At 68.2% G+C, this 54,627-nt stretch carries 62 protein-coding genes and 1 tRNA gene (1 of these 63 only partly in view); 36 read left to right on the forward strand and 27 right to left on the reverse strand.

Features of this window, described 5'->3' with window-relative positions; genetic code table 11:
- Nucleotides 1-91: 91 nt before the first annotated feature.
- Nucleotides 92-967, reverse strand: coding sequence for an outer membrane protein (locus tag NS334_RS01970; RefSeq protein ID WP_058754308.1), 876 nt, complete (start codon nt 965-967; stop codon nt 92-94).
- 151 nt (nt 968-1,118) lie between these two features.
- On the opposite strand from NS334_RS01970, the gene parE reads away from it, so the two are divergent.
- The 7 genes from parE to queE all read left to right on the forward strand — a co-directional run bounded on the left by parE (nt 1,119) and on the right by queE (nt 8,653).
- The gene (parE, locus tag NS334_RS01975; RefSeq protein ID WP_058754309.1) at nt 1,119-3,095 is read left to right on the forward strand and encodes a DNA topoisomerase IV subunit B; all 1,977 of its coding nucleotides are present in this window, start codon (nt 1,119-1,121) and stop codon (nt 3,093-3,095) included.
- The gene (locus tag NS334_RS01980; protein ID WP_058754310.1) at nt 3,092-3,724 is read left to right on the forward strand and encodes a YoaK family protein; all 633 of its coding nucleotides are present in this window, start codon (nt 3,092-3,094) and stop codon (nt 3,722-3,724) included. Before parE ends, NS334_RS01980 begins: the two co-directional genes overlap by 4 nt.
- Nucleotides 3,725-3,815: 91 nt before the next feature.
- Nucleotides 3,816-5,018 (forward strand): aspartate aminotransferase family protein, encoded by a 1,203-nt coding sequence (locus tag NS334_RS01985; protein WP_428835029.1) that lies wholly within the window; start codon nt 3,816-3,818, stop codon nt 5,016-5,018.
- Nucleotides 5,019-5,058: 40 nt separating this feature from the next.
- Nucleotides 5,059-5,976 (forward strand): ornithine carbamoyltransferase, encoded by a 918-nt coding sequence (gene argF / locus NS334_RS01990; RefSeq protein WP_058754312.1) that lies wholly within the window; start codon nt 5,059-5,061, stop codon nt 5,974-5,976.
- 190 nt (nt 5,977-6,166) lie between these two features.
- Nucleotides 6,167-7,084, forward strand: a complete 918-nt coding sequence (locus NS334_RS01995) for an Hsp33 family molecular chaperone HslO (protein WP_058754313.1) — start codon at nt 6,167-6,169, stop codon at nt 7,082-7,084.
- Nucleotides 7,085-7,311: 227 nt separating this feature from the next.
- The gene (queC, locus tag NS334_RS02000) at nt 7,312-8,010 is read left to right on the forward strand and encodes a 7-cyano-7-deazaguanine synthase QueC (RefSeq protein WP_058754314.1); all 699 of its coding nucleotides are present in this window, start codon (nt 7,312-7,314) and stop codon (nt 8,008-8,010) included.
- A gap of 10 nt (nt 8,011-8,020) precedes the next feature.
- On the forward strand, nt 8,021-8,653 hold the full coding sequence (gene queE, locus NS334_RS02005; protein WP_058754315.1) for a 7-carboxy-7-deazaguanine synthase: 633 nt from the start codon (nt 8,021-8,023) through the stop codon (nt 8,651-8,653).
- A 42-nt stretch (nt 8,654-8,695) separates the two neighbouring features.
- On the opposite strand, the gene NS334_RS02010 is transcribed toward queE, so the two are convergent.
- The 3 genes from NS334_RS02010 to lipB form a co-directional block, all read right to left on the reverse strand.
- Nucleotides 8,696-9,385: a hypothetical protein gene (locus NS334_RS02010; protein WP_058754316.1), complete on the reverse strand. Its 690-nt coding sequence runs from the start codon at nt 9,383-9,385 to the stop codon at nt 8,696-8,698.
- Between the two features lie 226 nt (nt 9,386-9,611).
- Nucleotides 9,612-9,869 carry a hypothetical protein gene (locus NS334_RS02015; RefSeq protein ID WP_058754317.1) on the reverse strand — a complete coding sequence of 86 codons (258 nt, stop codon included), beginning with the start codon at nt 9,867-9,869 and terminating at the stop codon, nt 9,612-9,614.
- 92 nt (nt 9,870-9,961) lie between these two features.
- Entirely contained in the window at nt 9,962-10,642 is a 681-nt protein-coding gene (lipB, locus tag NS334_RS02020) for a lipoyl(octanoyl) transferase LipB (protein WP_058754318.1), read from the reverse strand.
- 116 nt (nt 10,643-10,758) lie between these two features.
- Here lipB and NS334_RS02025 point away from each other — a divergent pair, with 116 nt between their 5' ends.
- Nucleotides 10,759-11,580, forward strand: a complete 822-nt coding sequence (locus tag NS334_RS02025; protein WP_058754319.1) for a hypothetical protein — start codon at nt 10,759-10,761, stop codon at nt 11,578-11,580.
- Nucleotides 11,577-12,323, forward strand: coding sequence for a hypothetical protein (locus NS334_RS02030; protein WP_058754320.1), 747 nt, complete (start codon nt 11,577-11,579; stop codon nt 12,321-12,323). The genes NS334_RS02025 and NS334_RS02030 overlap by 4 nt, the downstream gene beginning before the upstream one ends.
- Here the strand turns inward: NS334_RS02030 and NS334_RS02035 are convergent.
- Nucleotides 12,293-12,901, reverse strand: a complete 609-nt coding sequence (locus NS334_RS02035) for a GNAT family N-acetyltransferase (RefSeq protein ID WP_058754321.1) — start codon at nt 12,899-12,901, stop codon at nt 12,293-12,295. The genes NS334_RS02030 and NS334_RS02035 overlap by 31 nt on opposite strands.
- Nucleotides 12,892-13,734, reverse strand: coding sequence for an oxygen-dependent coproporphyrinogen oxidase (gene hemF, locus NS334_RS02040; protein WP_058754322.1), 843 nt, complete (start codon nt 13,732-13,734; stop codon nt 12,892-12,894). Before hemF ends, NS334_RS02035 begins: the two co-directional genes overlap by 10 nt.
- A gap of 67 nt (nt 13,735-13,801) precedes the next feature.
- Here hemF and NS334_RS02045 point away from each other — a divergent pair, with 67 nt between their 5' ends.
- Nucleotides 13,802-14,569, forward strand: a complete 768-nt coding sequence (locus tag NS334_RS02045; RefSeq protein WP_153002555.1) for an AcvB/VirJ family lysyl-phosphatidylglycerol hydrolase — start codon at nt 13,802-13,804, stop codon at nt 14,567-14,569.
- On the opposite strand, the gene NS334_RS02050 is transcribed toward NS334_RS02045, so the two are convergent.
- Complete coding sequence (locus NS334_RS02050) at nt 14,505-14,978, reverse strand: tRNA (cytidine(34)-2'-O)-methyltransferase (RefSeq protein WP_058754323.1); 474 nt, start codon at nt 14,976-14,978, stop codon at nt 14,505-14,507. The two genes, NS334_RS02045 and NS334_RS02050, sit on opposite strands and share 65 nt — an antisense overlap.
- Nucleotides 14,979-15,154: 176 nt before the next feature.
- Here NS334_RS02050 and petA point away from each other — a divergent pair, with 176 nt between their 5' ends.
- From petA to tatC, 10 genes are all read left to right on the forward strand, one after another.
- Complete coding sequence (gene petA / locus NS334_RS02055; RefSeq protein WP_428835030.1) at nt 15,155-15,733, forward strand: ubiquinol-cytochrome c reductase iron-sulfur subunit; 579 nt, start codon at nt 15,155-15,157, stop codon at nt 15,731-15,733.
- Between the two features lie 14 nt (nt 15,734-15,747).
- Nucleotides 15,748-17,034: a cytochrome b gene (locus tag NS334_RS02060; protein WP_058754324.1), complete on the forward strand. Its 1,287-nt coding sequence runs from the start codon at nt 15,748-15,750 to the stop codon at nt 17,032-17,034.
- Nucleotides 17,035-17,065: 31 nt separating this feature from the next.
- The gene (locus tag NS334_RS02065) at nt 17,066-17,908 is read left to right on the forward strand and encodes a cytochrome c1 (RefSeq protein WP_058754325.1); all 843 of its coding nucleotides are present in this window, start codon (nt 17,066-17,068) and stop codon (nt 17,906-17,908) included.
- A 124-nt stretch (nt 17,909-18,032) separates the two neighbouring features.
- On the forward strand, nt 18,033-18,563 hold the full coding sequence (locus tag NS334_RS02070; RefSeq protein WP_058754326.1) for an adenine phosphoribosyltransferase: 531 nt from the start codon (nt 18,033-18,035) through the stop codon (nt 18,561-18,563).
- Between the two features lie 291 nt (nt 18,564-18,854).
- Nucleotides 18,855-19,409 carry a peptidase gene (locus NS334_RS18500; protein ID WP_193752975.1) on the forward strand — a complete coding sequence of 185 codons (555 nt, stop codon included), beginning with the start codon at nt 18,855-18,857 and terminating at the stop codon, nt 19,407-19,409.
- A gap of 92 nt (nt 19,410-19,501) precedes the next feature.
- Entirely contained in the window at nt 19,502-20,245 is a 744-nt protein-coding gene (locus tag NS334_RS02080; protein ID WP_058754327.1) for a segregation and condensation protein A, read from the forward strand.
- Nucleotides 20,242-20,811 carry an SMC-Scp complex subunit ScpB gene (gene scpB, locus NS334_RS02085; protein ID WP_058754328.1) on the forward strand — a complete coding sequence of 190 codons (570 nt, stop codon included), beginning with the start codon at nt 20,242-20,244 and terminating at the stop codon, nt 20,809-20,811. The genes NS334_RS02080 and scpB overlap by 4 nt, the downstream gene beginning before the upstream one ends.
- A 28-nt stretch (nt 20,812-20,839) precedes the next feature.
- Nucleotides 20,840-21,079: a twin-arginine translocase TatA/TatE family subunit gene (locus tag NS334_RS02090; RefSeq protein ID WP_058754329.1), complete on the forward strand. Its 240-nt coding sequence runs from the start codon at nt 20,840-20,842 to the stop codon at nt 21,077-21,079.
- A 29-nt stretch (nt 21,080-21,108) separates the two neighbouring features.
- Complete coding sequence (gene tatB, locus NS334_RS02095; protein ID WP_058754330.1) at nt 21,109-21,507, forward strand: Sec-independent protein translocase protein TatB; 399 nt, start codon at nt 21,109-21,111, stop codon at nt 21,505-21,507.
- Nucleotides 21,504-22,280 (forward strand): twin-arginine translocase subunit TatC, encoded by a 777-nt coding sequence (tatC, locus tag NS334_RS02100; RefSeq protein WP_058754331.1) that lies wholly within the window; start codon nt 21,504-21,506, stop codon nt 22,278-22,280. Before tatB ends, tatC begins: the two co-directional genes overlap by 4 nt.
- Nucleotides 22,281-22,341: 61 nt before the next feature.
- Here the strand turns inward: tatC and NS334_RS02105 are convergent, their stop codons facing one another.
- From NS334_RS02105 to NS334_RS18505, 3 genes are all read right to left on the reverse strand, one after another.
- Entirely contained in the window at nt 22,342-22,476 is a 135-nt protein-coding gene (locus NS334_RS02105) for an entericidin A/B family lipoprotein (protein ID WP_058754332.1), read from the reverse strand.
- 250 nt (nt 22,477-22,726) lie between these two features.
- Nucleotides 22,727-24,280, reverse strand: a complete 1,554-nt coding sequence (locus NS334_RS02110) for a sensor histidine kinase (protein WP_058754333.1) — start codon at nt 24,278-24,280, stop codon at nt 22,727-22,729.
- Nucleotides 24,281-24,325: 45 nt separating this feature from the next.
- Entirely contained in the window at nt 24,326-24,484 is a 159-nt protein-coding gene (locus NS334_RS18505) for a NepR family anti-sigma factor (protein ID WP_193752976.1), read from the reverse strand.
- A 260-nt stretch (nt 24,485-24,744) separates the two neighbouring features.
- Between NS334_RS18505 and NS334_RS02115 the strand changes: the two genes are divergently transcribed.
- The 10 genes from NS334_RS02115 to NS334_RS18515 all read left to right on the forward strand — a co-directional run bounded on the left by NS334_RS02115 (nt 24,745) and on the right by NS334_RS18515 (nt 33,153).
- Nucleotides 24,745-25,539, forward strand: coding sequence for a response regulator (locus NS334_RS02115; RefSeq protein ID WP_058754334.1), 795 nt, complete (start codon nt 24,745-24,747; stop codon nt 25,537-25,539).
- A gap of 73 nt (nt 25,540-25,612) precedes the next feature.
- Nucleotides 25,613-25,750, forward strand: a complete 138-nt coding sequence (locus tag NS334_RS18510) for a hypothetical protein (protein ID WP_058754335.1) — start codon at nt 25,613-25,615, stop codon at nt 25,748-25,750.
- A 103-nt stretch (nt 25,751-25,853) separates the two neighbouring features.
- Entirely contained in the window at nt 25,854-26,501 is a 648-nt protein-coding gene (locus NS334_RS02125) for a sigma-70 family RNA polymerase sigma factor (RefSeq protein ID WP_058754372.1), read from the forward strand.
- Nucleotides 26,502-26,735: 234 nt separating this feature from the next.
- The gene (locus NS334_RS02135) at nt 26,736-29,381 is read left to right on the forward strand and encodes a bifunctional [glutamine synthetase] adenylyltransferase/[glutamine synthetase]-adenylyl-L-tyrosine phosphorylase (RefSeq protein ID WP_058754337.1); all 2,646 of its coding nucleotides are present in this window, start codon (nt 26,736-26,738) and stop codon (nt 29,379-29,381) included.
- Nucleotides 29,360-29,806: a peroxiredoxin gene (locus NS334_RS02140; protein WP_058754338.1), complete on the forward strand. Its 447-nt coding sequence runs from the start codon at nt 29,360-29,362 to the stop codon at nt 29,804-29,806. Before NS334_RS02135 ends, NS334_RS02140 begins: the two co-directional genes overlap by 22 nt.
- Nucleotides 29,807-30,012: 206 nt before the next feature.
- Nucleotides 30,013-30,717, forward strand: a complete 705-nt coding sequence (locus tag NS334_RS02145; RefSeq protein ID WP_083500202.1) for a M23 family metallopeptidase — start codon at nt 30,013-30,015, stop codon at nt 30,715-30,717.
- A 92-nt stretch (nt 30,718-30,809) separates the two neighbouring features.
- Nucleotides 30,810-31,148: an iron-sulfur cluster insertion protein ErpA gene (erpA, locus tag NS334_RS02150; RefSeq protein ID WP_058754339.1), complete on the forward strand. Its 339-nt coding sequence runs from the start codon at nt 30,810-30,812 to the stop codon at nt 31,146-31,148.
- 38 nt (nt 31,149-31,186) lie between these two features.
- On the forward strand, nt 31,187-31,957 hold the full coding sequence (gene xth / locus NS334_RS02155; protein ID WP_058754340.1) for an exodeoxyribonuclease III: 771 nt from the start codon (nt 31,187-31,189) through the stop codon (nt 31,955-31,957).
- Complete coding sequence (locus tag NS334_RS02160) at nt 31,954-32,748, forward strand: transporter (RefSeq protein ID WP_058754341.1); 795 nt, start codon at nt 31,954-31,956, stop codon at nt 32,746-32,748. The genes xth and NS334_RS02160 overlap by 4 nt, the downstream gene beginning before the upstream one ends.
- Before the next feature lie 153 nt (nt 32,749-32,901).
- Complete coding sequence (locus NS334_RS18515) at nt 32,902-33,153, forward strand: hypothetical protein (RefSeq protein WP_058754342.1); 252 nt, start codon at nt 32,902-32,904, stop codon at nt 33,151-33,153.
- A 58-nt stretch (nt 33,154-33,211) separates the two neighbouring features.
- Here the strand turns inward: NS334_RS18515 and NS334_RS02170 are convergent, their stop codons facing one another.
- Nucleotides 33,212-34,363: a hypothetical protein gene (locus NS334_RS02170; protein ID WP_058754343.1), complete on the reverse strand. Its 1,152-nt coding sequence runs from the start codon at nt 34,361-34,363 to the stop codon at nt 33,212-33,214.
- A 119-nt stretch (nt 34,364-34,482) separates the two neighbouring features.
- Between NS334_RS02170 and NS334_RS02175 the strand changes: the two genes are divergently transcribed.
- Entirely contained in the window at nt 34,483-35,562 is a 1,080-nt protein-coding gene (locus NS334_RS02175; RefSeq protein ID WP_083500203.1) for a fatty acid desaturase family protein, read from the forward strand.
- Nucleotides 35,563-35,581: 19 nt separating this feature from the next.
- On the opposite strand, the gene lptG is transcribed toward NS334_RS02175, so the two are convergent.
- The 10 genes from lptG to NS334_RS02225 all read right to left on the reverse strand — a co-directional run bounded on the left by lptG (nt 35,582) and on the right by NS334_RS02225 (nt 46,568).
- On the reverse strand, nt 35,582-36,676 hold the full coding sequence (gene lptG, locus NS334_RS02180) for an LPS export ABC transporter permease LptG (protein WP_058754345.1): 1,095 nt from the start codon (nt 36,674-36,676) through the stop codon (nt 35,582-35,584).
- The gene (lptF, locus tag NS334_RS02185) at nt 36,673-37,872 is read right to left on the reverse strand and encodes an LPS export ABC transporter permease LptF (RefSeq protein WP_193752977.1); all 1,200 of its coding nucleotides are present in this window, start codon (nt 37,870-37,872) and stop codon (nt 36,673-36,675) included. Before lptF ends, lptG begins: the two co-directional genes overlap by 4 nt.
- Before the next feature lie 86 nt (nt 37,873-37,958).
- Nucleotides 37,959-39,896 carry an ATP-binding protein gene (locus NS334_RS02190; protein ID WP_058754346.1) on the reverse strand — a complete coding sequence of 646 codons (1,938 nt, stop codon included), beginning with the start codon at nt 39,894-39,896 and terminating at the stop codon, nt 37,959-37,961.
- Between the two features lie 51 nt (nt 39,897-39,947).
- Nucleotides 39,948-41,216 (reverse strand): serine palmitoyltransferase, encoded by a 1,269-nt coding sequence (gene spt, locus NS334_RS02195; protein ID WP_058754347.1) that lies wholly within the window; start codon nt 41,214-41,216, stop codon nt 39,948-39,950.
- A gap of 5 nt (nt 41,217-41,221) precedes the next feature.
- A complete protein-coding gene (locus NS334_RS02200; RefSeq protein ID WP_058754348.1) occupies nt 41,222-41,464 on the reverse strand; it encodes an acyl carrier protein in 243 nt (80 codons plus the stop codon).
- A gap of 42 nt (nt 41,465-41,506) precedes the next feature.
- Nucleotides 41,507-42,406: an NAD-dependent epimerase/dehydratase family protein gene (locus NS334_RS02205; protein ID WP_058754349.1), complete on the reverse strand. Its 900-nt coding sequence runs from the start codon at nt 42,404-42,406 to the stop codon at nt 41,507-41,509.
- Nucleotides 42,403-43,506, reverse strand: a complete 1,104-nt coding sequence (gene proB / locus NS334_RS02210; protein WP_058754350.1) for a glutamate 5-kinase — start codon at nt 43,504-43,506, stop codon at nt 42,403-42,405. The genes NS334_RS02205 and proB overlap by 4 nt, the downstream gene beginning before the upstream one ends.
- A gap of 39 nt (nt 43,507-43,545) precedes the next feature.
- Entirely contained in the window at nt 43,546-44,436 is an 891-nt protein-coding gene (locus NS334_RS02215; RefSeq protein ID WP_058754351.1) for an RICIN domain-containing protein, read from the reverse strand.
- Nucleotides 44,437-44,714: 278 nt separating this feature from the next.
- A complete protein-coding gene (gene obgE / locus NS334_RS02220) occupies nt 44,715-45,773 on the reverse strand; it encodes a GTPase ObgE (RefSeq protein ID WP_058754352.1) in 1,059 nt (352 codons plus the stop codon).
- A 171-nt stretch (nt 45,774-45,944) separates the two neighbouring features.
- Nucleotides 45,945-46,568 carry a TetR/AcrR family transcriptional regulator gene (locus NS334_RS02225; protein WP_058754375.1) on the reverse strand — a complete coding sequence of 208 codons (624 nt, stop codon included), beginning with the start codon at nt 46,566-46,568 and terminating at the stop codon, nt 45,945-45,947.
- A 64-nt stretch (nt 46,569-46,632) separates the two neighbouring features.
- Between NS334_RS02225 and NS334_RS02230 the strand changes: the two genes are divergently transcribed.
- The 3 genes from NS334_RS02230 to NS334_RS02240 all read left to right on the forward strand — a co-directional run bounded on the left by NS334_RS02230 (nt 46,633) and on the right by NS334_RS02240 (nt 49,473).
- Nucleotides 46,633-47,493, forward strand: a complete 861-nt coding sequence (locus NS334_RS02230) for a metal-dependent hydrolase (protein WP_083500204.1) — start codon at nt 46,633-46,635, stop codon at nt 47,491-47,493.
- A gap of 73 nt (nt 47,494-47,566) precedes the next feature.
- The gene (locus NS334_RS02235; RefSeq protein WP_193752978.1) at nt 47,567-47,998 is read left to right on the forward strand and encodes a hypothetical protein; all 432 of its coding nucleotides are present in this window, start codon (nt 47,567-47,569) and stop codon (nt 47,996-47,998) included.
- A gap of 113 nt (nt 47,999-48,111) precedes the next feature.
- Complete coding sequence (locus NS334_RS02240) at nt 48,112-49,473, forward strand: alpha-L-fucosidase (RefSeq protein WP_083500205.1); 1,362 nt, start codon at nt 48,112-48,114, stop codon at nt 49,471-49,473.
- Nucleotides 49,474-49,627: 154 nt separating this feature from the next.
- On the opposite strand, the gene NS334_RS02245 is transcribed toward NS334_RS02240, so the two are convergent.
- From NS334_RS02245 to hspQ, 5 genes are all read right to left on the reverse strand, one after another.
- A complete protein-coding gene (locus tag NS334_RS02245; protein ID WP_083500206.1) occupies nt 49,628-49,957 on the reverse strand; it encodes an OsmC family protein in 330 nt (109 codons plus the stop codon).
- A 71-nt stretch (nt 49,958-50,028) separates the two neighbouring features.
- Nucleotides 50,029-50,580: a GNAT family N-acetyltransferase gene (locus NS334_RS02250; protein ID WP_058754355.1), complete on the reverse strand. Its 552-nt coding sequence runs from the start codon at nt 50,578-50,580 to the stop codon at nt 50,029-50,031.
- A gap of 176 nt (nt 50,581-50,756) precedes the next feature.
- Nucleotides 50,757-51,026, reverse strand: coding sequence for a 50S ribosomal protein L27 (gene rpmA, locus NS334_RS02255; protein WP_022687450.1), 270 nt, complete (start codon nt 51,024-51,026; stop codon nt 50,757-50,759).
- 28 nt (nt 51,027-51,054) lie between these two features.
- On the reverse strand, nt 51,055-51,351 hold the full coding sequence (gene rplU, locus NS334_RS02260; protein ID WP_022687449.1) for a 50S ribosomal protein L21: 297 nt from the start codon (nt 51,349-51,351) through the stop codon (nt 51,055-51,057).
- Between the two features lie 151 nt (nt 51,352-51,502).
- Nucleotides 51,503-51,883, reverse strand: coding sequence for a heat shock protein HspQ (gene hspQ, locus NS334_RS02265; protein ID WP_153002557.1), 381 nt, complete (start codon nt 51,881-51,883; stop codon nt 51,503-51,505).
- Nucleotides 51,884-52,008: 125 nt separating this feature from the next.
- Here hspQ and NS334_RS02270 point away from each other — a divergent pair.
- Nucleotides 52,009-52,098: transfer RNA gene (locus NS334_RS02270), tRNA-Ser, on the forward strand.
- 108 nt (nt 52,099-52,206) lie between these two features.
- Nucleotides 52,207-52,419 (forward strand): isochorismatase family protein, encoded by a 213-nt coding sequence (locus tag NS334_RS02275; protein WP_206542627.1) that lies wholly within the window; start codon nt 52,207-52,209, stop codon nt 52,417-52,419.
- 215 nt (nt 52,420-52,634) lie between these two features.
- Here NS334_RS02275 and NS334_RS02280 read toward each other — a convergent pair whose 3' ends face one another.
- Nucleotides 52,635-54,627, reverse strand: partial view of a HAMP domain-containing methyl-accepting chemotaxis protein gene (locus tag NS334_RS02280; RefSeq protein ID WP_083500207.1) — the 3' portion only. Its footprint extends 56 nt past the window's final position; 1,993 of the gene's 2,049 nt are visible here — the last part of the coding sequence; the start codon falls outside the window, past its right edge; its stop codon occupies nt 52,635-52,637.

Here is a 54,627-nt window from a genome sequence, read left to right on the forward strand (position 1 = left end):
GCCGCGGCAAAGCCGCGTCGTCAGACGGCGCTTCGCCCCGCTGACCGGGTTTGGGCGGCCTGCGTCATAATGGCGCAGGCCGCTCGTCGCCTCAGAACCGGAACGCCGCCGTCGCCCGCAGGCTGTGCCAGCGGAACTGCTCGTCCGACCGCCGGAAGTCGGTCCCGTTCACCGTCCCGCCGTTCGTCGCATTGGTGAAGGGCGTGCCCGCCGGCCCGGCCGCGCGGACGCGGAAGTCGTTATCGCGATACTGGTGATAGACATATTCCATGCCGATCGAGAAATTGTCCCCGATCCGCTGTTCGATGCCGCCGCCGCCCTGGAAACCGAACTGGTTGCGCTTGCCGCTCTGGGTGAAGGAGTTGGTGCTCTGGCTCGACGAGAAGTCGCGATCGATCCGCGCATAGGACGGCCCGAACGTGCCGTAGAACAGCGTCGAATCGTTGGGCGTATAGCCCGCCCGCGCGCGCACCGCGGCTTCCCAGTCGATCTCGCGGGTCATCACGTAATTGGCAGGGGTGGAGGAGAAGCCGGTCACGCTGTCGGTGATGTTGGTCTTCCCGAACTCGCCGACCACGCCGTACACGATCCGACCGACCTGCGTGTCGAACCCGACGCGCGCATTGTACGACCAGCCGTCCTTGTCGTTGCGGCAGCCCGGGCCGCCGTTCTGCGGTCCCTGCGCGCCTTGTGCCTCGCCGTTGCAGAAGCCGGGTGCGAAGGCGTTGGCACCGGCGCCGGTCAGGACGCTGTCGCCGAAGCGCCCGTCGAGATTGCGGTCGAACAAGATCGTCGAGCCGCCATCGTTCGGCTGCACGTCATAGCCGCCGGACGCGCCGACATAGATGCCCGAAAAGCCGCGCGAGACGCCCGGATCGCGGTTCGGATTGTCCTGAGCGCCCATGTCCTGCGCCGCAGCCGGGACCGCCACCAGCAACGTCGCCGCCGCGAGAAGATACGCCTTCATCCACTCAACTCCCTGAGATTTCACGCTCGGGCAACGGCGGTGACATGGGTTATGTTGCGTGACGAAGCATTGCCGTGGCGCCATGTGGCCATGCTGCCACGACGAACGGTGTCGGTGGCGCCAGCGCCCGCGCCGCCGTATAGATGCGGCCATGTCCGATCTCTTCGCGTCCGCCACTGCCGCCCCCGCCAATTACGATGCGTCGTCGATCGAGGTGCTGGAGGGGCTGGAGCCGGTGCGGCGGCGTCCGGGCATGTATGTCGGCGGCACCGACGAGCGCGCGATGCATCACCTTGCCGCCGAAGTGCTCGACAATGCGATGGACGAGGCGGTGGCGGGCCATGCGACCCGGATCGAAGTGACGCTGGATGTCGGCAACCGCCTGACGATCGTCGACAACGGGCGCGGGATGCCCGTCGATCCGCACCCGAAGTTCCCGGACAAATCGGCGCTGGAGGTCATCCTCTCGATGCTCCACTCGGGCGGCAAGTTTTCCGGCAAGGCCTATGCGACCTCGGGCGGTCTGCACGGCGTCGGCGTGTCGGTCGTCAACGCGCTGTCGAGCGACACGACCGTCGAGGTGGCGCGCGACCGGCAGTTATACCGCCAGCGCTTTTCGCGCGGGCAGACGCTGGGGCCGCTGGAAAATGTCGGCGCGGCGTCGAACCGGCGCGGCACGACCGTCAGCTTCGTGCCCGATACCGAAATCTTCGGCCCCGAATTGCTCTTCAAGCCGGCGCGCCTCTACAAGCTGGCACGGTCGAAGGCGTATCTGTTCGCGGGCGTCGAGATCCGCTGGAAGTGCGCGCCGGCGCTCATCACCGATGATACGCCTGCCGAGGCGGTATTCCAGTTCCCGGGCGGCCTGTCCGATCATTTGAAGGAGCAGATCGCCGGCCGCGAATGCGCGACCGCCGATTTCTTCGCCGGGCAGCAGGAGTTCCCGGATCATCAGGGCAAGGTGGAATGGGCGGTTGCCTGGCCGCTGTGGAGCGAGGGCAGCTACAGCTGGTATTGCAACACCATCCCGACCCCCGATGGCGGCACGCACGAGCAGGGCTTGCGACAGGCGCTGGTGCGCGGGCTTCGCCAGTTCGGCGATCTGGTCGGCAACAAGCGCGCGAAGGAACTGACCGCCGACGACGTGATGGTCGGCAGCGAACTGATGCTGTCGGTCTTCATTCGCGAGCCGCAATTCCAGTCGCAGACCAAGGACCGGCTGACCTCGCCCGAAGCGGCGGGGCTGGTCGAGAAGGCGATGCGCGACCATTTCGACCATTGGCTCGGCCACAACATGGATCGGGGCAAGGCGCTGCTCGGCTATGTGCTGGAGCGGATGGACGAGCGGTTGCGGCGCAAGGCCGAGCGCGACGTGAAGCGCAAGACCGCGACGTCCGCGCGCAAGCTGCGCCTCCCCGGCAAGCTGACCGATTGCGCCGCCGACAGCCCGGACGGCACCGAATTGTTCATCGTCGAGGGCGATTCGGCGGGCGGCTCCGCGAAACAGGCGCGCGATCGCAAGACGCAGGCGATCCTGCCGATCCGCGGCAAGATCCTGAACGTCGCTTCCGCGACCAGCGCCAAGATCCTCGCCAATCAGGAGATCGCCGACCTGATCCAGGCGCTCGGCTGCGGCACGCGCAAGGACTGCCGCCCCGAACAGCTCCGCTACGAACGCATCGTCATCATGACCGACGCCGATGTCGATGGCGCCCATATCGCGACTTTGCTGATGACGTTCTTCTTCCAGGAGATGCCCGATCTGGTCCGACAGGGGCATCTCTATCTCGCGCAGCCGCCGCTCTATCGCCTGACGGCGGGCACCAAGAGCCTCTACGCCCGCGACGATGCGCACCGCGCCGAACTGGAGCGCACCGCGTTCCGGGGCAAGAAGGTGGAGGTCGGGCGCTTCAAGGGACTGGGCGAGATGAACCCGTCGCAACTGCGCGAGACGACGATGGACCCCGCGAAACGCAGCATGATCCGCATCACCCTGCCGCAGGAATATGAGGAGCGCGCCGGCGTCAAGGATCTGGTCGATCGCCTGATGGGCACCAACCCCGCCCATCGCTTCGCCTTCATCCAGGAGAATGCCGCCCGGCTGGACGAGGAAGCGATCGACGCATGAGGTATCATCCCTCCCGCGACTGGTGGCTGGCGGTCGGACTGGCGACGCTGGCGGGGTATGTCGATGCGATCGGCTTCCTGCATCTCAGCGGCTTCTTCGTGTCGTTCATGAGCGGGAATACCACGCAACTGGCGGTCGGGGTCGCCCGTCGCTCGGGCGCGGCGACGACGGCCGGCGGGCTGGTGCTGGGGTTCGTCGCCGGGGTGGTGCTGGGCGAGGTGCTGGGGCGTGCGAGCGGCACGTGGCGGCGGCCGGTGGTGATCGCGGCGAGCGCGGCGCTGCTGGCGCTGGCGACCGTGGTGCCGATGCCCGCGCCGGGGGTGGCGGTGCTTGCCGGCGCGATGGGTGCGCTGAATGCGGTGTTCCTCCGCGATGGCGAGGTGAGCATCGGCGTCACCTATATCACCGGCACGCTGGTGAAGTTCGGGCAGCATCTGGCGGCGGTGCTGATCGGGGACGAGCCGTTCGCATCGTGCGTGCCCTATCTGCTGCTCTGGGTCGGGCTGGTCGGCGGCGGGGTGATCGGGGCGGGCACCTTTGCCGCCGGGCCGGTCGCCGCGCTCTGGTATGCGGCGGTCGCGGCGGGCGGGTTGGCCATGGTGTCGATCGCGGTGCGCGATCCGCGCTGACGCGGTGTTGTTCGCGCGCCTGTTTGCCTCTACAAGGCCCGGCGAGGGCGGTCCGTGTCGGGCCGCCCGCTTTCGTTGAGGAGAAGACCCCGTGTCGCCTGACGCATCCATTCCGCCGTTGATGCCCGTCTACCCGCGGTGTGGCGTGCGACCGGTGCGAGGGGAGGGCGTCTATCTCTACGGCGAGGACGGCCAGCAATATCTGGACTTCGCCAGCGGCATCGCGGTCAACGCGCTCGGCCACGGCCATCCGGCGCTCACGAAGGCGATCACCGAGCAGGCCGCGACGCTGATGCACGTCAGCAACCTGTACGGCAGCCCGCAGGGCGAGCATTTCGCGCAGCGGCTGGTCGACCACACCTTCGCCGACACGGTGTTCTTCACCAATTCGGGTGCCGAGGCGGTGGAATGCGCGATCAAGACCGCGCGCCGCTATCATTTCGCCAACGGCAACCCGGAGCGGACCGACCTCATCACCTTCGACACCGCCTTCCACGGGCGGACGCTGGGGACGATCTCGGCCACCAACCAGCCGAAGATGCGCGACGGGTTCGAGCCGCTGCTGCCGGGCTTCAAATACGCGCAGTTCAACGACCTCGACGGTGCGCTGGCGCTGATCGACGGTAACACCGCCGGTTTCCTGGTCGAGCCGATCCAGGGCGAGGGCGGTATCCGCCCGGCGAGCGAAGAGTTCCTGCGCGGTCTGCGCAAGGCGTGCGACGAGCACGGCCTGCTGCTGGTCCTCGACGAGGTGCAGGCGGGCTATGGCCGCACCGGCAAGTTCTTCGCGCATGAACTCTACGGCATCACGCCCGACATCATGGCGGCGGCCAAGGGCATCGGCGGCGGTTTCCCTCTCGGCGCGTGCCTCGCCACCGCCGAGGCGGCGAAGGGCATGGTGTTCGGCACGCACGGCTCCACGTACGGCGGCAACCCGCTGGCGATGGCGGCCGGCGAAGCGGTGCTCGACGTCATCCTGGGCGACGGCTTCCTTGATCACGTCACGCAGATGGGCGCGCGGCTGCGGTCGTCGCTGGAGCAGTTGATCCCGAACCACGACACGCTGTTCGATTCGGTGCGCGGGCACGGGCTGATGCTCGGCCTGAAGCTGAAGAGCGACAGCCGCCGCTTCGTCGCGCACTGCCGGGATCATCACGGGCTGCTGCTGGTCGCGGCCGGCGAGAACGTCGTTCGCATCCTGCCGCCGCTGGTGATCGACGAAAGCCATATCGCCGAATGCGTCGAGAAGCTGAGCGAAGCGGCGCGGGTGTACGTGCCGGTCGCCGACGATTGATGGCCTGAACCCCGTCGTCGAACGGGGAAGGGGGAACAAGATGCGCCACTTTCTGAATCTTACCGACGCCGGGCCGGACTCGATCGCCGCGATGCTCGACGATGCGCTGACCCGCAAGCGGGCGCGCGCCGGCTGGACGAAGGGGCGCGTCGATGCCGACGCGCCGCTGGCGGGCCATGTGCTGGCGATGATCTTCGAGAAGAACTCGACCCGCACCCGCGTCAGCTTCGACATGGCCATCCGCCAGCTCGGCGGTCAGTCGATCGTGATGGAGGCCGGACAGATGCAGCTCGGTCGCGGCGAAACCGTCGCCGACACCGCGCGCGTCCTCTCGGGCTATGTCGATGCGATCATGATCCGCACCGACGATCACGCCAAGGTCGAGGAGATGGCGCAGTACGCGACCGTCCCCGTCATCAACGGCCTGACCGACGCGTCGCATCCGTGCCAGATCATGGCCGACCTGCTAACGATCATCGAAAGCGGCAAGGCGCTGCCCGGGCTCAAGGTCGCATGGCTGGGCGACGGCAACAATGTCCTGGCCTCGATCGTCGAGGCGGCGGCGCTGATGCGCTTCGATGTCGTCGCCGCCTGTCCGCAGGGTTTTCAGCCCGAGGAAGAAGCGATCGTCCGCGCCAATGGCCGCGCGCGCGTCGTCTCCGACCCACGCGAGGCGGTGGAGGGCGCGGACATCATCGTCACCGACACCTGGATCTCGATGGGGCAGGCCCATGCCGAGACCAAGCTGGCGGCGATGATGCCCTATCAGGTCGATGCCGCGCTGATCGCGATGGCGAAGCCCGATGCGAAGTTCCTCCACTGCCTGCCCGCGCATCGCGGTGAGGAAGTGACGCCGGAGGTCATCGACGGCCCGCAGTCGCTGATCTGGGCGGAGGCGGAGAACCGGCTCCACGCGCAGAAATCGATCCTGCGCTGGTGCCTCGGCCAGATCGGTTGATCGCGGCGGCCGCCGTTACCAGATAAGGGGCGTTGCCGCTCGGTCGGGCGGCCCCCAACCCCTCCGTCATCCCGGCGCAGGCCGGGATCCATATCTCCGGGGACACGGAGGCCGCCGTAGTCGCGGCGCGTTGGATCCCGGCACGCGCCGGGATGACGGCAGCGGCTGGGCGATCGTTGCACGAGGAATTATGAGCGAAACCCCCGATCTCGCCACCCCCGATCTGGATCGCGCGCTCGGCTTCACCATTCCCGGTCGCCACGCGCGCGGTCGTGTGGTGCGGCTGGGGCCGACGCTCGACGCGATCCTGTCCGCACATGCTTATCCCCCCGCGATCGAAAAGCTGCTGGCCGAGGCGTTGACGCTGACCGCGCTGATCGGCGCGACGCTGAAGGATCCCGCCGGCCAGCTCACCATGCAGACGCAGACGCAGGACGGCATCGTGACCTTGCTGGTCTGCGACTGGCGCGGCGGCGAGGTGCGCGGCTACGTCCAGTTCGATTCGGAGAAGCTCGCCGCCGGCCCCGCCGATCCGACGCTGTTCGCGTTGTTCGGGCCGGGCTATCTCGCGATCACCTTCGACCTCGCCAGCACCGGCGAGCGATATCAGGGCATCGTGCCGCTCGACGGCGATACCCTCGCCGAGGCGGCGCAAAGCTACTTCTACCAGTCCGAGCAGATTCCGACGCTGGTGCGGGTCGGCCTGCAAAAGGCGGCGGACGGCACATGCGTCGCCGGCGGGCTGCTGCTCCAGCATCTGCCTGAGGGGGAGGAGGGGCGCGAACGGCTGCATACCAAGCTCGATCATCCCGAGTGGGAGCATGTCGAGGCGCTGGGCCGGACGATCGCGGTCGAGGAACTCGCCGACGCCACGCTGCCGTTCGAGACGCTCATCTGGCGGCTGTTCAACGAGGAAAGCGAGGTGCGCGTGCTGGAGGGGCAGGGCGTCACGCGCGGCTGCCGCTGCACGCTGGAGCATATCCGCTCCGTGCTGGCGCGCTTCCCCTTGGAACAGCGGCTGGAGATGGCCGATGCGGACGGCGTGATCGCGGTCGACTGCGCCTTCTGCTCGACGGTGTTCCCGATGAAGGCCGACGAACTGGCGTAATCGTCCCCCCGCCGCGTCGAACAGGAACGACCGGCGTTTCTGCCTAACTCTTCATTAACCTTTATCTCCCATAAGGAAGCCATGCTGTTTCGGCGGCATGCTCTCTCCCCCGCCCGGACGACGGGCATCCTGCGGGTCGCCGAATACGGCGACCCGTTCTTTTTTGGTCCTGTCGCGCATCGACGGCGGTTGCACTCCGCAGGGGCAGGGCCTAGCTCGCCCGCATCATGACCAGTCCTACTCCTGCGGTCGCGCTCGTTTCGGGCGGGCTCGACTCCCTGGTTTCCGCCGCTCTTGCGCGTGAGGCCGGGCATCCGCTGCTGGCGCTGTCGATCGACTATAATCAGCGGCATCAGGTCGAACTGGCGGCGGCGCGCCGCATCGCGCGCGCGCTCGGCGCGGTCCGGCACGTCGTCCTGCCGATCGACCTGTCGGCGTTCGGCGGTTCGGCGCTGACCGACGAATCGATCGCGGTGCCCAAGGAAGGCGTCGGCGACGCGATCCCCGTCACCTATGTGCCGGCACGCAACACGATCTTTCTCAGCCTCGCCTTGGGCTGGGCGGAGGCGGCCGGTGCGCGCGACGTGTTTCTGGGCGTCAATGCGCTCGATTATTCGGGCTATCCCGACTGCCGCCCGGAGTTCATTTCGGCGTTCGAACATCTGGCCGAACTGGCGACCAAGGCGGGCGTCGAAGGCGCGCCGTTCCGGTTTCACGCGCCGCTTCAGCACATGACCAAGGCGGATATCGTGCGTGAGGGCGCACGGCTGGGGCTGGACATGGGGATGAGCTGGTCATGCTACGATCCCGCGCCGGGCGCGAAGCATTGCGGCCTGTGCGACAGCTGCCGGTTGCGTCACAAGGGATTCGAGGAAGCGGGAATCGCGGACCCGACCGATTATGCGGTGATCCCGCCGCTGTCATGAGCCGCGCGTCGTGAGCTACGCCGTCAAGGAAATGTTCCTGACCCTTCAGGGGGAAGGTGTGCAGGCCGGTCGGCGCGCGGTGTTCGTGCGCTTCGCCGGCTGCAACCTGTGGTCGGGGCGCGAGCAGGACCGCGCAGCCGCCGTCTGCCGCTTCTGCGACACCGATTTCGTCGGGACGGACGGGCTGGGCGGTGGCAAGTTCGCCGACGCGGCGGCGCTGGTCGCCGCGGTGGAGGGCTTTTGGGGCGGGGGGGACGCGCGACGCTTCGTGGTGCTGACCGGCGGTGAGCCGATGCTCCAGATCGACGACGCGCTGGTCGATGCCCTGCACGGCGCCGGGTTCGAGATCGCGATCGAGAGCAACGGCACGCTCGCGGTGCATCCCGGCATCGACTGGGTGTGCATCAGTCCCAAGGCCGGCAGCGAGACGGTGCAGCGGCGCGGCGACGAATTGAAGCTGGTGTGGCCGCAGGCCGGCAGCGATATCGAGGCGATCGAGCGCTGGGACTTCGCGCACTTCCTTCTCCAGCCGCTCGACGACGCGAAGGGGCAGGAGAATGTCGCGGCGGCGATGGCCGTGGTGATGGAGCGGCCGCGCTGGCGCCTGTCGCTTCAGACCCACAAGCTGCTCGGCCTGCGCTGATCGCGGGCGGGGGCGTCCGGCCGGGCGCCCCCGTCGGCCGGATCAGCGCGCCGCGTAGGTGACGGCTCCGAACGGCTCGCCGCACTTCTTCACGACGAACGCGTCCTTCTTCCAGCACGCCTTGTCGAAACGCGGCAGGAACGCCGGCGGCAGGCGGACCTCCCAGCGCGGGAATTGCTGCTCGCCCCATGGGGTCAGGCTGTTGCGGACTTCGCGCATCCGGCCGAGCGCGATCTCGCCGAACGAGCCGCGCGGTGCATACAGCGCATCGCGCCCGATGCTCGACGTGGTGGTGCAAAAACCATATTGCGCCGCCACGGTCGCAAATCCCGAATAGGTGCGCGTGCCGAACTGGTCGAGCGCGTTCTGCCCGTCCTTTTTGGTCTTGGCGACCCGCTCGAAATACTTGCCGAGCATCGCATAGGAGCTGGCCAGCTCCTGCTTGTGATCTGCCAGAATGGCGTTGTAATTCTGCACGGTCAGCAGCGACGGCTCGAACTGGCATTGCAGCGCTGCGACGTTCAGCGCGGCCCGCATGTTCCACACCATCGCCGCGCGCAGTTCCTCGGGCGTCGCGCCGGGCAGCATCTGGCCGATCCCGGGTTCGTCGCCCCGCACACGCTCCCCGCGCAGATCCTTGCTCTTGAAAAAGAATTGTGCCGTGGCGGGCGTCGCGATCAGCACACCCGCCGCCAGCGCCGCCACGGCACCGGCGATCCCCACCTTTTGCATTCCGAACACTCCTCGCGCGCGGCCGCGACCGCATGACTGTCTTTACGGCAAATCATCAGCCGGGCCCAAGCGCAATCTGCCGCGTATCGGATTCGGTTCGGCGCAAATCAGTTGCCTCGGCGCATAGTTGTTCGGGTGGCGTAACGGTCGTTACGGCGTGCGGATCAAAAGAAAGGCCGCCCGGTTGCCCGGACGGCCCTTCGGATACAATCGCCGGTGCGGCAGATTACATCGCGTTCGACATGCCGCCCATGTTCGACATCATCATGTCGTTGCCCATGGTGTCGTTGGCCATCGCGCCGCCGTTCATCGCGCCGTCGACGGCGGTCATGTTGTCGGTCATGGTGTCCATGCCCTCGGTGGCGTTCATGTCGGTGACCATGGTGTTGTCGACGTTCTCGGTCTTCGAGCCGCAAGCCGAAACCGCGAGGGCGGCGGCCGCGAGCGCCGAACCGGTCAGAACCTTGGTGATGACTGCACGCATGAAATTGCTCCCTAGACTGTGGATTTGGCGACCGACCGGCCGTTTTTTTGTTCCCAAACCGACGTGGACATTAATCGTAGATGACCGGCCCCTCAAGTCTCGTTTTCGCCAGCACAAATCAGGCTTTGGAGGAAGGCCTCGGCGGTGAACGCCAGAGCCGCGTCGAAAGTTGCAGTGTCGTGAACCATGCCCAGCGCCGCGGCGCTGGTCACCGGAAACTCGGCCAGTCCGCACGGGACGATCCCGGTGAAGTGCAGGAGATCGGGAGAAAGATTGACCGAGAAGCCGTGCAGCGTCACCCAGCGGCGGACACGGATGCCGATCGCGCCGATCTTCGCCTCCGCACCGCTCGCATCGTGGGTCCAGATGCCGATCCGCCCTTCGGCGCGAAACGCCGTGATCCCCAGTCGCGCCAGCGCGGCGATCACCCAGCCCTCCACCGCATGGACGAAGCAGCGCACGTCGCGTCCGCGCCGGTTCAGGTCGAGCACCAGATAGCCGACGCGCTGGCCCGGCCCGTGATAGGTATAGCGTCCTCCGCGCCCGGCCGGCACGACCGGGAAGCGCGGATCGACCAGCTCGCGCGGGTCGGCGCTCGTGCCGGCGGTGTAGACGGGCGGATGTTCCAGCAGCCAGATCAGCTCGCGCGCGGTGCCGGCCGCGACCGCTGCGGCGCGCGCCTCCATCTCGGCCAGCGCGACCTGATAGTCGGTCAGCCCCGGCGATACCCGCCACTCGATCCCGTCCGGTCCGGGGGCGGGCTGTTCGATCATGTGTTCCACGTCGCGACAGATGCGGTGGCGCTCGCGGCTTGGCAAGCGGCGCGGCCATTGCCAGTGGCAGGCGCACCGCCTAGGCCGCAGGCATCACGAGCGCGAACCGAGAGGCGATGATGGTCAGGATCGGCGATATCTGGGATCGGACGGTGGACGTCCTGCGCGGACGCGCCGGTATCCTCGCCACGATCGCCGCGCTCACCATCGTCCTGCCGGCCGTCGTCGGCACGGCGGTGCGGCTGCTGGTCGCGACCCGCGACCCGTGGCTGGTGCTGGTGCCGGCCGTGTCGCTGGCGAGCGTCGTCCTGATGATCCTCGGCGTTCTGGCGATGACCGCCGTGGCCAGCGATCCGGCGGTCGATCGCGCCGGCGCGTTCAGGATCGCCGTCCAGCGGCTGCTGCCGGCGCTCGGGATCGTCGTGGCGCTGATGGTGATCGCGGGCGTGCTGTTGACGCCGGCGGTCGTGCTGATGGCGCTGGCGGGGGTCAGCGTGAACAAGGCCGGCGGTGTGGTGGTGCCGGCGGTCGGCACCGGGCTGACCGCGGCGGCGGCACTCGCGTTCCTGGCCACGGTCGCGCTGGGATTGTGGGTGAGCGCGCGGATCGTGCCGCTGTTCGGCATCGTCGTGAACGAACGGTGCGGACTGGGGGCGTTGCGCCGCAGCTTCGCGCTGTCGCGTGGCGCGACGCTGCGGCTGATCGGCGTGCTGCTCCTCTATGTCGTCGTGGCATTCGTCGTCGCGCTTGCCGCCACATCGGTGGTCGGCGTTGTCGCGGGACTGACGCTGGGGCGGGAGTCCGTGGTCGCGGCGCTGATCATCGCGACGGTCAGCGCGATCGTCTCGGCGCTGACCACGGTCGTGCAGTCGGTGTTCTACGCCCGCTTCTACGTCGCGGCGGTGGAGCGCGAGCAACGGATGGCGCCGCTGGTATGACGATCGGGTTCGCGGGACTTCTGTCGGTGGCGTGGCGGCTGTTGCGGCGCGATGCCGCGCTGCTGTTGCCGATCGTCGGGACGTTCGTCTTCCTGCCAGGCTTCGCGGCATTGTTGCTGTGCGATCCCGTGCCCCCGCTGCCCCCGTCGCCGCGCGACGAGATCGTGATGGAGGCGTGGATGCAGGCGGTGACGATCTGGGGACAGGGCAACGGGGTCTGGTTCCTGCTGGCCGAGCTGGTCGCCGCCTTCGGGCTGGCGGCGATCGCGCTGCTGCTGCTCGATCCGGATCGGGTGACGGTCGGACAGGCGCTGGGACAGGCGATGGTGCGGCTGGTCGCCTTCGTCATGGCATCGGTCGCGATCGCGGTGCCGGTCGCGATGGGGCTGTGGCTGCTGGTGCTGCCGGGGCTGTACCTTCAGGCGCGGCTGATCGTCGCGGTGCCCGCCATGGCGCGGCATCCGGCGCTGCGCCCGCTGGCCGCGCTGCGACTGAGCTGGAAGATGACGAAGGGGCTGGACCGCGCGCTGACCGGTGCGCTGGTCGCGCTGTTCCTCGCGCAATGGATGGCGGTGTCGCCGCTGCTGCTGGCGGACGAGGCGTTGCGCCTGCCCGCCAGTGCCAATCCGCTCGCGCTCGCGCTCGTGGATGCGCTGATCGCGGGGATCGGCGCAGCTTATGCGCTTTCGACGCTGCTGCTCGGCGTCGTCGCCTACCGGGTGCGCGCCAGCAAGGGGACGTGAGGCGCCGCGTCGGCGGGCAGCAGGCCGGTCACGCGCGGATCGACGAACGTCTCGACGGTGCGCCCGGTGGGGACGAAACCCTGCGCGCGATAGAAGCCCAGCGCGCGGGGATGGTCGAGGGTGCAGGTGTGAAGCCACACCCGCGTCACCCCGGCGCGCCACGCCAGCATCAATGCCTGCGCCATCAGCCAGCGTCCCAGGCCGCGTCCGGCCAGTTCGGGTATCAGCGCGAAATAGCCGATCTCGCACGCGCCATCGGTGCGCAGGTCGAGTTCCAGCATGCCCACCTCGATGCCGGCGCGATCCAGCACCGCATAGACCTCGACACGCGGATCATGGATGATCGCGGTGAGCGCGGCATCGTCCATCACCAGTCGCGAGAACCACAGCCACGGCGCCCCGACCCGCCGGAACAGCGCCCGGTACTTGTCCAGCGCGGGACCATCCCAGCGCACCAGCCGCAACGGCGCATCCGGTAAAGCGCGGGCACGCGGCCGCTCGGTCATCTCCAGCGTGGTGACGATCGTCGCGACCTGATCGTCGGGAACGCGCGTCAGTCCGCCGGCCGTCACTCCCATGTCGCCACCGGCGGCAGGCTCATCAGGATCGCGTCGATGTTCCCGCCGGTCTTCAGGCCGAACAGCGTCCCGCGATCGTAGACGAGGTTGAACTCGGCGTAGCGCCCCCGCCACGCGCGCTGCTGCGCGACATCCGCATCGGTGAACGGCATCGCCATGCGCCGCCGCACGATCCGGGGGTAGACGTCCAGGAACGCGCGCCCGACATCCTGCGTGAACGCGAAACTGGCGGCGAAATCGCCCTCCAGATGGTCATAGAAGATGCCGCCCACGCCGCGATGGACCTGTCGGTGCGGGATGTAGAAATACTCGTCCGCCCACTTCTTGAATCGCGGATAATGATCCGGGTCGTGGGCGTCGCACGCACGCCGCAGCGTGGCGTGAAAATCCTCGGTATCCTCGGCGATCGGCAATGGCGGGTTCAGGTCCGCGCCGCCGCCGAACCAGCGCCGGGTCGTGACCAGGAAGCGCGTGTTCATGTGCACGGCCGGAACATGCGGATTCGCCATGTGCGCGACCAGGCTGATCCCGGTCGCGAAGAAGCGGGGATCCTCGCCCGCGCCGTGGATGGTCCGCGCGAAATCGCCCTCGAAGGTGCCGCCGACGGTCGAGACGTTGACGCCGACCTTCTCGAACACACGCCCCTTCATCACGCCGCGCACGCCGCCGCCGCCCGGCGATCCGCCCGGATCGGTGCGATCCCAGGGGACATAGTCGAATCGCGCGTCGGATCCCGCCTCGCGCTCGATCGCCTCGAACTCGGCGCAGATCCGGTCGCGCAATTCCTCGAACCACTGACGGGCGGCGGCCTGTTCGGTATCCAGCGTTATCATGGTGGCGGTTCCTAGCCCGTCGCGCGCCGCTGGCCAAGGCGGGGGCGGACTGGCACAGATCGGGGCCATGAGTGCGAAATCCTTCTGGCGGGGCATCCGCGTCTCGCTCGTCAGTTCGGCGTTCGTCTGCGCCGCGGTCGGCGCGGCGGGCTATTTCGATCGCGATCCCGTCCACGTCTATCCCGCGCGGTCACCGGCAAGGCCGATCGCGGTCGTCAACATCTCGGGCGACATGGGCCTGCGCTTCCTGATGGGCGCATCGACCTCGCGCGGATTGACCGAGCATCACATCCCGGTCGTCGGCATCTCGACCCCGGCGGTGTTCCGCACGAAGCGGACGCGGGCCGAGGTCGACGCCTTCATGGCGCAGGCGGTGCGCACCGCGATCGCGCGTACCGGGCGCGACCGGATCGTGGTGATGGGGCAGTCCTATGGCGCGGACATCGTCCAGACCGGGCTGGCGAACCTGCCCGCCGAGCTCCGGCGGCACGTCGCCGCGATCGTCCTCGTGCTGCCCGGCGACAGCGTGTACTTCCGCGCCGACCCGACCGGCTGGGCCTATCACGGCACCCCCGACAGCGTGGCGAAGGATACCGCGGACACGCTCACCTGGGCACCGCTGACCTGCATCCAGGGGGCGGAGGAGGACGACAGCCTGTGCCCGCAACTCCGCGTGCCGGGCGCGACCGTGATCGCGATGCCGGGCGGGCACAATATCCATCACGACGAGGCGGGGTTGCTCCGCCATGTCCTGACCGCGATCGCCAAGGTCACGCCGAAGGATGCGGGGGCGGATCAGTCGGCCACCCGTCCGTCTGCCGCAGTGCCTCGCTGACCAGCATCGCGCCGGCCACCGCGACGTTGAGCGAGCGCATCGCCGGCCGCATCGGCACCCGCACGCGCAGGTCGGCGCGATCATGGACGTGATCGGGAACGCCCGCGCCCTCGCTGCCGAGCAGCAGCACGTCGCCCCGCTCGAACCGCGCCTCGGGCAGCGGCACCGCGCCCTTGGTGGTGGCGAGCACGATCCGGCCCGTCACTCCGGACAGGAACGCGTCCCAGTCGACGTGGCGGCGCACCTCGACATGGCCGGCATAGTCCATGCCCGATCGGGCGAGCGCGCGGTCGCTCCACGCGAATCCCATCGGCTCGATCAGGTCGATGCCGACATTCAGGCACGCGCCGAGCCGGAGCAGCGTGCCGACATTGCCCGCAATGTCGGGCTGGAAGAGCGCGATCCGCATGGCGGCGTCCTCTACGCCCGCAAAATGCTGTTGGCAAAGCGGCGGAGGCATGGCTATCAGGGCCGGAAAGGTCGCCGTGGGGACGGGCAGGCCGCTGGCGGGGAGCATCTGTGTCGCACGCGGCATCGGCCCACCCGCCGGACAGACGAACGGGCAGAGGTTGAACGCGAATGGCGATGGCAGAGCAGGAAATCCCCTTGGGTGAAGATCCCGCGCCTTACCATGAGGAGGCGCACGATCCGCGCCGCCGCGACTTCATCAATATCGCCGCGGTGTCCTTTGCCGGTGTCGGCGCGGTCGCGATCGTCCTGCCGCTCATCAACCAGATGAACCCCTCCGCCGACGTGCTGGCGCTGTCGACGACCGAGATCGACATTTCGAAGATCGCACCCGGCCAGGCGATCAAGGCCAGCTTCCGCAAGCAGCCGCTGTTCGTCCGCAATCTGACGCCGAAGGAAATCGCCGAGGCCGATGCGGTGCCGCTCGGCGACCTGCGCGATCCGCAGACGCTGGAGGAGCGCACGAAGGCCGGCAAGAAGAACTGGCTGATCACGCTGGGCGTCTGCACCCACCTCGGCTGCGTGCCGCTGGGCGCGGGCGAAGGCGAGAACAAGGGACCGTTCGGCGGCTACTTCTGCCCGTGCCACGGCTCGGCCTATGACACCGCGGCCCGCATCCGGCAGGGACCGGCGCCAAAGAACCTGACGGTGCCCGATTACACGTTCAATTCCGACACCGTCGTGACGGTCGGCTGAGGGGAGATAGAGAAATGAGCTTTCCCTGGGCCAAGCATTACGAGCCGAAGCAGCCGCTGATGCGGTGGATGGACGAGAAGCTGCCGCTGCCGCGGCTCGTCTACAACGCGATCGGCGCGGGCTATCCGGTGCCGCGCAACCTCAACTATTTCTGGAACTTCGGCGTGCTCGCCGGGCTGGCGCTGGTCGTCCAGATCGTGACGGGCGTGGTGCTGGCGATGCATTATGCCGCCAATGCCGGGGTCGCCTTCGGCTCGGTCGAGAGCATCATGCGCGACGTCAACGCGGGCTGGTTCCTGCGCTATGCGCATGCCAACGGCGCGTCGATGTTCCTCGCGGTCGTCTACATCCACATCGGGCGCGGGCTTTATTACGGGTCGTACAAGGCACCGCGCGAAATGGTGTGGCTGCTGGGTGTCGTGATCTTCCTGCTGATGATGGCGACCGCGTTCATGGGCTATGTCCTGCCATGGGGGCAGATGAGCTTCTGGGGTGCGCAGGTCATCACCGGCTTCTTCTCGGCGATCCCGCTGGTCGGCGAGACGATCCGCGTGTGGCTGCTGGGCGGGTTCGCGCCGGACAATGCCGCGCTGAACCGCTTCTTCTCGCTCCACTATCTGCTGCCGTTCGTGATCGCGGGCGTCATCATCCTGCACATCTGGGCGCTGCACATTCCGGGGTCGAACAATCCGACCGGCGTCGACGTGAAGGGTGAGCAGGACACGGTGCCGTTCCACCCCTATTACACCGCGAAGGACGGCGTCGGCGTCGGCGCGTTCTTCCTGGTGTTCGCGTTCTTCGTGTTCTTCTCGCCCAATCTGCTGGGCCACCCGGACAATTACATCGAGGCGAACCCGCTCTCGACGCCCGCGCATATCGTGCCGGAATGGTACTTCCTGCCGTTCTACGCGATCCTGAAGAGCTTCACCGCCGACTTCATCCTGCCGGCCAAGCTGTGGGGCGTGCTGGCGATGTTCGGCTCGATCCTGCTGCTGTTCTTCCTGCCGTGGCTCGATTCCTCGCCGGTCCGCTCGGCCAATTACCGCCCGACCTATCGCTGGTTCCTGGCGGTGCTGCTGATCGACGTGCTCGTGCTGGGCTATGTCGGCGGGGCGGAGGCGACCGCGCGTAACGTGATGATGGGGCAGATCGCGGCGGGTTATTATTTCGCGCACTTCCTCATCATCCTGCCGCTGGTGTCGGCGGCCGAGCGTCCGCGCCCGCTGCCGAACTCGATCACCGAGGCGGTGCTGGCCAAGCACGGCGGCACCAGCCCCGCGCAGACCGCGATGGCGAGCTGAGAACAGAGACGAAGAGGGGATTCGACAGGTCATGGTTCGTCTCATTTCACTGCTGGTCGGTGCGGGGTTCGTCTTCGTGCTCGCGCTGGCGCTGTTCTTCACCGCCAAGGATGCGATCCAGAACCCGGCACCGCACACTGCGGAACATGCCTTCCACCAGCATCCCGAAAACATTCACCTGTCCTCGGCGGGCTTCTTCGGGAAGTTCGATCGCGAGCAGGTGCAGCGCGGGTTCCAGGTGTACAAGGAGGTCTGCGCCGCCTGTCACTCGCTGAAGTACGTCGCCTTCCGCGACCTGCAGAAGATCGGCTATTCGGAGGCCGAGGTGAAGGCGATCGCCAACCAGTGGGTGATCGAACAGCCGAGCGTCAATCCGGAGACGGGTGAAGTGGCGACGCGCAAGAACCTGCCGTCGGATCACTTCCCGTCGCCGTTCGCCAACGAGGTCGCCGCGCGCGCCGCGAACAACAATGCGCTGCCGCCCGACCTGTCGCTGATGACCAAGGCGCGCGAGGACGGCTCGAACTACGTCCATGCGCTGCTGATGGGGTACCGCGACCAGCCGGCCGAGCTGCTGCGCGAGTTCCCGGATGCGAAGACGCCGGACGGGCTGCACTACAATCCCTATTTCGCGAACCTCAATATCGCGATGCCGCCGCCGATCACGTCGGACGGACAGGTGACGTACACGGACGGGACGAAGGCGACGAAGGACCAGATGGCGCGCGACGTCGCCGCCTTCCTGACCTGGACCGCAGAGCCCAATCTGGAAGCGCGTCACGCGGCGGGTGTCGCGGCGATCATCTTCCTGCTGATCTTCGTGTATCTGACCTGGGGCGCGTATCAGAACGTCTGGCGCAACGTGAAGCACTGACCCGGGGGGCCGGGCGGTGCGTCGGCGCCGCGCGGACTCGCCATGTCCGACGACGTGGCCTTACGCATGACGAAGCGGCGACCGGGCACTCCCCCGGTCGCCGTTTTCGTGTAGGTCAGCCGGCATGAACGACGATCTCAAGGCGCTGATCCGCACCATTCCCGACTTCCCCAAGCCGGGTATCCAGTTTCGCGACATCACGACATTGCTGCTGTCGCCGACCGGGCTGGCGACGACCATCGAGCGGATGGCGGCGGCGGTCGACGGGCCGGTCGATCTGGTCGCCGGGGTCGAGGCGCGCGGCTTCCTGTTCGCCGCCGCGCTGGCGGTACCGCTGAACGCGGGCGTGCTGCTGATCCGCAAGGACGGCAAGCTGCCCGGCGCCACGATCGCCGAGGATTATGCCCTGGAATATGGGCAGGATCGGATCGCGATCCACGCCGACGCCTGCGCGCCCGGCGCGCGCGTGCTGCTGGTCGACGATCTGATCGCGACCGGCGGCACGGCGCGGGCGGCGGTACGGCTGTTGCGGAAGGCGGGCGCCAGCGTCACCCAGGCACAGTTCGTGGTCGATCTGCCCGACCTGGGCGGCGCCGACCTGCTGCGCGGCGAGGGGCTGTCGGTATCGTCGCTGGTGGCCTTCCCGGGGCATTAGGATCGACAACCCGCGGCGCCGACGCCGAGATGTTCGCGCAGAGGCGCAGAGGCGCAGAGGCGCAGAGGGGCGGAGGTAGACGGAGCGCGGCGACGCCCGCTTTTCGGACGCGACCGAAACAGGCACTGCCGCCATCGCGGCGATCGCACCATCTCTGCGTCTCCGCGTCCCTGCGCGAGAAAACATCGCTCGCGCTCGCTCGCGCTCGCCCGGAACCTCGCCCCCATGACGACGTTCGTCATGGATCAGCGGCGCGTACCGCCGCTTCCTTCCGTGTCCGGGAGACTTTCCATGTTCGTTCATCGCATGACGCTGGCCGCGCTGTTGGGCGGCCTGTTGCTCGGCACGTCGGCGTGCACCGGCGGCTATGGCTATAGCGGCGTGTCGGTCGGGGCCGGCAGCGGCTTCTACGACGATCCCTATTATGCCGCCGGCTACGCGCCCGGCTATTATGGCTGGTACGACAATTATTATTATCCGGGCACCGGTGCCTATGTGTACGACCGCTATCGCCGCGCCTATCCGTGGAACGACGGTCAGCGGCGCTACTGGCAGCAACGCCGCAACGGCTATGCCGACCGCGACGTGCGCGCGAACTGGCGCGACTTCGGCCGCGACGTCCGGCGCGAGCGGCGTGACTATCGTGGCGACATCCGCGTGGATCGTCAGGCGTTGCGTGACGGGCGGATCACGCGCGAGCAGTTCCGGGCGGAGCGACGCGACGCGCGCCGGGAGTATCGGCAGGACGTCCGCCGCGACTATCGCGACCTGCGTCGTGCGAACCGCGCGCAGGGGGCCCGGACCCCGCGCCCGGACGGCGCCTTCCGCCCGCGTCCCCGTCGCTGAAGGCGCGGTCCGCCTCTGGCCGCGCCGGCCGGTCTGTGTCACACCGGCTCCATGTACCGCGCCAGTGCCTCCGATCGTCGTATCGCCGCGCGATGAGCGAGCCGCCCGAACAACTGACGCTGGCGCTCGACGGCTGGGAAGGGCCGCTCGACCTGTTGCTGTCGCTGGCGCGCGCGCAGAAGGTCGACTTGCGCGAGATCTCGATCCTCCAACTGGTCGAGCAATATCTCGACTATGTCGAACAGGCGCGACGGCTCCGGCTCGAACTGGCGGCCGATTATCTGGTGATGGCGGCATGGCTGGCCTATCTGAAATCGGCCCTGCTGCTGCCGCGAGCGACGCAGGAGGTGGGCGACACCGATCCCGACGAACTCGCGTTGCGCCTGCAATTGCGGCTCGAGCGGCTGGATGCGATGCGCGACGCGGGTGCCCGCCTGATGGCGCGGGACCGGGTCGGTCGCGACGTGTTCCGACGCGGCGCTCCGGAGGGGTTGCAGGTGGTGCGCAGGTCGTTCTGGGATGTGGAATATTACGATCTGCTCGCCGCCTACGGCAGGGTCAGCGCGCGGTCGCGGCCCGTGCTGCATGTCGTGCGCGAGCGCGAGGTCATGACGCTGGAGGCGGCGCTGGCGCGGGTCGCCGGGTTGGTGGGCAGCGCGATCGACTGGCGCGATATCCAGGCCTTCCTGCCCGACGTGACCAGCGCGGCATTGCGCCGCTCCGCGCTGGCGTCCAGCTTTCTCGCGGCGCTCGAACTCGCGCGGCAGGGGCGTGTGGAGCTGCATCAGGAACGTTCCTTCGCGCCGCTCTATCTGCGACGGCCGGCAACGGGATGAGCGACGCGTTCGATCGCGCCGTGGAGGCCGTGGTCTTCGCCTCGCCGGAGCCGCTGACCGTGGAGGCGATACGCGCACACGCCGGGGAGGGCGACGTGCGCGGTGCGCTGGCGCGGCTGGTGACGCGGTATCGCGGGCGTGGGATCGAACTGGTCGAGCGCGGCGGGCGCTGGCATTTCCAGACCGCCGCCGATCTGGCGCATCTGCTGCGGCGCGGCCGCGACGAAATCCGCAAGCTCAGCCGCGCGGGGATCGAGACGCTGGCGATCATCGCCTATCACGAGCCGGTCACGCGTGCCGAGATCGAGGCGATCCGCGGCGTGCAGACCGCGCGCGGGACGCTCGACGTGCTGATGGAGGCGGGCTGGGTGCGACCGGCCGGGCGGCGCGAGGTGCCGGGCCGCCCGCTGACATTTGCGACGACCCCCGAATTTCTGTCACATTTCGGGCTCAATAGCCGGCGCGACCTTCCCGGGATCGACGACCTGCGTGCCGCGGGCCTGCTCGATCCGGTCGATCTGGCCTTCGACCAACTCGCGGTGGAAAACCTCGGCGAGGAAGACTAGATACCGTTACATCTTAGGAGATTTCGTCATGGGCAGCTTCAGCCTTCCGCATATCCTCATCCTCGCGGTGGTCGCGATCCTGCTGCTGGGTGGCGGGCGCTTTTCGAACCTGATGGGCGACGTCGCCAAGGGCGTGAAAAATTTCAAGAAGGGCATGGCCGAGGATGATGAGGACGATGCCCGTCCCAAGGCGCGTATCGAGGCGAAGAGCCACGCCGAGCCGGCGTTCGATCGTGATGCGGATCGCGTGCACGAGGAACGTCGCTGATTCTCCGTCATCTGACCGGCCGACGCTGAATGTTCGATATCGCTCCGTCCGAATTCCTGCTGGTGGCGTTCGTCGCGCTGGTGGTGATCGGCCCCAAGGACTTGCCCAAGGCGATGCGCGTCCTGGGCTATTGGGTGGGCCGTGCGCGCGCGGTCGGCCGCCAGTTCCGTTCCGGTTTCGACGAGATGGTCCGCGAGGCCGAGCTCGAGGAAATGGAGAAGAAGTGGAAGGCGGAGAACGAGCGGATCATGCGCGAGCATCCGTTCGTCCCGTCGCCGCCGCCCGGATCCGACCTGCCGCCGCCGCCTGCGCCACCCGCGCTGACCGATGGCACGCAGGCGCCGGTGATGGTCGAAAAGCCGCAGGTCGTGGCGGCCGATGCGCCGCCCGCGCCCTTGCCCCCCGCTGACAACAAGGCCCCTTCGTGAGCGAAATCGTCGACGAACTGGAAGATTCGCGCGCGCCGTTGCTCGACCATCTGCTCGAATTGCGCCGCCGGCTGCTATATTGCATCGCCGCGATCCTGGTGGCGTTCTTCGTCTGCTGGTATTTCGCGGAGGACATCTTCGCCTTCCTGGTCCAGCCGCTGCTTCATGCCGGCCAGAAGACCGTCATCTACACCCAGGTGTTCGAGGCGTTCTTCGTCCAGGTGAAGGTCGCCTTCTTCTCGGCGATGATGATCTCGTTTCCCGTAATCGCGAACCAGCTCTGGCAATTCGTCGCGCCCGGCCTGTACCGCAAGGAACGGCGCGCGCTGCTGCCGTTCCTGCTCGCCACCCCGGTGCTGTTCCTGATGGGCGCCTCGATGGCGTATTTCATCGCGATCCCGATGGCGCTGCACTTCCTGCTCGGCTATTCCGGGATGATCGGCGGCGTGCAGCAACAGGCGCTGCCGGCGATCGGCAATTATCTCAGCTTCGTCATGCAGTTCCTGTTCGGGTTCGGCGCGGCGTTCCTGCTGCCGGTGCTGCTGATGCTGCTGGAGCGCGGCGGGATCGTCACCCGCAAGCAGTTGATCGGCGCGCGCCGCTACGCGATCGTCGGCGCCTTCGCGATCGCGGCGGTGCTGACCCCGCCCGACGTCGGATCGCAGTTGCTGCTCGCGATCCCGCTGGTGATTCTGTACGAGGCGGCGATCATCGGGATCTGGTTTACCGAGCGGCGCCGGTCGCGCGAAGAGGTGGCGACCGACAGCGAGTAGCGCAGGAAAAAGGGCGGCCCGCCAGCGCGGACCGCCCTTTTTGCCGTTTGCGAGACGCGGCTTACTTGTGCTTGTCGGCTGCTCCGGCGACCGCGTCGCCGGCCGACGACACGTCCTTGCCGACACCGCTTACCGTATTGCATGCCGACACCAGCACGGCACCGGCCAGGACCATGGCGGTCATCATCTTACGCATCGAACCCGTCTCCCTTCACATGACGCCACGACAATGCGCAGGAACATAGCTTCGTTCCGCGACCACGGTGCAGGAAGGTTCGGAAAAAAAGTAAGGCCCGAAAGCGTCACCGGGGGGGGGAGGGGTGGACGCTTCCGGGCCTGTGTCTTGGACAGCGAAAGCGGGGGGGCATATAGTCGCTGTCCGCAATGCTGAACGGCGACATGGACGCGAGGTTCCGGCCCGCGCCGCTTTTTTTCACCGGTTCCGGTCACTCGCGACCGGTGACGGCGATCGCGATCTCGTACGCGCCGGTCAGCGGATCATGCTGCAACGTGGAACGCAGCTGCCGGGTCAGTCCTTCGATCACCCGGCCATAGCGGTGTTGCAGCCCTTCGCGCAGATGATCCGTATCGACCAGCGCCCGCGATGACAGCCGCAGGACGGCGCGCTGCGGATCGGAAACCGGCTTCAGCGAGATGCGCACCTGCGTTTCCGGGCCACAGGTCATCGCCAGCTCGACCAGTTCCGTCACCAGAAAGGCGACGGCGACCGCCACGTCCTGCGTGACGTAGAAGGGTTCGATGTCCAGAACGATCCCGACGCGCGAGCCTTCCGGCGCGGTGGCGCGGATGCTCGACGCCAGTTCGCCCAGCACGGCGCGCAGCCCGACGCCGCGATTCTCTTCCATCTCGGCGTAATGATAACGATGCACGACCGCGAGCGCGTCGACGCGGCGCTGGATCGAGGCATAGGCCTGCGTCGCCTCGATGCTCCGCGCGCCACGCGCGTGGAAGTTGATCAGGCTGGAGATGACCTGAAGGTTGTTCTTGACCCGGTGGTGGACCTCGCGCGTCAGCTTCGTCTGCCGCATCAATCCCTCGGCCAGCCCGGCTTCGTGGATGGCGACCGTACGGCTGAGCGCGCGGAACGTATCGCCCAGGTCGCGGATCTCCTGCGCCGGCATCGCGCGCAGCAGCGTGGGGTCGGGCTCGTCGCCCGGCGCATAGGCCGCGATACTGCCGCGCAGCGCGCGCAACGGCGCGATCAGCAGCCGGTCGACCACGAACCAGCTGATCGCCGACGCGGCCGCCCACATCAGCAGCGGCAAGGTGAGCGCGATCAGCAACGGCGAGCCGATCGGCGCGCTGCGCACCTGCATGTCCAGCATCAGCCCGCCCACGCCCAGGTCGCTGCGGATATTCTCGCGCCGCTCCAGGGCACTCTGCCGGTCGAGCGAATCGAGCTGGAGGCGATCGTCGCCGAGCGTGAGCGTCAGGCCGTAGTCCGGCGCGAAGCCGCTCGGCCGGCTGATCTGCTGGAGGAAGGCGGCCGGGAAATAGGCGGCGGCGGTCAGCCCGTCATGACGTCCGGCGACGCGCAGCATCAGGCCGCGGTCCGCGACGATCCGCGCGCTCACGACGTCGCTGGGCGACTGGCGCGCGAACGCGGCGGCGCCCGGGAACGGCTCGCCGCAGATCGCGCGCCCGCGTCGGTCGAGGATGACGAATCCGGTGCCCGCCGCCGATTGCTGCGCGAAGACGCCGCGCGCGCGCGCGCAGCTGGGCGCGTCGCCGCGGTCGGCGGTCAGCGCATCGACCGCGACGCGCAGCGCGGTCATGTCACCGACCAGTTCGATCGTGATCGCGCGGCTCGCTTCGGATGCCGCGACGCGCAGGTGCGAACGAAGCTCGGTATCGGCGATCTGGGTGACGCGCAGCGTCGCGAAGATCGCGATCAGCGCGAGCGGGAGCAGCGCGATGCTGAGGATGAGGAACAGCTTGGCACCGGTGGGCCAGCGCGAAAAAAGATCAGGACGCCCCACGGCCGGCCGTGGGGCGTCGCTGGCGGAAGGTGCCGCCACGTCGCGTCAGTCGAGTTTGCCGAGCAGCGACATCAGATCGTCCGGCACCGCCTCTTCGACGGTCTTTTGGTAGACGGAACGGAGCGCTGACCCCATGTCGCGATTCTTCGACTGCGCGGCAGTGCCCTTTTTCGGCTTTTCCGGCGCTTCCTTTTCCGACGTCAACGTAAACCCCCCAAGACTACCCGACCCTGTGAACCTTGCTGGCGGGCCGAGCGAGCGCGAAGGCCGATCCCCAAGCTGGACGAGAGCGATATGCCCGTTCGGCTCATGAAACCAAAACCGGCGTCGTTGGTTCCCTGCCTGTGCGACGAATTTCGCCGGTCCGGGGGGTATGATCTGCGGCCTGGCTACAGCGTGCACGAATGTTTTGGTTTCAGCGGCGGGCGATTGGTGTCGTGTGCCGCAGGGAGGGCTTTCTAGACATGTCGCTCGGACAACAACTCGCGCCGCATCTTCCGTTTTTGCGTCGCTATGGGCGGGCGCTGACCGGCAGCCAGGCGCAGGGCGACCGCTATGTGCGTGCGACGCTGGAGGCGATCGTCGCGGCGCCGGAGGAGTTTCCGCGCGACGTCGATCCCCGGCTCGGGCTGTATCGCACCTTCCAGGCGATCTGGAATTCGGCCAATTTCGATGAGACCGCCGACGAGGCGCCGGCGGAGGATCAGGAGGCGGTCGCCCGCGCGCGCCTGTCGCGCATGACGCCGCTGTCCCGGCAGGCGCTGCTGCTGACCGCGATGGAGGGCTTCACGCCCGAGGATGCGGCCTATCTGATCGAGGTCGAGCCGGCCGAGGTCGATGCGCTGGTGGCCGAGGCGCTGGCCGAGATCGAGAAGCAGACCCGCGCCCGCGTCCTCATCATCGAGGACGAGCCGATCATCGCCATGGACATCGAATCGATCGTGCGCGACCTGGGTCATGAAGTGACCGGCGTCGCGGTGACCCGTGACGAGGCGGTGGCGCTGGCGATGGAGGACCGTCCCGGTCTGGTGCTGGCCGATATCCAGCTGGCGGACGACAGCTCGGGCATCGACGCGGTGAAGGACATTCTCGCCGAGTTCAACGTCCCGGTGATCTTCATCACTGCCTTCCCGGAACGATTGCTGACCGGCGAACGTCCGGAGCCGACCTTCCTCATCACCAAGCCGTTCCAGCGCTCGACGGTGAAGGCGGCGATCAGCCAGGCGTTGTTCTTCGACGAAAGCACCGTGCCCGCCTGACCGGCGGCATGTTCATGCGTTGCGGGTCCGGTTCGATACGGACCCAAAACGGTCCTTGGGGGTTTAAGCGCTTATGGCAGACGAAAAAGAGCGCATTCACCTCGACACCAACGAGGCGCGTGCCGGCAGCACGCCGGGGGTTACCCGGTATATTCTGGCAGCGTCGTTGCTGCTGGTGATCGCGATTTTCGCGGCCATCCTGTTGTCGTAAGGCGATGATGTTGACGGACGGACTGGCCAAGCGGCCGGACGCTACCTATCTTGACGGCTCGGGCGGGGGCCAGACCGGCCCCGCGCCAGTACAACGGAGCGGCATGACCCAATCCCCCACGCTTGCGGAAGATGCGGCGGCGTCGGCTCCGGTCGAGCATGTCTCGCTCTCCGATCCGGAATTCAAGAAGCAGCTCGCGCTCGTGATCCCGCATCTGCGCGCCTTCGGGCGTTCGCTGTCGGGCAATCGCGATCTCGCCGACGATCTGGTGCAGGAGACGTTGTTGAAGGCATGGGCGGCGCGCAAGCGCTTCCAGGCCGGCACGAACATGCGCGCCTGGACCTTCATCATCCTGCGTAACCTGTTTCTCAGCCAGATGCGCCGCGCGCGCTTCAAGGGCGAATGGGACGATCTCGTCGCGGATCGCGTGCTTGCCGCGCCGGCCAGCCAGGACAAGCATGTCGAACTCGCCGATATGCAGCGCGCGCTCCTGCATCTTCCGCAGCCGCAACGCGAGGCGCTGATCCTCGTCGGCGCGGGCGGCTTCGCCTATGAAGAGGCCGCGGAAATCTGCGGCGTGGCGGTCGGCACGATCAAGAGCCGCGTGGCGCGTGGCCGCGTCGCGCTGGAGGCGTTGATGGCCGGCAGCGCGCTGTCGTCGCGGCGCGATCACGAGGTCGACAGCGAACGCTCGACGCTGGACTCGATCATGAGTGAAGTCGACGAACTCAGCCGCGACCGCGACGCCTGAGCCGTTGTCCGTCCGTCAGGGGCGATATCGCACCTGACGAAGCCGTGCGAGGCATGCCTCGATATCGCCCGGCAGTGCCCCCTGCCGGGCGAACGCTTTTTGCAGCGGTTCGGCGAGCGCATCGGCCGCACGCGGCGCTTGCACCACATAGGCGCCACGCGGCGAAGGGCTGTTGAAGGAAGCATCGTGAACCATGGTGCCGCAACGCCGATTGTTGGCTAAGGTTGCGGCCGCATGACAGATCCGCTTGCCGATGCGCGTGAACGCGCCGCACTTTATGCCCCGTTTCTAAATAGCTTGCTGGCGCGACGCGCGGTGACGACCGCCGCGCTGGCCGAACCGGACCTGTCGGTGGCGCGGCGGTTGCGGCTTGAACGACGCGCGCTGGCACTGGCGGTCGCCGAGGGGGATCTTGCGGGGACGCTCGATCTGACCGCGGTCACGGGCGCACTGACCGATTTCGCCGATGCGGCGCTGGACCGGGCGATCTCGGCGGCGATCGCGGAGCGGACGCCGGAGGCCGAGGCGCGCGGCTTCGCGGCCATCGCACTGGGGAAGCAGGGCAGCCGCGAGCTGAACTATTCGTCGGATATCGACCCGATCCTGATCTACGATCCCGCCACCCTGCCGCATCGGCCGCGCGAGGATGTCGCGGATGCGGCGGTGCGGATCGGGCGGCGCGTGCTGGAACTGCTGCAAGGGCGCGACGCCGACGGCTATGTGCTGCGCGTCGACCTGCGCCTGCGCCCCTCGCCGGAGGCCACGCCGATCGTCATTCCCGTCGATGCCGCGATCGCTTACTATGAATCGCAGGCGCTGCCGTGGGAGCGTGCCGCCTTCATTCGCGCGCGGGCGGCGGCGGGGGATATGGCGCTGGGGCAACGGTTCCTCGACACGATCCGCCCGTTCATCTGGCGGCGCAGCCTGGATTTCGGCGCGGTCGGCGAAATCCTGGATATCACGCGCCGCATTCGCGACCATCATGCGCAGGGGCAGGCTTTCGGTCCCGGCTACGACCTGAAGCGTGGACGCGGCGGCATCCGCGAGATCGAGTTCTTCGCGCAGATCCACCAGCTGATCCACGGCGGTCGCGACCCGGCGTTGCGCGCCCCCGCCACCCGCGACGCGCTGGCGGCGCTGGCGGCGGCGGGGCGGATCGATGCCGACGACGCGCGCGCGCTGAGCGATGCGTATGCGGTGCTGCGGACGATCGAACATCGCGTGCAGATGATCGACGACCGGCAGACGCACACGCTGCCCGAAGGCGAGGCGCTCGACCGGGTCGCGCGACTGCACGGTCTGTCGGACGGGGCGGCGCTTCTGGACCTGCTCGCGCCGCATGTCGCGCGGGTCGGCGCGACGTTCGACAAGCTGGCGCCGCCATCGGTCGAGGCGGTCCCGCACGATGCCGAGCGACTGTCGACCTATCTGGCCTCCGCCGGCTTTGCCGATGTCGAGGATGCCGCCCGCCGCGTCGTGGCGTGGCGCGAGGGGCGCTATCCGGCGCTGCGCAGCGCCGCCGCGCAGGGCGCGCTGGAGGCGGTGCTGCCGGGGCTGCTCGACGCGCTGGCGCAGTCTCCGGTGCCGATCGTCGCGCTCAACCGGCTCGACCGGATGCTGGAACGCCTGCCCAGCGCGATCAACATCTTCCGCCTGCTGGAGGCGCGACCGGCGCTCGCCACCCTGCTGGGCGAGATCCTCAGCCACGCGCCGACGCTGGCGGAGGCGCTGGCGCGGCGTCCCGACCTGCTCGACGGGCTGATCGACGCCAGCGCCTTCGCGCCGGTCGGCGATGTCGGCACCTTGATCGCGGCGATGCGCGCCACCGAGCGCGATGCCGATTATCAGGCGGTGCTGGAGCATGTCCGCCGCGTCGTCGGCGACCGCCGCTTCGCGCTGGGGGCGCAGATCGTCGCGGGCAAGGCCGATCCGCTCGATGTCGCGGCGGGCTATGCACGTGTCGCGGAGGCGGCGGTCGAGGTGCTGACGGCGCGGACGGTCGCGGCGTTCGAGGCGGCGCATGGTCGCGTGCCCGGCGGGGAGCTGGTCATCCTCGCGCTCGGGCGGCTGGGGGGCAGGGCGCTCACCCACGCCTCGGACCTGGACCTCATCTATCTGTTTACCGGCGACTTCACCGCCGAGTCCGATGGCGCCAGGCCGTTGGGCGCGACGCTCTACTTTTCGCGGCTCGCGCAACGCGTGACCGCCGCGCTGTCGGTGCCGACCGCCGCCGGCCCGCTCTACGCGGTCGATACGCGCCTGCGCCCGTCCGGTACGCAGGGGCCGCTGGTCGTCAGCCTCGACTCCTTCGCGCGCTATCAGCGGGAGGAGGCGTGGACGTGGGAGCATATGGCGCTCACCCGCGCCCGCCCGGTCTTTGGCAGCGCGGCGGCGCGCGCGGCGGTCGCGCGCATCGTCGCCGACGTTCTGGCCGGGGATCGCCGCCCGCGCGACATTGCCGCCGATGCCGCGGCGATGCGCGCCGAGATGGCGCAGCACAAGCCGCCGGAAGGGCCACTCGATGCCAAGCTGTTGCCGGGCGGGCTCGTCGATCTGGAATTCGCGGTCCATGTCGCGCAACTCACGCGGCGTACCGCCTTCGATCCCGAACTGGGCCGGGCGATCGACGCGTTGATCGCGGCGGGCGCCTTCGCCCCCGATCTGCGCGCCGCCTATGATCTGCTCGGGCGCTTGCTGGTCACGTGCCGGCTGGTCGCCCCCGACGCGCAGGAGCCGGCGGCGCCCGCGACCCGCGCGCTGATCGCGCGCGCGGTGATGCTGCCCGACTGGCCGGCGGTGCTTGCCACGCTGGAGGCGGTGCGCGAGAGGGTGGCGGCAACCTGGCAGGAGAGCATCGCATGGACACCCTCCCGGACGTGACCGCCACCGGCGGCGATGGCGCTTCGCTGCGCCTCGCCGATCTGCCGCGCCCGCTGGTGGTCTATTTCTATCCCAAGGACGACACCCCCGGCTGCACGCGCGAGGCGCAGGATTTCTCGGCGCTCGCCGACGATTATGCGGCGGCCGGCGTGACCGTGCTGGGCGTGTCGCGCGACACGGTCGCCAAACACGCGAGGTTCCGCGAGAAGCATGGGCTGGCGGTGGCGCTGGCCAGCGATCTCGACGGCAGCGTGACCGAGGCGTTCGGCGTGTGGGGCGAAAAGCAACTCTACGGCAAAACCTATATGGGTATCGAGCGCGCGACCTTCCTGTTCGATCGTGACGCGACGCTGGTCCGCGCGTGGCGCAAGGTGAAGGTGCCCGGCCATGCCGAAGCGGTGCTGGAGGCCGCGAAAGCGCTGTAGACGGGCGGCGACGGGCCGTTTTCCAACGGCTCGGCGCACGACTCCGGCACTTGGACGCGCGAACGGCGCCCTCCTATTGCGTGATTAACCTTTCCCCGGCCACAAACCTTTGCGTTCGCTGGTGCTGGGTTCTTGCACGCGGCGGGCACGGAAAAGGGGAAGGCCGGCGCGATTTCGCGTCCGCCGCATTCTTGATCTGGGGTTCGATGACCGACACCGTTTCCATGCTGCGCGCCCGCGCGACCGCTGTCCTCGCCGCCGCCGCGCTGCTGTCCGGCGCCGCCCCGGCGCTGGCCCAGAGCGCCAAGACGGCGGCACGCGGTGGTCCGCTGGTCGAAACCGGCAGCACCGAGGCGCGTGCCGATCTTGCCGCCGACCAGCAGTTCCGCTCGCTGTTCATGAGCTGGAAGAAGCTCGACCGGCTGGAACAGGGCGTGATCGCCATTCCGTCGGTGCAGCCGGTCCAGAAGCTCAACTTCACCAGCAACTTCGGCATCCGTTCCGATCCGTTCCGCGGCACCGCCGCGATGCACGCGGGCGTCGACATTCCCGGCCCGACCGGCACCCCGATCTACGCCACCGCCGACGGGATCGTCAGCCACGCCGGGCGTCAGGGCGGCTATGGCAACATGGTCGAGATCAACCATGGCAAGGGCATCGCCACCCGCTACGGCCACCTGTCGAAGATCATCGTCGCCGACAACACCCGCGTGAAGCGTGGGCAACTGATCGCGCTGATGGGCTCCACCGGCCGCTCGACCGGCCCGCACCTTCATTACGAAGTCCGTATCGACGGCCATGCCGTGAATCCGGTGCCGTTCCTCACCACCGCCGACTATCTGATGGCCGCGCAGGATCGCGCCGTGGGACAGATTCCGGTGTCGACCTCCGGCCCCGCGCCGCAGGACTGATCCGTCGGGTCGCACTGAACGGAAACGGGGCCGGTCCGCACATCGCGGGCCGGCCCTTTCCGTTGCGCGCCGCTGCGCCTATCTTGGCGCGCATGGCTACCCTGGCACCCGATATCGTCCTGACCCCCGCCGCCGCCGCACGCGTCGCCGCGATCGCCGCGCGGCAGAACAAGCCCGCGATCCTGCGCCTGTCGGTGGAGGGGGGGGGCTGCTCCGGATTCCAGTATCGCTTCGGCTTCGCGGACGCGCCCGAGGCGTCGGATCTGGTGGCGGAAACCGATGGCGTGCGGCTGGTGGTCGACGATATCAGCCTGGATCTCGTGCGCGGCGCGCAGGTCGATTATGTCGAGTCGCTGGGCGGTGCGTCGTTCAAGGTCGAGAATCCCAACGCGGCGAGCGGCTGCGGCTGCGGCACCAGCTTCTCGGTGTAGGTTAGACAAGCGCCGGTCCCCGCTCTAGACCGGCGCACGTGAAGATCGTCACCTACAACGTCAACGGCATCAAGGCGCGGCTCCCGCGCCTGATCGAGTATCTTACCGAGGCGCAGCCCGATGTGGTGTGCCTTCAGGAGCTGAAGTCCAGCGACGAGACCTTTCCGGAGGCGGAGATCCGCGCCGCCGGTTATGGCGCGGTCTGGCACGGGCAGAAGGGCTTCAACGGCGTGGCGGTGCTGGCCAAGGGCGTCGATCCGGTCGAGCGGCAGCGTGGACTGGCCGGCGAGCCGGAGGACGAGCACAGCCGTTATCTGGAATGCGAGGTCTTCGGGCTGGTGATCGCCTCGATCTATCTGCCCAATGGCAATCCGGTCCCGGGGCCCAAATTCGATTACAAGTTGCGCTGGTTCGAGCGATTGCAGGCACGCGCGCGTGCGCTGCTCGCCGAGGAACGCCCGGTCATCCTGGCGGGCGACTACAACGTCATCCCCAACGATGACGACACCTTCTCGGTCAAGGCGATGGCCGCCGACGCGCTGATGCAGCCGGAGAGTCGCCACGGCTATCGCGCGCTGCTGGCGCAGGGCTGGACCGATGCGCTGCGCACGCGTCATCCGAAGGGCGGCGTGTGGACCTTCTGGGACTATCAGGCCGGGGCGTGGCAGCGTGATGCCGGTTTCCGCATCGATCACCTGCTGCTCAGCCCGGCGGTGGCCGACCGGCTGGCGGAGGCGGGCGTCGACAAGGACCATCGCGGCCGCGAGAAGGCCAGCGACCACGCGCCGACCTGGGTCCGGCTGCGATGATCCGCGCCGGCGTGTCGGGGCTGCTGCTGGCGGCGTCGGCCCCGGCGCTGGCGGAGGAGGCGCGCTTCTGCCCGAATCGCCCGTCGCTGGGGGCCAGCGGCTGCACGACGCTGCCGGGGCAGGTGCAGGTCGAGCTGTCGATCAGCGATCGCGCCTTCGACGAGGATGCGGACACGCGCGAGGAAGTGTTCCTGCACGGCGACGTGACGCTGCGCACCGGCGTGACGCGGCGTGACGAGGTGCAGATCGGCTGGACGCCGTTCGGAACCGTGCGGGTTCGCGACAAGGCGACCGGCACGCTGGAACGGACGCACGGTACCGGCGACGTGACGCTCGGCTGGCGGCACGCGCTGTCGCATCCGGACGGCGCGGCAGTGTCGATCGCGGTGCAGCCCTATGTCACGCTTCCGGTCGGGCACAGCGGGGTCGGCGCGGGCGACTGGGCGGCGGGCGTGGTGCTGCCGGTGTCGTGGGAACTGGACGAGCAGTGGACGCTCGGCTTCACCGGCCAGCTGGCGGCGGCGACCGATGAGGATGGTGTCGGGCGGCATTTCGACGGGCTCGGTGTGTTCGGCCTGGGCTATGCGCTCACCGACGCGCTCACCGCCACCGCCGAGCTGGCGATCGATCGTGACGACGATCCGCTGGACCATGCGACGCGGACGATGGCGGGGGCGTCGGTGGCGTGGCAGGTCGGCAAGCGCGCGCAGCTCGACGTGCTGACCGTCGTCGGCCTGAACGACGACACGACCGATGTCCGCTTCGTCGTCGGGGGCGCCTTGCTGTTCTGACCTTTTAGCGGCGGATTTCGCCGAACATTGGCGTGTTATGCTGATGTAACACACCTGTCATGGTCGAAAAAGCACGCAAATCCGCCAGAAATTGACTTGGCACGCACCGTGCAATGCTTCCCGTGTCCCGATCATCGGGCAGGGAGATTTGCCATGAAGACCATCATCACCGCCGCGCTGACCAGCCTGATCGCCGTCCTGCCGGCGACCGCCGATCCCAAGCCGACCGCCACCCCCGACGCCGCGGTCGCCGCCGCCTCGACCGCCGCCGTCGCTGCGGTACGCTCGCCCGCGACGCGCTATTGCTACAAGACCGAGATGACCGGCAGCCACATCGTCACGACCGTCTGCAAGACGCGCAGCGACTGGAAGGACATCGGCGTCATCGTTCCGAAGGGGCTGTGATCCCCCGCCTGTCGCACGGGCACCGCCGCCGCAGCTGGCCGGTGCCCGTCGCAGCGGGCTACAGCGCCCGTTCGTAGATCTGGTAGACCTTGTTGACGCGGCTATCGATCGCGGTGGCGATCGAATTCATGCCCTGATTGTCGTCCAGGACCCAGCCGATCTCGCCGCGCGACGCACCGTAATGCGCGACCGAGGCCTGCCGGATCGCCTCGATCATCATGAACGCCAGTTGCCCGGCCAGTCGCGACGCCTGCAATTCCTTGCGCACGCCCATCAACGGCACGCGCATCGTCGTGACCTTCGGCTTGCGCAGCCACCACAGCACCTTGGCCCAGCCGAACGGCAGCAGGCTGCCGTTCAGCGGCTTGATCGCCTCGTTCAGGTCGGGCAGCGTGATCATGAACGCCACCGGCTTGCCGTCCAGTTCGGCGATGCGGATCAGGTCGTTGAAGACGATCGGCTTCAGCTTGACGCCCACGTCCTTGACCTCGGGCGGGGTCAGCGGGATGAAGCCCCAGTTGTCGGACCATGCATCGTTGAGGATGTCGAGGATGATCGCGGCTTCCTCCTCGAACCTGCGTTTGTCGACCTTGCGGACGACGATGCTCTTGTTGTTCTCGCCCGACCGGATGATCCGCTTCACCAGCGGCGGAAATTCCTGCGTGATGTCCAGCTCATAGGTCTGCAACTTCTTGACCGGCCGATAGCCGGCGCGCTCGATCCAGCCGCGATATTCGGGCTTGTGATGCCCCATCATCACCGTCGGCGCCTGATGATAGCCTTCGACCAGCAGCCCCGGCTCTTCCCAGATCGACATGCTGATCGGGCCCAGCGCGCGGGTCATGCCCTGGTCGCGCAGCCAGCCTTCGGCCGTCGCGAGCAGCGCCGTGAAGACCTCCTCGTCCTCGGCATCCATCAGGCCCCATTGGCCGCAGCCGGGGCCGAAGCCGCGCTCGACCGGCATTTCCAGCCCGAGCGTGTCGATATGCGCGGAGATGCGCCCCACGATCGTCCCGCCGCGCCGCGCGAGGAACAGTTGCGCCTTGGCATGACTGAACCAGCCGTTCTTCGCCGGGGTAATGAGGCCCAGCGCCTCGCCCTTCAGCGGCGGCACCCAGCAGGGATCGTCCGCATACAGGCGAAAGGGCACATCGACGAACGCCTTGCGATCCTTGTTCGTCAGGACGGGCGTAATGGAAAGGTCGCTCATGGCACGGCGTGGTAAACGGCTCGCTCGATCATAGCGAGTTAACAATTGCACAGATTGGTGAGAGCGACCCGCTGTTACGGCCACCGTGTCGCCACTATGTTACGGCAATGGCTACCTCCATGAACACGATCACCCTCGAACGCGCCGGCGCGGCCGCGCGCCCCGCGCGTCTGCCGATCGCCGACGACAAGGCGATGCTGAAGGCGGCGGCGGAGCTGACCCGCGATCTCGTGAAGCCGAATGCCGGCATCTACTGGGCCGATCTGATCGGCTCGTCGCTGGTCGGCTATGGGGCGCTGGCGGTGGCGATCCTCAGCGGCACGCTCTGGGTCGCGATCGTGGCCGGGATCGTCGCCGTGCTGGCGCTGTATCGCGGCATGAGCATGATCCACGAGCTGACGCACGTGAAGCATGCGTCGCTTCCCGGCTTCCGCACCGGCTGGAACGCGCTGATCGGCGTGCCGATGATGATCCCGTCGTTCATGTACGAAGGCGTCCACAACCTGCACCATGCGAAGACGCGCTATGGCACCGCGGAGGATCCCGAATATCTGCCGCTGGCGTTGATGAAGCCGTGGACGCTGCCGGTGTTCATCCTGGTGTCGGCGCTGGCGCCGATCGGGCTGCTGATCCGCTTCGGCGTGCTCGCGCCGCTGTCCGCGCTGTCGCCGGCGCTGCGCGAGACGGTGATCGCACGCTATTCGGCGCTGTCGATCAATCCGCAGTTCCGCCGCCGGATGCCGCAGGGCGACGAGAAGGCGCGCTGGGACATGCTGGAAACCGTGACCGCGATCTGGGCGCTGGCACTGATCGTCACCACCGTGACCGGCGTGCTGCCGCTCAAGGCCGTGCTGGTCTTTCTGGCCGTGGGGTCGGGCGTCGCGCTCATCAACCAGGTCCGCACGCTCGTCGCGCACCTCTGGGAGAATGAGGGCGAGGTGATGACGGTGACCGCGCAATATCTCGATTCGGTCAACGTGCCGCCGCCGGCGCTGCTGCCGGTCCTCTGGGCGCCGATCGGGTTGCGCTATCACGCGCTGCATCATTTGCTGCCGGGCGTGCCCTATCACGCGCTGGCCGAGGCGCACCGGCGATTGAGCGACGTTCTGGAGCCTGACTCGCCCTATTATAAGGCGAATTATCGCGGACTGCCCGGGTTGGTGGGCAAGATCGCCACTGCCACGATGCGGGGGCGCTGACCCCGCGCCGCACGCGACGCTATTCCTCGGTCCGCAGCAGCACCGCCTCGCCGATCAGCAGGAACAGCAGGAACGGCGCCCAGGCCGCCAGAAATGGCGGATAGGCGCCGAGATTGCCCATCGCGAGCGCGAAATTGTCGGCCACGAAATAGGCGAAGCCCAGCGCCATGCCGATCACCGCGCGCACGAACAGCGCGCCGGACCGCGCGATCCCGAACGCCGCCACCGCGCCCAGCAGCGGCATCAGCACCGACGACAAGGGGCCGGACAGCTTGTGCCACAGCACGCCCTCCAGCGCCTTGGTCGGGCGGCCGGCCTCCTGAAGGTCGCCGATGGCCTCGCGCAAGCCCTTGAAGGACAAGGCATCGCCATCGACGTTCGCCAGCGTGAACTGATCGGGTGTCACGCCGCGCCCGACGACGGTCGCGCCCAGCGGCGTGACCGTACCCGCCGCCACATCGAAGCGTTTGGCCGGCCAGATCCGCCAGCCGTCGCCGTCCCGCACGCCGCGCGGTGCGGTCACCAGCCCCGTCAGCCCGCCCTCGGCATCGCGTTCGTAGACGGTCACGCCGCCCAGCCTCGCACCCGCGCCGCGCCCGGCGATCGCATCGGCCTGGATCAGGTTGTTCTCCGCGCGCACCCAGACGTTGCTGCGATTGCCGCGATCGACGGGCATCGCGCCGTAATTCACCTTCTGCCATGCGCTCAGTTCGGCGGTGGCACGGCTGACGATCCGGTCGTTGAAGGCGAACGTCATCCCGGCGATGCCGACGCTGGCGATCACCAGCGGGGCGAGCACCTGATGCGCGGACAGGCCGCTGGCCTTCAGCGCCACGACCTCGCTGTTGGCGTTCATCGTGATCAGCGTCAGGATCGTGCCCAGCAGAACGGAAAAGGGCAGGAAGGTCGAGATCAGCTGCGGCGCGCGCAGCGAGACGTACCGCCACACTTCCGCGTCGCCGTTGCCGGCGGTCGCCAGGATGCGCCCGCTCTCGCTGAGCAGGTCGAGTGTCTGGAGCACCAGCACCAGCCCGAACAGGATCCCGAAGGTCCGCGTCAGGAACAGCCGCGCCATATAGATCGCGACGGTGCGCGACGGGAACAGCGCGCTCATGCGCGGGCCTCCTTGCGACGCCGGCCCGGCAGGTAACGGGCCACCATCGCCCATGCCTTGCCGAAGAAGCGTTCCAGCGCCCCGATCGGCTGCCCGCCCGGCACATTGGCGATCTGGTGATACATCCAGAGGATCAGCGCGGCGAAGATCACGAACGGCACCCACAGGGCGATGGCCGGATCGACGGTTCCGCGCTCACCCAGCGACGCGGCATATTGGTTGATCTTGTGATAGGTCACGACCATCACGATCGACAGGAACACGCCCAGCGCCGACGTCGACCGCTTCGGCGGGACGCCCAGCGCGACCGCCAGCAATGGCAACAGGAACATCGATGCGACCTCGACCAGCCGGAAGTGGAACTCCGCGCGGCTGCCGTCGCGCTGCTCCTCGCTGGCGGTCGGGGCGTGTCCCATCCGCGCGAGTTCGGGCAGCGTATATTCCAGGTTCTTGCCGCCACGCGTTCGGAAACTCTCGAAACGCGGCAGGTTGATCGGGAGGTCGTGCGAGCTGAAGGTCAGCGTGCGCGGCGTCCGGAAGTCCGGACGATTGTGGATCAGCGTACCGTTCGTCAGGCGGAAGATGATGACGTTGGGATCGTCGGTGGCCAGGAACTGCCCCGATGCGGCGGTGACGCCCACCCAGTCGCCGCGCGGCGTTTCGGCATGAACGAAGATGCCCGACAGCTTGCGCCCGCGATCCTGGCTGCGCTCGATCCGCAGCGTCATCTTGTCGCCCAGATGCGTGAACTCGCCGGTCTTGATCGACGCGCCGAGCGCGCCGGTGCGCAGCTCGAAACGCAGTTGTTCATAGGCATAGCGTGCCTGCGGCTGGATATAGCCGACGATCGCGATGTTCAGCGCCGCGAGCACGATCGCATAATAATAGGGAACGCGCAGCAGCCGGCCGTAGCTCATGCCGACCGCGCGCATCACGTCCAACTCGCTCGACGTCGCGATGCGGCGGAAGGCCAGCAGCACGCCCAGCATCAACCCGATCGGTATGCCCAGCCCCAGATATTCCGGCAGCAGGTTGGCCAGCATCTTCCACACGACGCTGACCGGGCCGCCCTGCGTCGCGACGAAGTCGAACAGGCGGCGGATCCGGTCGAGAATCAGCAGCATCGCCGCGATGAGCAGCGTCGAGAACAGCGGCAGCGCGATCAGCCGGGCCATGTAGCGGTCGATCGATGTCATGGGCGGGACGGCGCAGCCTTCGTGGGAAACGGACGGGACGACCGGCTATACGGCGCCCGGACCGGCACGTCAGCAGTCGATTTGGCCTATTCGGCGGCGAGCGGGGTCTGGTCGCCGCGCGCCACCGCCGCGCAGATCGCGCGGTCCAGCCCGGCGAGCGTGAACGGCTTGCGCAACACCGGTCGGTCGCCCAGGTTGGCCCCGGCACCGGCCTCTCCCGCGAAGCCGGTGACGAACAGCACCGGCACATGCGCGTAGGCGTCGGGCAGCGTGGCGACCATCTCCGGGCCGGTCAGTGTCGGCATCAGCACGTCGGACACGATCAGATCGATCGAGGGCATCCCGGCCAGCGTCTCCGCGACATGAGCGGCGTCGTCGCACGGGACCGGCTGGTGCCCCAGTTCGATCAACGCCTCCATGGTCGCCGACAGCACGCGCGGGTCGTCCTCGACCAGCAGGATCGACATGCTGCCCGCGACCTCGGCCGGCGCCAGCGGCCCGCTGGGTGCGTCGGTCGGGCGGACCGCGCCCTCGTCGCACTGGTCGCGCGGGAGCAGCAGCGTCACCGTCGTGCCCACGCCGGGCGTGGAGGCGATCGAGACGTCGCCGCCCACCTGCCGCGCGAAGGAGAAGGTCTGGCTCAGGCCCAGACCGGTGCCCTTGCCGACCGGCTTGGTGGTGAAGAACGGCTCGAACACCCGCTCCAGCACGTCTGGGGCGATGCCGCTGCCGTGGTCGGTGACCGACAGCGTAACGAACTCGCCGGCGGGGCGTGTCGTGTCGTCGCCCGGTGGCAGGGTCGCGGCACTGGCCCGGATGGTCAGCGTGCCGCGCCCGTCCATCGCGTCACGCGCGTTGACGACCAGGTTGAGCAAAGTGTTTTCCAGCTGCACGCGATCGACGCGGGTGCGCCAGCCGTCGCTGCGATCCTCGAAGGCCAGGATGATGCCGTCGCCCAGCGAGCGCACCAGCATGTCCTGAAGGTCCGCGAACAGCGTCGCGGCGTCGATCGGCTCCGGATTGATCGCGGTTTCCCGCGCGAAGGCGAGCAGCCGGCCGGTCAGCGCCGCGGCGCGCTCCGCCCCGTCGCGCGCGCCCTCCAGATGGCGTGCGGCCTCACCCGATCCGGGGGGCAGGTGGCGCGCGGCCAGTTCGATCCCGCTGACGACGACCGCCAGCATGTTGTTGAAGTCGTGCGCGATGCCGCCGGTGAGCTGCCCCACCGCCTCCATCTTCTGCACCTGTCGCAGCCGGGCTTCCTGCTGGCGCAATTCGTCGGTGGCGCGCGCGACCGCCTCCGCCAGTTCGTCGGCGCGGCGTCGCTCGTCGCGCGCCTCGGCGCGCGCCAGTGCCCGATCGGTCAGCGCATCGACCATCACCCAGCCCATCGCGATCCCGCCGCCGACCAGCAGCACGCCGAACACCGCCAGCACCTTGGCGATTGTCGTCGATCGCCGCACCGACGCGCGCGCCTGTGCGGTACGCATCTCCAGCAGCAGGCGTTCGTCGGTGATGATCCCGTCGAGCGCGTCGTTGATCCGCGTGAGCGCGTCGCTGCGCCGCGCCTGATAGAAGCGCGACAGGGCCTGGTTGTTCTGGCCGTAATTGGTGCTGAGCGCGGTCAGTGCCAGCTCGTCGCCGCGCGCCTGGAACGCGTCGCGTAGTTCGGCGAGGTGGCGCGACTGCACGTCATTGTCGGCGGTCAGCTTCGTCAGCCGCCGGATCGCCATCGCCGCGCGGCGCCAGTCGTCGTAATAGATCTGGCCCAGCTGCTGGTCGCCGGAAATGACGTAGCGGCCCAGAGATGCCTCGGAATGCGCCACCGTGCCCTGCACCGTGCGCGCCAGGATCATCACGTCATAGCTGTGGCGTTGCGAGGCAAGTGCCTGATCGCGCTGGCGATTTACCTCGCTCAGCGTGACGACCAGCAGCGCGAGCACGACGGCCCCGGCCACGGCCATCACGCTGAGCGTGATGGTCCGCCAGGCCGCGGCCAGGCCCTTCGGGTTGTCGTCGTCCAGCATCTCGGACACGACGTTAGGTTAACATTGCTTAACGAAGTGACAAAGCGACGTTCAACTCGTCGCGCCGGCCAGTTGACCCGCCGTGGCGAACATCGCGATCACGCGATCGATCTGTTCGGGGGTGTGCTCGGCGCAGATCGAGCAGCGCAGCAGGAACGTGCCCGACGGCGTGGCGGGCGGGCGCGCGACATTGACGTACAGCCCCGCCTCCAGCAGCGCCTGCCACATCACCACCGCCTGCGCCTGATCCTGCAGGATCACCGCGACGATCGCCGAATCGCACGTCTCGGTTCCGAGCGCGAAGCCGAGCGCCTTCAGTCCGGCGTGAAGCTGGCGCGCATTGCTCCACAGCCGCGCGCGCTTGTCATGCGCGGTCATCAGCTTGCGCACCGAGGTCGCGGCGGTCGCGACCACCGACGGCGGCAGCGAGGCGGTGAAGATGTACGGGCGGCACGAGAAGCGCAGCCCCTCGAACTTCGGATGGTTGGAGATGCAGAAGCCGCCGACCGTCCCGACCGATTTCGAGAAGGTGCCGATCACCAGATCGACGTCCTCGCCCAGCACCAGTCCCTGCGCCTCGTACACGCCGCGCCCATGCTCGCCGAAGAAGCCCATCGAATGCGCTTCGTCGACCAGCACCATGCAGCCGTGCTTCTTCGACACCTGCACCATCTCGCGCAGCGGCGCGATGTCGCCGAGCATCGAATAGACGCCCTCCAGCACGACCAGCTTGCCCGGTTCCTTGGGCAGGCGGCCGAGGCGCTTGTCGAGATCCTCGACCGAATTGTGGCGGAAGCGGACGATTTCCGCATCGCCCATCTTGCAGCCGTCATAGATGGACGCATGGCTGTCGGCATCGAGGATGACGTACTCGCCGCGTCCCGCCATGGTCGAGATCGTGCCGAGATTGGCCTGATAGCCGGTCGAGAAGACGATCGCGCCGCTGGCGCCGTAGAATTCCTTCAGCGCGTCCTCGGCCTCGACATGGTCGCGGAAGGTGCCGTTGAGCATCCGGCTGCCGTTGGTGCCGCTGCCGAACTGTTCCAGCGCGCGGGTGCCGGCCGCGATCACGTCAGGGTCGAAGGTCATCCCCATGTAATTGTAGGTGCCGAGCAGGATCGTCTCCTTGCCACGGATCACCGCCGTGGTGGGGGAAGTGACCTGTTCCATGACGATCCCGAACGGATCGCGCACGCCCGAGGACATCAGCGCGTCGCGTTCGGCAAGGAGCGGATCGAACTTGGAGAACAGGTCGCGTTCCGGGGCGACCGGGGTCGCCTCTGCGGGCAGCGCTTCGGGCTGGAGGCCGCTCTCGGTCATCCGCGTCAGTCCTTCAGCTTCTCGACCGCATCGGCGAGCTGGCCGACGGTTTCGATCTCGGCCTGCATGTTCATCGTGATGATGATCTCGAACTCGTCCTCGATCGCGGCGACGAAATCCATGACGGTCAGCGAATCCCATTCCAGATCGCCCTGGAAGGTGGTGGCCTCGGTCACCTCGATACCCTTCTTGTTGAAGGATTCGATCTGGGCGCGGAGCGTGTCGAGAATGGCGGTGCGGTCGGTCATGATGATGCTGTGGCCCTGAAATGCGGCGTTTGTCTGACCGCGCTATAGCAAGCCGTGGGCACGATACCATCGTGCCGTGTCGGAAAGCCCCTCCGCCGTGCCGATCTTGGGTCGCCATAGCGCGGCGGGCGGGGCCTTGGCGGGATCGGCGACCCAATCGGGGTGGAGCATGTAGGCGACGCGGTCGGCTGTCAGCTTCGCGCCGCGTCCACGCAGCAGTTTGTCGATGCGCGCCGCGCCGCGCAGCAGCGGGGCGGGGAGGGAGAGCGCGATCGACCGCCGCCCGACCGCCCGGCCGATCGCATGTGCGAAGTCGGCATAGCTCAGCACGCTGCCGTCGCCGGGTTCGTGGACGGTCCGGTCGGCGGGCGCTTCGGCCAGCGCCAGCAGCAGTCGGGCGAGATCGGCGACATGGATGATCGACAGCCGCCCATGCGGCGGCATCGGCACGATCCCGACGCGCGCGGCGGCGCGGAACAGGTCGCGCTGCTCCATGTCGCCGGGGCCATAGACGCCGGGCGGACGGACGATCGTCCAGTCCAGCCCGCTGTCGCTCACGACCCGCTCCGCCCCGGCCTTCGACCAGCCGTAGCTGGACAGTTCCGGCGCGCGCGCGGCGAGCGAGGAGACATGGAGGAAGCGGCGGACGTTCCACGTCCGCGCCGCCGCGACGACCATGCGGGTGCCGTCGATATTGGCGGCGGCGAAGGCGGCGCGGTCGGGGGCGTTCACGGCACCCGCGACATGGATCACGGCCGCGGCGGTCGACACCAGCGCGGATACCGCATCGCCATCGTCCAGCGCGCCCGCGATCCACGTCACGCCCTCGCGCGCAGGCTGCGGACGACGAGCGAGCGCGCGGACGCTATGCCCTGCGGCCAGCGCCCGTTCGATCACCTGCCCGCCGACGAAGCCGGTGCCGCCGGTGATGGCGAGAATCATAGCAACGCCATATGGTTGCGATGAACCAGCGCAGCGCGCGGGGCATAGCCGAGCAGCCCCTCATGCTCCTCGCTACGCCGCCCGAGCAGCCGGGCAGCGTCGGCGGCGTCATATTCGGCGAGGCCGCGTGCGATCACCCCGTCGGGGCCGCTGATCGTCACGAGGTCGCCGCGCGCGAAGCTGCCCTCGACGCGCGTCGCCCCCGCCGCGAGCAGGCTGCGCCCCTCGGTCAGTGCGTGTGCCGCACCGGCATCGACATGGATCGCCCCCGCCGCCGTGAGGCCGCCCGCCAGCCACGCCTTGCGCGCGGGCGCGGCGCGTTCGGCGACGAACAGCGTATGACGCGCATCGGCGGACAGCGGCTGTTCGACCCGGCCCGAGGCGATCGCGAGGCCCGCGCCCGCCGCATTGGCGATCCGCGCGGCGGCGATCTTCGACACCATGCCCCCCGATCCCATGCCGGAGGCGGAGCCGCGATCGGCCATTCCCTCGATCGTCCCGTCGATCCGCTCGACGCGCGGAATATGCCGCGCGCCCGGCAACGCCGGGTTGCGGTCGTACAGGCCGTCGACGTCGGACAGCAGCACCACGCCCTGCGCGGCCGATGCCTGGGCGATGCGCGCCGCCAGCCGGTCGTTGTCGCCGAAGCGGATTTCCTCGGTCGCGACCGAATCGTTCTCGTTGATGACCGGCACCGTGCCGAGCTGAAGCAGCCGCCCCAGGGTGGCGGCGGCGTTCAGATAGCGGCGGCGCTCTTCGAGATCGCCGAGCGTCACCAGCATCTGCGCGGCGGTCAGCCCTTCGGCGGCCAGCACGTCGGCCCACACCCCCGCCAGCGCGATCTGCCCGGTCGCGGCGGCGGCCTGCGCGTCCTCCAGGCTGGCGCGTCCACCCTTGGCGAGCCCCAGCCGCCGCGCGCCCAGCGCGATCGCGCCCGACGACACCACCGCCACCTGCTGCCCGGCGGCGGTGCGTTCGGCGACGGCGCGCGCGATCCGCTCCAGCCACGCACGCCGCACACCCCCATCGGGATCGACGAGCAGCGCCGAGCCGATCTTGACGATCAGGCGCGGGCAGGTGGCGGGCGGGAACAGCGACATGATGCGCGCAGCGTTAGCCACCCGCGCCCGCCGCTTCAATCAGCGGATCAGCCGCCATTGCTGGTTCGGGTGCCAGCCGCAGCCCCACAGCCGGACCGGCGCGCCCGCCGCCAGATCGCCGATATTGTCGAGGCAATTGCGCGTCGCGCGGTTGCGCAGCAGGAACCATCCGTCGCCGGTCGGCATCATTTCCCATTGCTGCGCCGTCGAACCGTCCGCCGTGGCCATCATCGCCGCGGCATTGTCGCCGCTGGCGGTTGCCTTGATCATCCGTCCGTCCGCGCCGTTCGCCAGCGTGATGAAGCCGTCCGCGAAGGTGACGCGCCACTCCTGCGTGCCGCCGGTGACCGATGCCGCCTCGCTCGGGTAGCCCGCGGAGACGACAGACTGGAGAACATGGCGGCTGGAACGGTTCTGGAACCGCCGCGTGCCAGCGATCGCGGCCGTCACGTCCTGCCCCAGCCCCATGTCGGCGACCTGGGTGCTCACCAGCTGCGTGTTGCGCTGGGTGTCGCTAAATTCATTGTCGTAATTCAGGCCATAGGGCCAGAAATGATACCCGCCCGCATTCAGATACGCGCTGGGCCCGTCGAAGGCGGTGATGCGCGTGACGGTTCGCGTGCCGATGAAGCGTCCGTCACGCACCAGCCGGTCCCATTCGTCGGTCGTGCCGGAGCCGAACCAGTGCGCCAGTTCGTGCAGTGCCACGCGCCGTCCGATCGAGCCGCCGAACCGTATCTGCCCGCGATAGCTGGCATCGGCGGTCGGCGTACCCGCGCCATAGGTGACATAGACGTTGCCGCTGAACGCACCCAGGGTGTTGGTGTGGCTGATCGCGAAATCCATCGCCTCCCGAATGGCCTCCAGCTTGTCGCCGGGAATGCCGGGATCGAGCGTATAGCCGAGGGTGCCCAGCGCATAGGGCTCCACCCCAGCCGCGGTGGGGGACGGCGCCGCGGAAGGAGTCGGCGACGGCGAAGGAGTCGGCGACGGCGAAGGAGCCGGCGTCGGTGACGGGCTGGGGAGGGGCGAGAGGGGCGAAGCCGGTGTCGGGCTTGGTGCCGTTGCCGGTGCCGGACTCGGCGAGCCGTCGCTCCCGCACGAGGCGAGCAGCATCGCCGACGCCAGCAAAATGCCTTCTCTGATCTGCATCATCAACCTTCCCTGCCCCTCCGTAGCAGGTAAGGTTAATAGAATGCGTTACATCCTCAGCGCCCCGGCTGCAGCGGTGACCATTCGAGCGAATCCTCCTCGCCATCGTCGTCGACCGGGCGATCCGGCGCCGGAATTGCCTCCAGCAGGCGGTCGAGCGCCCAGTCGACGCCGACCCCGCTCGCGCCGGAGATCGGGATGACCTCCGCGCCGCTCGCCTCTTCCAGTTCCGCCGACAGCGCGGCGATCAATTCGTCGTCGAGCGTGTCGATCTTGTTGAGGGCGACCACCACCGGCTTCTCATCGAGCCCGCCGCCATAGGCGGTCAGTTCGTCGCGGACGATGCGATAGCTTTCGGCCACATCCTCGTCGTTGGCGTCGATCAGGTGGAGCAGCACGCGGCAGCGCTCGATATGCCCCAGGAAGCGATCGCCGATCCCCGCGCCGTCCGCCGCGCCCTCGATCAGGCCGGGGATGTCGGCGACGACGAACTCGCGCTGCTTGTGGCGCACGACGCCCAATTGCGGGCGCGTGGTGGTGAAGGCGTAGGCGCCGACCTTGGCCTGCGCGTTCGTCACCTGGTTGATGAAGGTCGACTTGCCCGCATTGGGCAGTCCGACCAGCCCGGCGTCGGCCAGCAGCTTCAGCCGCAGCCACACCCACGCCTCTTCATACGGCCAGCCGGTGCCGTGCTGGCGCGGGGCGCGGTTGGTGGAGGTCTTGTAGCTGGCGTTGCCGCGCCCGCCGTCGCCGCCGCGCAGGAAAGTGATTCGCTCCCCTACGCGCGTCATGTCGGCCAGCAGCGTGCGCTCGTCGTCGTCGGCCAGGATCTGCGTACCGACCGGCACCTTGATGACCAGATCCTCGCCGCCCGCGCCGGTCCGGTTGCTGCCCGAACCGCCGATGCCGCGCGGGGCGCGGAAATGCTGGGTATAGCGGAAGTCGATCAAGGTGTTGAGGCCGGCGACCGCCTCGAACACGATGTCGCCGCCCTTGCCGCCGTTACCACCGTCGGGGCCGCCATATTCGATATATTTTTCGCGCCGGAAACTGACCGCGCCGGGACCGCCCGCGCCGGAGCGGACGAAGATTTTCGCTTGATCGAGAAAGTGCATGGCGCGCGGCTTAGCGCTTTAGCGCCGCTAAAGCACTATGCCGCGCGCCCGGCCGGCGCGGGCTTGCCCGCGACCGACGACGCGGCTTCGCCGCGACGATGACCCTTACCATCCGTCGTTCCCGCGCAGGCGGGAATCCAGACGCGCAGGCTTGCCGATAGGGGCGAAAGGTCAGAGGTTATGGATTCCCGCCTGCGGGGAAATGACGGGCGGCTCGACTCCCCGATCCCTGAGCAACATCTCCCGCGCGATCCCCCGCGCGCGGTCCCGCGGCAGCCCCAGCGCGCGCGCCATCGGGGCGCCCAGCAGTGCGTCGCCTAGCGCCGCCAGCACCAGTTGCAGCGTCTCGTCCTTGATCGGGGCGTCGGGGCGGTGTTCGTCGCGCGACAGGTCCTCGACCAGATCGTGGACGGCGGTCAGGATCGGGTCGAGCGCGTCCTGATTGCCGTTCAGGATCATCCAGGTCGCCAGCGCCCCCGCGCCGTTCGCGCCGAACGCGTCGAACACCACGTCGACCAGTTCCGCCGGGTCCTTGCGCTCGCGCGAGCGGCGGGCAGCGTCGCGGATCGGGGCGACCACCAATGCGGTCATTCGCTCGATCAGCGCGCGCTGCAAACCGTCCGCCGAACCGAAATGGTGGAGCAGATTGGCATGTGTCCGCCCGACGCGCCCCGCCACCGCCTTCAGCGTCACCGCCTGCGGTCCGTCCTCCACCAGCAAGGCGCGCGCCGCCTCCAGCGCCGCGTCGCGCGAGGCCGCGGGACTCAGCCGGCGGCGGGGGGTTGCATTGGCGATAACGGGCAATTAACTAACACCAGTGTAAGTTAACGGATTGTGTCTGTCCTTAGTGGAGGTTTCCGTGGCGAAAGCAACCACTCCCGCCGACCTGACGATCACCCCGCGCGACCGGCGGTTCGGCCGGGGAAGTGCGATCCGTCGCTGGTGGCTGAACGACGATCCCTATGCGACGGCGTTCTACAACGCGCTGTCCGTCACCTTTCCGAAGGGGGAGGGGTTCTTCGTCGACAGCGTGCGCCGCTTCCGCGACGGCACCCCGCCGCGACTGGAGCGCGAGATCAACGCCTTCGTGAAGCAGGAGGTGATCCATACGCGCGAGCATGTCGCGTTCAACCGGCATGTCACCGACCAGGGCTATGACACGACCCTGCTCGACCGTGACGTCGATGCCGCGCTGGCGTTGACCAAGGATCGCCCGCCGATCGGCAGCCTGGCGGCGACCAGCGCGCTCGAACATTTCACCGCGATGCTGGCGCACGAACTGATCGCCAACCCGAAACATCTGGCGGGCGGCGACGAACAGGCGCGCGCCCTGTGGCTGTGGCATGCCGCCGAGGAGATCGAGCACAAGGGCGTCGCCTATGACACCTGGCTCCACGCGACCCGCGACTGGCCGCGCTTCACGCGCTGGCGGGTAAAGGCGCTGGTGATGCTCATCACGACGTGGCGCTTCGTTCATGGCCGGGCGCGCGGCATGACCGAGCTGCTGCGGCAGGACGGGTTGACCGGACCGAAGGTCTGGGCGCGGATGTTCTGGTACGCGTTCGGCAACCCCGGCATGGCGCGCAAGGTGGCCGGCATCTGGGCGGCGTATTTCCTGCCCGGCTTCCATCCGTGGAAGCACGATGACCGCGCGCTGATCGCACGCGCCGAGAGCGATTATGAAGCGGCGGTGCTGCCCGGACGGGCGACCCCGGCGTGACGCCCATCTTCCATCTCGCCGCCGGCTGCCATAGGACAAGGGGCAACATGCGGGAGGCCAGGGCGGGATGAGCGTGAAAGCAGCGATCGCGGCGATGGTGCTGGCGGGACCATCGATCGCGCAGGCCCAGCCGGCCACGCCGACCGCTTGCGCACGCCTGGCACCGCAGTTGAAGATGAAGCAGGCGGCAACGACGCCACGCGATCAGGGGGCTGCGCTCTGGGAGGTCGATCTGCTGGGCGGGCTTGGCAAGGCGCTGTTCGGTGGATCGGCGGCCTCCACCATGTCGGTCGAGCCGCTGCCCGATGCCGATCTTGTCGAGTACAGCGCCTACACCCGTGCCTGCGTGCGACAGCGGATCGACGTGGCATGTCACGTCACCGGTCCCGCGCGTCTGGTGGTGGCGACGGACAAGACCGAGGCGGCGGTCGATCTTTCGGCGGGCGAGAAGGTCGATGCCGGCATCCGCAAGGGCCGGCACATCTATTGCCGCGATCTCCACTGACGCGGCGGTCGTCCGCACCCGTCGGGCGAATGCACTGGACGTGCGGTCTTTTCGGCTGGACAGGTGCTGTCCTCGCCGCCCACTCTGCCGGCCGACGACAGGGAGAGCATGGCATGACACGCATCGCGCGACGGGTGGCGGCTTGGGCGGCGATCGCCCTTTCATGTGGCGCGCTGCCCTGCGCCGCGCCGGTGCGGGCGGAAACCCCGGCCAGCTACACCCCGGTCGCGGCCAATCTGGCGGCGCGCGAATGGTTTCAGGATGCGAAGTTCGGCATCTTCCTGCACTGGGGCCTCTACAGCGAACTGGGCGGCAGCGGGTCGCCCGGGCTCGCCGAATGGATCATGCAGGAGAACAAGATTCCCGCCGCGAAGTACGAGCGGCTGGCGAGGTTCTTCAACCCGACGAAGTTCGACGCCGATGCCTGGGTGCGATCGTTCAAGGATGCCGGCGCGCGCTACATCGTCATCACCAGCAAGCATCACGATGGCTTCGCGATGTTCGACAGCAAGGTGTCGCCCTACAATGTCGTGAAGGCGACCCCCTTCGCGCGTGACCCGATCGCGGAGCTGGCGGCGGCGTGCCGGCGGCAGGGCGTGAAGCTGTTCTTCTATTACTCGCAGCTCGACTGGCATCATCCCGATTATTTCCCGCGCGGGCGCACCGGGCACACGACCGGTCGCCCGGAGGCGGGCGACTGGGACAGATATCTGGATTATCAGGATGCGCAACTTCGCGAACTGCTGACGCAATATGGCCCGATCGGCGGGATCTGGTTCGACGGCTGGTGGGATCAGGAGGAAACGCCGTTGCGCGATCGCTGGCGGATCGAGCGCACCTATCGCCTGATCCACGCGCTCCAGCCCGCCGCGCTGATCGTCAACAACCACCATCATGCGCCGTTTCCGGGCGAGGACTACCAGACCTTCGAGCGTGACCTGCCCGGGCAGAACACGATGGGCTACAGCGGCACTGCCACGATCGGCCGGCTGCCGCTGGAAATGTCGGAGACGATGAACGGCAGCTGGGGTTTCAACCTGGTCGATGACAAGTTCAAGTCGCCGGAAACGCTGATCCGCACGCTCGCCGGCGCCGCCGGGCGCAACGCCAATCTGCTGCTGAACACCGGCCCGATGCCGAACGGCGAGATCCAGCCCGAAAATCTCGCGACGCTCCACACGATCGGCGCATGGCTGAAAACGAACGGCCAGAGCATCTACGGCACGCGCGGCGGTCCCGTGCCGCCAGGCGACTGGGGCGTGACGACGCAGCGCGGCAAGACGGTCTATGTCCATCTGATGCGCGAGCATGGCGGGCGGATCGCGCTGCCGATGACCGCGAAGGTCGCCTCGGCGCGGCTGCTCGATGGTGGCGCGCCGGTGACGGTCGCGGCGCGGAGGGGCGCGGTGGAACTGTCGGGCCTGCCGCCGTTGGGGGATGGCTGGGACCAGATCGTGGAGTTGCGGATGCGTTGATCGCGGGCTGCTTCGACGATTCGACCGTCATCCCGGTGCAGGCCGAGGCGCATCCGTCCTCGTGCTCGCCGCGTCCGCACACGCGGTCGCATGGATCCCGGTCTGCACCGGAATGACGGACTTTCGCGGCTCGCTCATCGCAAGCTGCGGGACCTTACCCCGGCCACTGGAATGCCATTACCACCGGCGCCGCGAGCGCGCGGTGCACCGGGCAAGCATGCGCCGCCGCCTCCGGCTTCGCGCGCTCGCGGGTATCGAAGGCGCCGGGGACGCGCGCCGTCACCGCCATGCCGGCGATGCGGCGCGGGGCGTCGGCCATCTCCTTGGTGACCGCAGCGCTCGCCCCCGCCAGATCGCGGTCCATCGTGCGCGCGGCGATCGCCATGATGCTCAGCACGCAGCCGCCGAGCGAGACCGACAGCAGTTCGCTCGGCGAGAAGCTCTGCCCGCCGCCGTGATGGTCCTTTGGCGCGTCGGTGACGATGACCGCGCCCGATTCATGCGTCGCGAGTCAGCGCAGGTCGCCGTCGTGGACGACGGTGATGCAGCCCGCGCTCACGCCGCGATCGGCATCGCCGCTCCCTCGTGCGCATCGTCCGCGTCGAGGTCGAGCGCGAACTCGACCGACTCGACCATCGCATCACGCGCCAGCGCATAGCGCCGCGAGCGCCCGGTCTCGACGAAGCCCAGCTTGCGCAGGACATGGCCGGAGGCGGGATTGTCGGCATGGTGATAGGCGGTGACCCGCGTCAGCGGCAGCGCATGGCGCGCGATGTCGATGACGGCGCGCCCCGCCTCGGTCGCATAGCCGCGGCCCCAGGTGTCGGGCGTCAGCCAGTAACCCAGCTCATGGTCGCCGTTGTCGGCGCGATGCAGCCCGATGCCGCCGATCAGCCGGTGTTCTTGTTCGCGCGCGATGATGACGAAGCGCGGCTCGGTCGCCCCGCGCGGCAGCGACAGGAACGTCTCCGCATCGCCCAGCGCATAGGGCCACGGCGCACGCGCCAGACGGCCGACGACCGTCTCGTGCCCGATCGCGCGCGACAAAGCGGGGGCGTCCTCCAGCCAGCCGGGGCGCAAGGTCAGTCGGGGCGTCAACGCGAACATGCTCCATCTCCTTCGACGGGCCGTGCCACGCGACCATGACGATGGCGCGACAGACGGCGATCAGGGGAGGGAGCATGAAAAAAGGGAGCCGGGGCGGACCCGTCTCCCTTGTCTGGCTGGATTCCATCTGGGAACCCCGGGTCGCCCTGGTGGGCAACCCGTCCGGTTACCCGATGTTATTCGGCCGCGGCCGCAATCATGTCCACCGAGCAGAATTTACGGCCCAGCTTGCCGTCGTGGAATACCACGCGGCCGTCGACGAGTGCGAACAGGGTGTGATCCTTGCCGATGCCGACGTTGCGGCCCGGGTAGAACTTCGTCCCGCGCTGACGCACCAGGATGTTGCCCGCGATCGCTTCCTGACCGCCGAACTTCTTCACGCCGAGGCGACGACCGGCCGAATCACGACCGTTACGCGACGAACCGCCTGCTTTCTTATGTGCCATTGCTCTTGCTCCTTCGCGCTAACTGGGCTCAGCCGACCGACACGATCTTCAGGATCGTGTGGTTCTGGCGGTGGCCGTTGCGGCGACGATAGTTGTGACGGCGACGCTTCTTGAAAACGATCACCTTCTCGCCCTTGGCCTGGGCGATAATTTCGGCGGCGACGGTCAGGCCCGCGACGTCCTTCAGCTCCGCGCCCTCGCCAGCGAGCAGCACGTCACCCAGCGTCACCGACGCGCCGGCCTCGCCCTCGATCTTCTCGACGACGATTTTATCTCCGGCGGCCACGCGATACTGCTTGCCGCCCGTGCGCACGACTGCGAACATGGCTACGTTCATTCCTTCAACGGGAATTGCTTCCCAAATGTCATGGACCGCGACGGACGCACCGCACGGTTGAAGCGTGGCGGTTAAGTGACCCCCCGCTCGATGTCAACCGATTCCCCGAAAAAGCGCCGCCTTCGGAAATCGGGGGGCGTCAGTGGCGGTGCAGCCGCTTCAGCCCGTAGCGTCCGTCCTCGGTCCGATCGAACAATCCGGCGATCGCGGGATGGTCGACGGGTTCGTCGCTGTCGTCGTGCTCCAGGTTCTGTTGGCTGACATAGGCGACATAGGTCGATTCCAGATTCTCGGCCAGCAGGTGATAGAACGGCTGGTCCTTGCGCGGGCGGAACGTCTCCGGAATCGACTGATACCATTCCTCGCTGTTGGCGAAGACGGGATCGACATCGAAGATCACGCCGCGGAAGTCGAGCATCCGATGCCGCACCACGTCGCCGATCGCGAAGCGGGCATAGGCCACGGGCGGGGGAAGGGGGTTGGGATCGGGCAGGGGCACGTTCGCGTCGTTCGGCGTCATGCGCCCCATCTAATGCAGAAATCGCGCATCACAACACAGGAGGTGCTTGCGTTTGTCCCACGACCCGTCTAGGCGCGCCCTTCGACCGCAGCCGGACCGCTTTTTCGGGCCCCGGCGACCTCTGCGGAGAGGTGGCAGAGTGGTCGAATGCACCGCACTCGAAATGCGGCGTGCCCTCACGGGTACCGTGGGTTCGAATCCCACCCTCTCCGCCATTTACTTCCCAGAAAACTGCCATTTATTGCAATCGTGCCGTGCCAGCGTTGGCACGATTGGCACCGGCGTTGGAATGATCCCGGATATTCGCGCCGATGCTCGGCGTCATGCAGACGCATCTTTGCATCTCCGCGACGGCCCGGGCGGCGGGCGATCCGGGGTATCGGACGACGATCATCCGATCGGCGTGCGCCACACGCGATCTGCCGGACGGTAACGGTGGCGTCATCGACGCGACCGTCCCGCACGCGGTCGCCCTATCGGAACTTGCGGACGCCTTCGCCACGATCGTCGATGCGCCGACAGCCTGGGCGCGATAACCTCGGCTCGCCTGTCTCCGCTTTCCCGTTCCCGATCGTGAGGCCACGGTGCGCCATCTGCCGACGGTGTTCCGCTGCGCCGCGGGCGCCATCCCGCTTCGTCCGGACCATCACGATCCTGGCGATCGCCGCGGTATCGCGGTGATCGCCGGCCGGAGCGAGGCACGGGGCAGCGATGCCCAAGCACCACTGCCCCGGATCGAAACCGCCTCGGGTCAGGCGGCGCGACCGAAGGCGTCGTCGTCCTCGTCCGGCCCGCCGTGGGTCAGGTCGAGGGCGAAGCCCCGCGCACGACCCTGCTGGTCCAGGACCGAGTTCGGTTTGACCTTCGGGGCGGGGGCAGCCCTGGCCCGCCGTTCCGCCGGCTTGCGGGTCGCGGCCGGCTTGCGGGGGGCGGCATCGTCGCTGATGCGGAAGAAGGCGATGCTCTGCTGCAATTCGTCCGCCTGGTTGGCCAGGTCCTCGGAGGTGGAGGTGATCTCCTCGGACGCCGACGCATTCTGCTGCGTCACGGTGTCGAGCTGCTGCAACGCCTGGTTGATCTGCGCCGCGCCGATATCCTGTTCGCGGCAGGCGGCGCTGATCTCGGCGACCAGTTCGGCGGTCCGGCGGATGTCGGGCACCAATTTGGTCAGCATCTCGCCGGCCTGCGCCGCTGCCTGCACCGTGTCGCCCGACACCGCGCTGATCTCGGCGGCGGCCGTCTGGCTGCGCTCGGCCAGCTTGCGCACTTCCGACGCGACGACCGCGAATCCACGGCCATGTTCACCGGCACGGGCCGCTTCGACGGCCGCGTTCAGCGCCAGCAGGTCGGTCTGCCGGGCGATTTCCTGCACGATGCCGATCTTCGCGGCGATGGTGCGCATCGCATCGACCGCCTTGTCGACCGCGACGCCGCTGGCTTCGGCGTCGGTCGACGACTGACGCGCGATCTTTTCGGTCTGCGCGGCATTGTCGGCATTCTGTTTGATGTTGGCCGCCATCTGCTCCATCGACGCGGACGCTTCCTCGGCGGCGGCGGCCTGTTCCGTCGCGCCCTGGCTCACCTGCTCCGACGCTGCCGAGAGCTCCTGGCTGCCGGCGGCGACATTGTCCGCCGCGGTCGTCGCATCGCCGACCACGACCCGCAGCCGGTCGACCATCGATACCAGCGCATGGCCCAGCTTGTCGCGGTCGGACAGCGGGGTGTGATCGATCGTCAGGTCGCCGCGCGCGATCTCGTCCGCCAGCGTCGCCGACTTGCGCAGCCCGGTCACCATCGACACCAGCGCATGGCCCAGCCGGTCCTTGTCCGACAGCGGTACATAATCGACCGACAGGTCGCCGACCGCGATCGTGTCGGCCAGCGCCGCCGACTTGCGCAGGCCAGCGGTCATCGCGACCATGGCATGGCCCAGCCGGTCCTTGTCCGACAGCGGCTTGTGATCGATCGTCAGGTCGCCCTGCGCGATGGTGTCGGCCACGCCCGCGGTCTGGCGCAGGTTGCCGGCCATTTCGTTCAGCGCGTTGGTCAGCAGGCCGACCTCGTCGTTCGACCGAACCTCCACGGTATGCGACACGTCGCCCTGCGCGACCGCCTCGGCCAGGTCGGTCGCCTGGCGCAGGTTGCGCCGGATCGCATTGGTGACCACCCATCCCACCGCCGATGCGACGGCCAGCGCGACCAGTGCGACGATCGCCATCACCCAGTTCAACGTGCGCGACAGCGCCGCGCCCTCGGCCCGCGCGGTTTCGGCGGCCTTCAGCTGGTAATCGGACAGACGCCCGATCCCGGCCGTGGTCGGGTCGATTCCGGCATACATGTCGTTGTCTGCGAAGCGGGCCAGCGCGGCGCTGTCATGCGCGGCGATGATCGCGTTCAGCCGCGCCACCGCCTCGTCCGACCGGTTCATGTTCTGACGGACCTGCCCCACGACCGAGCGTTCCTCGTCGGTCAGGTCGGTCTGCATATAGGCCGACCAGTCGCGGTCGATCGATTGCTTCGCGTCGGCCACCGACGCGCTGGCCTGGGCCCAGTCGAGCTTGCCGGCGCGCAGCTTGTGCGTGGTATCGACGATGTTGATCGCATAGGCGTCCGACACCGCCTTCAGCTGCCGGACCGGTACCAGACGGTCGTCATAGATCGACGTCATGGCGCCGGTCAGCGCGTTCATGCCGTAGAAGCCGGCACCGCCGACGATCGTGGCGATGGCAATCCCCGATGCCAAC

Origin of the sequence: Sphingomonas endophytica (assembly GCF_001476895.1) — a bacterium.
Taxonomy (GTDB): Bacteria; Pseudomonadota; Alphaproteobacteria; order Sphingomonadales; family Sphingomonadaceae; genus Sphingomonas; species Sphingomonas endophytica_A.

Bases quoted from the DNA above. Each gene is read 5' to 3' on its own strand.
- NS334_RS01970 (WP_058754308.1), bottom strand. From the start codon at position 967: ATGAAGGCGTATCTTCTCGCGGCGGCGACGTTGCTGGTGGCGGTCCCG.
- parE (WP_058754309.1), top strand. From the start codon at position 1,119: ATGTCCGATCTCTTCGCGTCCGCCACTGCCGCCCCCGCCAATTACGAT.
- NS334_RS01980 (WP_058754310.1), top strand. From the start codon at position 3,092: ATGAGGTATCATCCCTCCCGCGACTGGTGGCTGGCGGTCGGACTGGCG.
- argF (WP_058754312.1), top strand. From the start codon at position 5,059: ATGCGCCACTTTCTGAATCTTACCGACGCCGGGCCGGACTCGATCGCC.
- NS334_RS01995 (WP_058754313.1), top strand. From the start codon at position 6,167: ATGAGCGAAACCCCCGATCTCGCCACCCCCGATCTGGATCGCGCGCTC.
- queC (WP_058754314.1), top strand. From the start codon at position 7,312: ATGACCAGTCCTACTCCTGCGGTCGCGCTCGTTTCGGGCGGGCTCGAC.
- NS334_RS02010 (WP_058754316.1), bottom strand. From the start codon at position 9,385: ATGCAAAAGGTGGGGATCGCCGGTGCCGTGGCGGCGCTGGCGGCGGGT.
- NS334_RS02015 (WP_058754317.1), bottom strand. From the start codon at position 9,869: ATGCGTGCAGTCATCACCAAGGTTCTGACCGGTTCGGCGCTCGCGGCC.
- lipB (WP_058754318.1), bottom strand. From the start codon at position 10,642: ATGATCGAACAGCCCGCCCCCGGACCGGACGGGATCGAGTGGCGGGTA.
- NS334_RS02025 (WP_058754319.1), top strand. From the start codon at position 10,759: ATGATGGTCAGGATCGGCGATATCTGGGATCGGACGGTGGACGTCCTG.
- NS334_RS02030 (WP_058754320.1), top strand. From the start codon at position 11,577: ATGACGATCGGGTTCGCGGGACTTCTGTCGGTGGCGTGGCGGCTGTTG.
- NS334_RS02035 (WP_058754321.1), bottom strand. From the start codon at position 12,901: ATGGGAGTGACGGCCGGCGGACTGACGCGCGTTCCCGACGATCAGGTC.
- hemF (WP_058754322.1), bottom strand. From the start codon at position 13,734: ATGATAACGCTGGATACCGAACAGGCCGCCGCCCGTCAGTGGTTCGAG.
- NS334_RS02045 (WP_153002555.1), top strand. From the start codon at position 13,802: ATGAGTGCGAAATCCTTCTGGCGGGGCATCCGCGTCTCGCTCGTCAGT.
- NS334_RS02050 (WP_058754323.1), bottom strand. From the start codon at position 14,978: ATGCGGATCGCGCTCTTCCAGCCCGACATTGCGGGCAATGTCGGCACG.
- petA (WP_428835030.1), top strand. From the start codon at position 15,155: ATGGCAGAGCAGGAAATCCCCTTGGGTGAAGATCCCGCGCCTTACCAT.
- NS334_RS02060 (WP_058754324.1), top strand. From the start codon at position 15,748: ATGAGCTTTCCCTGGGCCAAGCATTACGAGCCGAAGCAGCCGCTGATG.
- NS334_RS02065 (WP_058754325.1), top strand. From the start codon at position 17,066: ATGGTTCGTCTCATTTCACTGCTGGTCGGTGCGGGGTTCGTCTTCGTG.
- NS334_RS02070 (WP_058754326.1), top strand. From the start codon at position 18,033: ATGAACGACGATCTCAAGGCGCTGATCCGCACCATTCCCGACTTCCCC.
- NS334_RS18500 (WP_193752975.1), top strand. From the start codon at position 18,855: ATGTTCGTTCATCGCATGACGCTGGCCGCGCTGTTGGGCGGCCTGTTG.
- NS334_RS02080 (WP_058754327.1), top strand. From the start codon at position 19,502: ATGAGCGAGCCGCCCGAACAACTGACGCTGGCGCTCGACGGCTGGGAA.
- scpB (WP_058754328.1), top strand. From the start codon at position 20,242: ATGAGCGACGCGTTCGATCGCGCCGTGGAGGCCGTGGTCTTCGCCTCG.
- NS334_RS02090 (WP_058754329.1), top strand. From the start codon at position 20,840: ATGGGCAGCTTCAGCCTTCCGCATATCCTCATCCTCGCGGTGGTCGCG.
- tatB (WP_058754330.1), top strand. From the start codon at position 21,109: ATGTTCGATATCGCTCCGTCCGAATTCCTGCTGGTGGCGTTCGTCGCG.
- NS334_RS02105 (WP_058754332.1), bottom strand. From the start codon at position 22,476: ATGCGTAAGATGATGACCGCCATGGTCCTGGCCGGTGCCGTGCTGGTG.
- NS334_RS02115 (WP_058754334.1), top strand. From the start codon at position 24,745: ATGTCGCTCGGACAACAACTCGCGCCGCATCTTCCGTTTTTGCGTCGC.
- NS334_RS18510 (WP_058754335.1), top strand. From the start codon at position 25,613: ATGGCAGACGAAAAAGAGCGCATTCACCTCGACACCAACGAGGCGCGT.
- NS334_RS02125 (WP_058754372.1), top strand. From the start codon at position 25,854: ATGACCCAATCCCCCACGCTTGCGGAAGATGCGGCGGCGTCGGCTCCG.
- NS334_RS02135 (WP_058754337.1), top strand. From the start codon at position 26,736: ATGACAGATCCGCTTGCCGATGCGCGTGAACGCGCCGCACTTTATGCC.
- NS334_RS02140 (WP_058754338.1), top strand. From the start codon at position 29,360: ATGGACACCCTCCCGGACGTGACCGCCACCGGCGGCGATGGCGCTTCG.
- NS334_RS02145 (WP_083500202.1), top strand. From the start codon at position 30,013: ATGACCGACACCGTTTCCATGCTGCGCGCCCGCGCGACCGCTGTCCTC.
- erpA (WP_058754339.1), top strand. From the start codon at position 30,810: ATGGCTACCCTGGCACCCGATATCGTCCTGACCCCCGCCGCCGCCGCA.
- NS334_RS02160 (WP_058754341.1), top strand. From the start codon at position 31,954: ATGATCCGCGCCGGCGTGTCGGGGCTGCTGCTGGCGGCGTCGGCCCCG.
- NS334_RS18515 (WP_058754342.1), top strand. From the start codon at position 32,902: ATGAAGACCATCATCACCGCCGCGCTGACCAGCCTGATCGCCGTCCTG.
- NS334_RS02170 (WP_058754343.1), bottom strand. From the start codon at position 34,363: ATGAGCGACCTTTCCATTACGCCCGTCCTGACGAACAAGGATCGCAAG.
- NS334_RS02175 (WP_083500203.1), top strand. From the start codon at position 34,483: ATGAACACGATCACCCTCGAACGCGCCGGCGCGGCCGCGCGCCCCGCG.
- lptG (WP_058754345.1), bottom strand. From the start codon at position 36,676: ATGAGCGCGCTGTTCCCGTCGCGCACCGTCGCGATCTATATGGCGCGG.
- lptF (WP_193752977.1), bottom strand. From the start codon at position 37,872: ATGACATCGATCGACCGCTACATGGCCCGGCTGATCGCGCTGCCGCTG.
- NS334_RS02190 (WP_058754346.1), bottom strand. From the start codon at position 39,896: ATGCTGGACGACGACAACCCGAAGGGCCTGGCCGCGGCCTGGCGGACC.
- spt (WP_058754347.1), bottom strand. From the start codon at position 41,216: ATGACCGAGAGCGGCCTCCAGCCCGAAGCGCTGCCCGCAGAGGCGACC.
- NS334_RS02200 (WP_058754348.1), bottom strand. From the start codon at position 41,464: ATGACCGACCGCACCGCCATTCTCGACACGCTCCGCGCCCAGATCGAA.
- NS334_RS02205 (WP_058754349.1), bottom strand. From the start codon at position 42,406: ATGATTCTCGCCATCACCGGCGGCACCGGCTTCGTCGGCGGGCAGGTG.
- proB (WP_058754350.1), bottom strand. From the start codon at position 43,506: ATGTCGCTGTTCCCGCCCGCCACCTGCCCGCGCCTGATCGTCAAGATC.
- obgE (WP_058754352.1), bottom strand. From the start codon at position 45,773: ATGCACTTTCTCGATCAAGCGAAAATCTTCGTCCGCTCCGGCGCGGGC.
- NS334_RS02240 (WP_083500205.1), top strand. From the start codon at position 48,112: ATGACACGCATCGCGCGACGGGTGGCGGCTTGGGCGGCGATCGCCCTT.
- NS334_RS02250 (WP_058754355.1), bottom strand. From the start codon at position 50,580: ATGTTCGCGTTGACGCCCCGACTGACCTTGCGCCCCGGCTGGCTGGAG.
- rpmA (WP_022687450.1), bottom strand. From the start codon at position 51,026: ATGGCACATAAGAAAGCAGGCGGTTCGTCGCGTAACGGTCGTGATTCG.
- rplU (WP_022687449.1), bottom strand. From the start codon at position 51,351: ATGTTCGCAGTCGTGCGCACGGGCGGCAAGCAGTATCGCGTGGCCGCC.
- hspQ (WP_153002557.1), bottom strand. From the start codon at position 51,883: ATGACGCCGAACGACGCGAACGTGCCCCTGCCCGATCCCAACCCCCTT.
- NS334_RS02275 (WP_206542627.1), top strand. From the start codon at position 52,207: ATGCAGACGCATCTTTGCATCTCCGCGACGGCCCGGGCGGCGGGCGAT.